Annotated in this window: 47 protein-coding genes (2 of these 47 running past the window's edge); 16 read left to right on the forward strand and 31 right to left on the reverse strand. The window is 38.9% G+C overall.

Going from position 1 to position 57671, the window contains the following annotated elements; genetic code table 11:
• Nucleotides 1-332, forward strand: the 3' portion of a protein-coding gene (gene fbaA, locus J0A69_RS10740; RefSeq protein ID WP_206586551.1) for a class II fructose-bisphosphate aldolase. 730 nt of this gene lie to the left of the window's left edge; only the last 332 of its 1062 coding nucleotides appear in the window; the start codon falls outside the window, past its left edge; the stop codon is at nt 330-332.
• Nucleotides 333-395: 63 nt separating this feature from the next.
• A complete protein-coding gene (locus J0A69_RS10745; RefSeq protein ID WP_206586552.1) occupies nt 396-1943 on the forward strand; it encodes an alpha-amylase family glycosyl hydrolase in 1548 nt (515 codons plus the stop codon).
• A gap of 25 nt (nt 1944-1968) precedes the next feature.
• On the opposite strand, the gene pfkA is transcribed toward J0A69_RS10745, so the two are convergent.
• The 3 genes from pfkA to J0A69_RS10760 form a co-directional block, all read right to left on the reverse strand.
• Nucleotides 1969-2955, reverse strand: a complete 987-nt coding sequence (pfkA, locus tag J0A69_RS10750) for a 6-phosphofructokinase (RefSeq protein WP_206586553.1) — start codon at nt 2953-2955, stop codon at nt 1969-1971.
• Between the two features lie 12 nt (nt 2956-2967).
• Entirely contained in the window at nt 2968-3330 is a 363-nt protein-coding gene (locus tag J0A69_RS10755; RefSeq protein ID WP_206586554.1) for a methylglyoxal synthase, read from the reverse strand.
• A 106-nt stretch (nt 3331-3436) separates the two neighbouring features.
• Complete coding sequence (locus J0A69_RS10760; protein WP_206586555.1) at nt 3437-5500, reverse strand: S9 family peptidase; 2064 nt, start codon at nt 5498-5500, stop codon at nt 3437-3439.
• A 184-nt stretch (nt 5501-5684) separates the two neighbouring features.
• Between J0A69_RS10760 and mscL the strand changes: the two genes are divergently transcribed.
• Nucleotides 5685-6110 (forward strand): large-conductance mechanosensitive channel protein MscL, encoded by a 426-nt coding sequence (gene mscL / locus J0A69_RS10765; RefSeq protein ID WP_206586556.1) that lies wholly within the window; start codon nt 5685-5687, stop codon nt 6108-6110.
• A gap of 23 nt (nt 6111-6133) precedes the next feature.
• Here mscL and J0A69_RS10770 read toward each other — a convergent pair whose 3' ends face one another.
• The 10 genes from J0A69_RS10770 to J0A69_RS10820 all read right to left on the reverse strand — a co-directional run bounded on the left by J0A69_RS10770 (nt 6134) and on the right by J0A69_RS10820 (nt 17639).
• Nucleotides 6134-6568: a hypothetical protein gene (locus J0A69_RS10770; RefSeq protein ID WP_206586557.1), complete on the reverse strand. Its 435-nt coding sequence runs from the start codon at nt 6566-6568 to the stop codon at nt 6134-6136.
• A 4-nt stretch (nt 6569-6572) separates the two neighbouring features.
• Nucleotides 6573-6929: a hypothetical protein gene (locus J0A69_RS10775; protein ID WP_206586558.1), complete on the reverse strand. Its 357-nt coding sequence runs from the start codon at nt 6927-6929 to the stop codon at nt 6573-6575.
• A gap of 33 nt (nt 6930-6962) precedes the next feature.
• Nucleotides 6963-7511, reverse strand: a complete 549-nt coding sequence (locus J0A69_RS10780; protein ID WP_206586559.1) for an RNA polymerase sigma factor — start codon at nt 7509-7511, stop codon at nt 6963-6965.
• A 121-nt stretch (nt 7512-7632) separates the two neighbouring features.
• Entirely contained in the window at nt 7633-8559 is a 927-nt protein-coding gene (locus J0A69_RS10785; protein WP_206586560.1) for a universal stress protein, read from the reverse strand.
• Between the two features lie 453 nt (nt 8560-9012).
• Complete coding sequence (locus tag J0A69_RS10790) at nt 9013-10497, reverse strand: lipopolysaccharide biosynthesis protein (protein ID WP_206586561.1); 1485 nt, start codon at nt 10495-10497, stop codon at nt 9013-9015.
• Between the two features lie 170 nt (nt 10498-10667).
• Nucleotides 10668-12794: a ferrous iron transport protein B gene (feoB, locus tag J0A69_RS10800; RefSeq protein ID WP_206586563.1), complete on the reverse strand. Its 2127-nt coding sequence runs from the start codon at nt 12792-12794 to the stop codon at nt 10668-10670.
• A 6-nt stretch (nt 12795-12800) separates the two neighbouring features.
• Entirely contained in the window at nt 12801-13028 is a 228-nt protein-coding gene (locus tag J0A69_RS10805; protein WP_206586564.1) for a FeoA family protein, read from the reverse strand.
• 102 nt (nt 13029-13130) lie between these two features.
• The gene (locus tag J0A69_RS10810) at nt 13131-13766 is read right to left on the reverse strand and encodes a hypothetical protein (protein WP_206586565.1); all 636 of its coding nucleotides are present in this window, start codon (nt 13764-13766) and stop codon (nt 13131-13133) included.
• 52 nt (nt 13767-13818) lie between these two features.
• Nucleotides 13819-16233, reverse strand: a complete 2415-nt coding sequence (locus J0A69_RS10815; protein ID WP_206586566.1) for a TonB-dependent receptor — start codon at nt 16231-16233, stop codon at nt 13819-13821.
• 143 nt (nt 16234-16376) lie between these two features.
• On the reverse strand, nt 16377-17639 hold the full coding sequence (locus J0A69_RS10820; RefSeq protein ID WP_206586567.1) for an NAD(P)/FAD-dependent oxidoreductase: 1263 nt from the start codon (nt 17637-17639) through the stop codon (nt 16377-16379).
• Nucleotides 17640-17902: 263 nt separating this feature from the next.
• Here J0A69_RS10820 and J0A69_RS10825 point away from each other — a divergent pair, with 263 nt between their 5' ends.
• The 3 genes from J0A69_RS10825 to J0A69_RS10835 all read left to right on the forward strand — a co-directional run bounded on the left by J0A69_RS10825 (nt 17903) and on the right by J0A69_RS10835 (nt 28137).
• Entirely contained in the window at nt 17903-23194 is a 5292-nt protein-coding gene (locus tag J0A69_RS10825) for a hypothetical protein (RefSeq protein ID WP_206586568.1), read from the forward strand.
• Nucleotides 23195-23216: 22 nt separating this feature from the next.
• Nucleotides 23217-27341 (forward strand): hypothetical protein, encoded by a 4125-nt coding sequence (locus tag J0A69_RS10830; RefSeq protein WP_206586569.1) that lies wholly within the window; start codon nt 23217-23219, stop codon nt 27339-27341.
• Nucleotides 27342-27480: 139 nt separating this feature from the next.
• Nucleotides 27481-28137 (forward strand): Crp/Fnr family transcriptional regulator, encoded by a 657-nt coding sequence (locus tag J0A69_RS10835; protein WP_206586570.1) that lies wholly within the window; start codon nt 27481-27483, stop codon nt 28135-28137.
• Here the strand turns inward: J0A69_RS10835 and J0A69_RS10840 are convergent, their stop codons facing one another.
• Complete coding sequence (locus J0A69_RS10840; protein WP_206586571.1) at nt 28138-28941, reverse strand: universal stress protein; 804 nt, start codon at nt 28939-28941, stop codon at nt 28138-28140. It lies immediately after the preceding gene.
• Between the two features lie 200 nt (nt 28942-29141).
• On the opposite strand from J0A69_RS10840, the gene J0A69_RS10845 reads away from it, so the two are divergent.
• Nucleotides 29142-29948, forward strand: coding sequence for a sulfite exporter TauE/SafE family protein (locus J0A69_RS10845; RefSeq protein ID WP_206586572.1), 807 nt, complete (start codon nt 29142-29144; stop codon nt 29946-29948).
• A 143-nt stretch (nt 29949-30091) separates the two neighbouring features.
• Nucleotides 30092-31612: a DUF4394 domain-containing protein gene (locus tag J0A69_RS10850; protein ID WP_206586573.1), complete on the forward strand. Its 1521-nt coding sequence runs from the start codon at nt 30092-30094 to the stop codon at nt 31610-31612.
• Between the two features lie 61 nt (nt 31613-31673).
• Here the strand turns inward: J0A69_RS10850 and J0A69_RS10855 are convergent, their stop codons facing one another.
• Complete coding sequence (locus tag J0A69_RS10855) at nt 31674-32324, reverse strand: sulfate ABC transporter permease (RefSeq protein ID WP_206586574.1); 651 nt, start codon at nt 32322-32324, stop codon at nt 31674-31676.
• A gap of 75 nt (nt 32325-32399) precedes the next feature.
• Between J0A69_RS10855 and J0A69_RS10860 the strand changes: the two genes are divergently transcribed.
• From J0A69_RS10860 to J0A69_RS10880, 5 genes are all read left to right on the forward strand, one after another.
• Nucleotides 32400-33599: a tetratricopeptide repeat protein gene (locus J0A69_RS10860; protein ID WP_206586575.1), complete on the forward strand. Its 1200-nt coding sequence runs from the start codon at nt 32400-32402 to the stop codon at nt 33597-33599.
• 208 nt (nt 33600-33807) lie between these two features.
• The gene (locus J0A69_RS10865; protein WP_008201460.1) at nt 33808-34290 is read left to right on the forward strand and encodes an Lrp/AsnC family transcriptional regulator; all 483 of its coding nucleotides are present in this window, start codon (nt 33808-33810) and stop codon (nt 34288-34290) included.
• 57 nt (nt 34291-34347) lie between these two features.
• Complete coding sequence (locus tag J0A69_RS10870) at nt 34348-34890, forward strand: NUDIX domain-containing protein (RefSeq protein WP_206586576.1); 543 nt, start codon at nt 34348-34350, stop codon at nt 34888-34890.
• A gap of 3 nt (nt 34891-34893) precedes the next feature.
• Nucleotides 34894-36252, forward strand: coding sequence for an MATE family efflux transporter (locus J0A69_RS10875; protein ID WP_206586577.1), 1359 nt, complete (start codon nt 34894-34896; stop codon nt 36250-36252).
• Nucleotides 36253-36320: 68 nt separating this feature from the next.
• Nucleotides 36321-37673: a M24 family metallopeptidase gene (locus tag J0A69_RS10880; RefSeq protein WP_206586578.1), complete on the forward strand. Its 1353-nt coding sequence runs from the start codon at nt 36321-36323 to the stop codon at nt 37671-37673.
• Here the strand turns inward: J0A69_RS10880 and J0A69_RS10885 are convergent.
• From J0A69_RS10885 to J0A69_RS10935, 11 genes are all read right to left on the reverse strand, one after another.
• Entirely contained in the window at nt 37651-38847 is a 1197-nt protein-coding gene (locus J0A69_RS10885) for an MFS transporter (protein WP_206586579.1), read from the reverse strand. The two genes, J0A69_RS10880 and J0A69_RS10885, sit on opposite strands and share 23 nt — an antisense overlap.
• Before the next feature lie 48 nt (nt 38848-38895).
• A protein-coding gene (gene prfB / locus J0A69_RS10890; RefSeq protein WP_206586580.1) for a peptide chain release factor 2 occupies nt 38896-39997 on the reverse strand; the annotation gives its coding sequence in 2 pieces (ribosomal slippage) (nt 38896-39936 and nt 39938-39997; 1101 coding nt in all).
• 67 nt (nt 39998-40064) lie between these two features.
• On the reverse strand, nt 40065-40571 hold the full coding sequence (locus J0A69_RS10895; RefSeq protein WP_206586581.1) for a hypothetical protein: 507 nt from the start codon (nt 40569-40571) through the stop codon (nt 40065-40067).
• Between the two features lie 88 nt (nt 40572-40659).
• Nucleotides 40660-41727, reverse strand: coding sequence for a branched-chain amino acid aminotransferase (locus J0A69_RS10900; protein WP_206586582.1), 1068 nt, complete (start codon nt 41725-41727; stop codon nt 40660-40662).
• A gap of 44 nt (nt 41728-41771) precedes the next feature.
• Nucleotides 41772-42320 carry a cob(I)yrinic acid a,c-diamide adenosyltransferase gene (locus tag J0A69_RS10905; protein WP_206586583.1) on the reverse strand — a complete coding sequence of 183 codons (549 nt, stop codon included), beginning with the start codon at nt 42318-42320 and terminating at the stop codon, nt 41772-41774.
• Between the two features lie 57 nt (nt 42321-42377).
• The gene (locus J0A69_RS10910; RefSeq protein ID WP_206586584.1) at nt 42378-43094 is read right to left on the reverse strand and encodes an ABC transporter ATP-binding protein; all 717 of its coding nucleotides are present in this window, start codon (nt 43092-43094) and stop codon (nt 42378-42380) included.
• Nucleotides 43095-43179: 85 nt separating this feature from the next.
• The gene (locus J0A69_RS10915; protein WP_206586585.1) at nt 43180-45960 is read right to left on the reverse strand and encodes a tetratricopeptide repeat protein; all 2781 of its coding nucleotides are present in this window, start codon (nt 45958-45960) and stop codon (nt 43180-43182) included.
• On the reverse strand, nt 45960-46247 hold the full coding sequence (gene gatC, locus J0A69_RS10920; protein WP_206586586.1) for an Asp-tRNA(Asn)/Glu-tRNA(Gln) amidotransferase subunit GatC: 288 nt from the start codon (nt 46245-46247) through the stop codon (nt 45960-45962). Before gatC ends, J0A69_RS10915 begins: the two co-directional genes overlap by 1 nt.
• Entirely contained in the window at nt 46234-46974 is a 741-nt protein-coding gene (locus J0A69_RS10925; RefSeq protein WP_206586587.1) for a lysophospholipid acyltransferase family protein, read from the reverse strand. Before J0A69_RS10925 ends, gatC begins: the two co-directional genes overlap by 14 nt.
• On the reverse strand, nt 46967-47344 hold the full coding sequence (locus J0A69_RS10930; RefSeq protein WP_206586588.1) for a globin domain-containing protein: 378 nt from the start codon (nt 47342-47344) through the stop codon (nt 46967-46969). Before J0A69_RS10930 ends, J0A69_RS10925 begins: the two co-directional genes overlap by 8 nt.
• Before the next feature lie 28 nt (nt 47345-47372).
• Nucleotides 47373-48722 carry an NfeD family protein gene (locus J0A69_RS10935; RefSeq protein ID WP_206586589.1) on the reverse strand — a complete coding sequence of 450 codons (1350 nt, stop codon included), beginning with the start codon at nt 48720-48722 and terminating at the stop codon, nt 47373-47375.
• A 203-nt stretch (nt 48723-48925) separates the two neighbouring features.
• Between J0A69_RS10935 and J0A69_RS10940 the strand changes: the two genes are divergently transcribed.
• The 3 genes from J0A69_RS10940 (at nt 48926) to J0A69_RS10950 (ending at nt 51557) form a co-directional block, all read left to right on the forward strand.
• A complete protein-coding gene (locus tag J0A69_RS10940; RefSeq protein ID WP_206586590.1) occupies nt 48926-50116 on the forward strand; it encodes a LysM peptidoglycan-binding domain-containing protein in 1191 nt (396 codons plus the stop codon).
• 119 nt (nt 50117-50235) lie between these two features.
• On the forward strand, nt 50236-50790 hold the full coding sequence (locus J0A69_RS10945; RefSeq protein ID WP_206586591.1) for a hypothetical protein: 555 nt from the start codon (nt 50236-50238) through the stop codon (nt 50788-50790).
• Complete coding sequence (locus tag J0A69_RS10950; protein WP_206586592.1) at nt 50790-51557, forward strand: TIGR02757 family protein; 768 nt, start codon at nt 50790-50792, stop codon at nt 51555-51557. Before J0A69_RS10945 ends, J0A69_RS10950 begins: the two co-directional genes overlap by 1 nt.
• A gap of 90 nt (nt 51558-51647) precedes the next feature.
• Here J0A69_RS10950 and J0A69_RS10955 read toward each other — a convergent pair whose 3' ends face one another.
• The 5 genes from J0A69_RS10955 to aceK all read right to left on the reverse strand — a co-directional run.
• Complete coding sequence (locus J0A69_RS10955; RefSeq protein ID WP_206586593.1) at nt 51648-52193, reverse strand: hypothetical protein; 546 nt, start codon at nt 52191-52193, stop codon at nt 51648-51650.
• 22 nt (nt 52194-52215) lie between these two features.
• On the reverse strand, nt 52216-53433 hold the full coding sequence (locus J0A69_RS10960; RefSeq protein ID WP_206586594.1) for an ATP-grasp domain-containing protein: 1218 nt from the start codon (nt 53431-53433) through the stop codon (nt 52216-52218).
• A gap of 2 nt (nt 53434-53435) precedes the next feature.
• Nucleotides 53436-54854 (reverse strand): leucyl aminopeptidase family protein, encoded by a 1419-nt coding sequence (locus tag J0A69_RS10965; RefSeq protein ID WP_206586595.1) that lies wholly within the window; start codon nt 54852-54854, stop codon nt 53436-53438.
• 1 nt (nt 54855) lies between these two features.
• A complete protein-coding gene (locus tag J0A69_RS10970; protein WP_206586596.1) occupies nt 54856-55983 on the reverse strand; it encodes an alpha/beta hydrolase in 1128 nt (375 codons plus the stop codon).
• A gap of 81 nt (nt 55984-56064) precedes the next feature.
• Nucleotides 56065-57671, reverse strand: the 3' portion of a protein-coding gene (aceK, locus tag J0A69_RS10975) for a bifunctional isocitrate dehydrogenase kinase/phosphatase (RefSeq protein ID WP_206586597.1). Its footprint extends 121 nt past the window's final position; the window shows 1607 of its 1728 coding nt (coding positions 122-1728); the start codon falls outside the window, past its right edge; it ends in the stop codon at nt 56065-56067.

The raw sequence follows: 57671 nt of genomic DNA on the forward strand, positions 1-57671 counted from the left end.
ACGAGAAATACGGTACTTCAGGCAAGCCTTTGAATTTTGTATTCCACGGTGGATCAGGATCTACAGTTGAGGAAATCAGAGAAGCTAATAGCTACGGATCAATCAAAATGAATATTGATACAGATATGCAATGGGCATTCTGGGAAGGTATTTTGAATAATTACAAAAAGAACGAAGCTTATCTTCAGTCTCAGTTGGGAAATCCAGAAGGAGCTGACAGTCCAAATAAAAAGTATTACGATCCAAGAAACTGGTTGCGTAAAGGCGAAGAAAACTTCGTGAAGAGACTTGAATTGGCTTTTGATATGCTGAATGCAGTAAATAGAAATTAAAATAAACAATAAATCAAAAAAGTCACTTCTGATAAAGAGTGACTTTTTTTTTCTCTAAATCGTATGAAAACCCCCAAATTAACCTCTCTTCTCATGGGATTAGCTGTTTTATCTTCCTGTGAAAAAAAGCCATCTGCTCAAGTTGAAAACTACTGGCCCCAAGCCGGCGTGACGTATGAGATTTTTGTTCAGTCGTTTTACGATTCAAATGGAGATGGAATAGGGGATCTAAATGGGGTGACAGAGAAGCTTGATTATGTTTCAGAACTCGGTGCCAATGCCATTTGGTTTATGCCAATCATGCCTTCACCAAGCTATCATAAATATGATGTAACGGACTATCGAGCTATCCATCCTGATTACGGGACCATGGATGACTTTAAGAAATTGCTGGATGAAGCACACAAGCGGGATATCAAAATCGTCATAGATCTGATTATTAATCATAGCAGCAGTGAACATCCTTGGTTTATTGAGTCCAAAAAAGGAAGAGATAATCCCTATCGAGATTATTATGTCTGGGCTCAGAAAGATACTATTGCAGATTTTATCAATAAAAAAGTCATCACTTTAGACTCAGATAACATCACGCAATGGCATGATCCAGGCTTTGGAGAGGATTTTTACTACGGGTTTTTTATCGGAGGAATGCCAGATTTGAATTTTGATAATCAAAAGCTAAGAGAAGAGATCTTTGATATCGGGAGGTTTTGGTTAGAAGAGGTAGGTGTAGATGGCTTTAGATTAGATGCTGCGAAACATGTTTATCCTGATGATCGTGCAAGCGATAACCATGAATTCTGGAAGGATTTCAGAGCAGAGATGACCAAGATCAAACCGGATGTTTATTTGGTAGGGGAGGTTTATGATAATAAGGAAGTTGTAGCGCCTTTCCTCCCAGGATTGCCAGCCTTGTTTAATTTTGATTTCCATTACACGCTGATCGAAACTTTGAATAAGATGGACGGGATGCTTTTGGCGAGAAAGCAAAAAGAAGTTCTGGATTTTTACCAAAATATCACTTCTGATTTTATTGATGCTACGATTTCATCCAATCATGATCAACCAAGATTACTAAATGAATTAGGATCAGATCCGGAGAAATACAAACAAGCAATAGCTATTTTAATGACGATGCCTGGTGCTCCCTATATCTATTATGGAGAGGAAATCGGCATGTTGGGATTGAAACCAGACGAGCAAATCAGAGAACCATTTCTTTGGGATGTGAAGGAGAAAGATACCGGTCGAGCTACTTGGATTGAACCTGTTTATTCAACAGATCAAACGGTAACTCCTTTAGCACTACAAAAAGATGATCCAGATAGTTATTTCAATCATTACAAAGAATTGATCATGCTTAGGAATTCTACACCAGCTTTGGCTTTAGGATCTTTGGAACTGCCTGATACCTCTTTTGATAAATCTTTAATGGTGTTTTCTAGAAAGTTGGGGGATCAAGAGATGTTTGTCATTCATAACGTGGGTGATAAACCAATCACAATCGACTTGCCTCAGGAAATTGATTCCATTTATGAATTGGGTGAGGTCAATATTGAAAATCAAAAACTGACACTAGGCAAAAACGCATCAATCGTTTATAATCAATAAAAAAAAGGCTCCTTGGAGCCTTTTTTTATGTCGAAAGAATTTTCGCAATTCTAAAATCTTCTTCGTCCACCGTTTTGTCATCGACTATGGCTTTTTTGATAGGCGTATAAACAACCTTGTTATTAATCAAGCCAGCCATTACATCGTATTTGCCTTGAAGCAAGCCTTCTACAGCTGCTACACCGAGTTTTGAGGCAAGTAATCTATCAAATGAAGACGGAGCTCCACCTCTTTGCAAGTGACCTAAAATAGTCACTTTAATGTCATAGCTAGGCAGGAATTTTTTTACTTTTTCTGCGATTTCTCCAGCACCACCACTTTTTCCTCCTTCAGCAACGATCACAATATTGGATGATTTTTTTGCTTTGGATCTGATTTTCAATTTATCAACCAAATGCTCGATAGGCATCTTTTTCTCCGGAATCAAAATCGCGGCTGCTGCACTGCCAATACCTGCGTTGATTGCAATGAATCCTGCGTCTCTTCCCATCACTTCTACGAAGAACAAGCGATCGTGAGAAGTTGCTGTATCCCTGATTTTATCAATCGCTTCAATTGCCGTGTTACACGCTGTATCAAAGCCGATGGTAGAATCGGTTCCAGAAAGGTCGTTATCAATCGTACCAGGTAATCCGATAGAAGGAATTCCAAACTCCTGGAAGAATAAATGAGCTCCTGTCAAAGAACCATCACCACCAATTACTACCAATGCATCGATCCCATGGGAACGAAGGTTTTCATAAGCCTTTTTTCTTCCTTCAGGAGTTCTGAACTCAGCACTTCTAGCAGATTTCAAAAAAGTACCTCCTCTTTCCAAAACATGGGTAATGTTTTTGGAATCAAGCTTTTTTATATCATTCTGAATCAGACCTTCATATCCACGGTAGATTCCATACATTTCTAAATTGTAATAGAAGCCGGCTCTCACAGCTGCTCGGATAGCAGCATTCATCCCCGGAGAATCACCTCCGGATGTTAATACTCCTATTTTTTTTATTGTTTTAGGTTCCATTTAAGGTTTGGGTTATAAACTTTTTAACATAAGTTCTGCAGAGGCAGGATTGGTGGCCAAAGGGATATTGTGAACGTCACATATTCTCATCAGCATTTGAACATCAGGTTCATGGGGATGCTTATCCAAAGGATCTCTGAAAAAGATCACCATGTCCAATTCCTTCTGAGCTGCCATGGCTGCAATTTGTGCATCTCCACCGATGGGGCCAGAAAGTAATTTTTCGACTTCAAAACCGGATTTCTCAATATGAGAGCCTGTTGTCCCGGTAGCAACAAGATTTACATCTGCTTTTTCAAGGATATCCCGGAACCTGCTTAAAAAATGGACCATGTCGGCTTTTTTGCCATCATGGGCGATTAGGGCGATTTTCATATTCAGGTAGTAATAGGTTTGGTTTCAAAGTTAGAAAAAATTCTTTTTTACACACTTTGACAGAATTAATTAAAAGAGAATTAATTAAAGGGTTTCAGTTAATTCATCATCTTTTGGCCTCGTCTTTTGGGACTAAATTTTCCAAATGGAAAAGGAAGGTATATTCTAGCGCCAATTCTTTCAATGAATTGAATCGACCTGAAGCGCCTCCATGTCCAGCTTCCATGTTGGTATGCAGGAGAAGTAAGTTCTGATCAGTTTTCAATTCTCTTAGTTTCGCCACCCATTTGGTTGGTTCCCAATATTGCACCTGACTATCATGCAAGCCGGAAGTTACCAGTAGGTTTGGATAGTTTTTCTTTTCAATATTGTCATAAGGCGAGTAGGAAAGCATGTAATCATAATACTCCTGATCCTTGGGATTTCCCCACTCCTGAAACTCCCCAGTAGTCAAGGGAATGCTTTCATCCAGCATAGTAGTCACTACATCCACGAAAGGAACACTCGCGATCATTCCTTTGAAAAGGTCTGGACGCATATTCATCACAGCACCCATTAAAAGTCCTCCGGCACTTCCTCCCATGGCATATAAATGCTCTGGAGAAGTATAACTCTCTTGGATCAAATGCTCAGCACAAGCGATAAAATCGGTGAATGTATTTCTTTTTTTGAGCATTTTACCATCCTCGTACCAATGCCTTCCGAGATCTTCTCCTCCACGAATGTGAGCTATGGCAAAAACAAAACCTCGATTCAGCAGGCTTAGTCTACTAGATGAAAAATATGCTTCTGAACTGAATCCATAAGATCCATAAGAATAAAGTAATAAGGGATTCTTTCCGTCTGGATTGAAGAGCTCAGTTTTATAAACCAAAGAAACTGGTACCATCACTCCATCAGATGCTTTTGCCCAGATTCTTGCCGACTGGTACAAACTGGAATCGTAGCCTCCAACAACTTCCTGTTGCTTCAATAAGATCTTTGTTTTCATAGACATATGATAATCAAAGATGCTGGAAGGCGAAACCATGGAATTGTAGCCAAATCTCAGAAGGTCTGTATTGAACTCAGGATTGGTGCTGATCCAGGCAGTGTATGTTTCGTCGTCAAATTCCAATTGATGACCAGCTGATCCATCCCATGGTTTGATAAGGATCTGAACCAGTCCGTTACTTCTTTCTTGGGTTACCAAAAAATGAGAAAACAGATCAAAATCCTCCAATAAAACCGATTCCCGATGGGCAATTACATCTTCCCAATTTTCTTTAGAAGGAGAGGAGATAGGCGCTTTTACCAGTTTGAAGTTTTGAGCTTGCTCATTGGTTCTGATCCAGAAATAATCACCGTAATGATCCGCTCCATATTCTAAATGGGGAATTCGCTCCTGCAAAATCTTAAATTCCCCAGAAGGGTTTGCTGATTCCAGAAACCTGATTTCAGACGAAATAGTGCTTTCTGACTGGATAAAAAGGTATTCTTCGGATTTTGATTTGCCTATGTGGCAAGAAAATTCCTCGTCAAATTCTTCAAAAATCAGCTTATCAGTTGAAGGATCTGTTCCTAAAGTATGTTTGAAGATTTGATTAGCACGGAGGGTTTCAGGATCTTGTTTGGAATAAAACAAGGTCTTGTTATCAGCTGCCCAAACCAGGTTTCCCGTGACATTTGGGATGTTTTCCGTAAGGATTTCTCCGGTTAATAAGTCTTTGAAGTAAATCGTGTAAATCCTGCGACCGACTTTATCTACTGCAAAAGCCAATAAATTCTGATTTGGTGAAGTAGAAGTGGCCCCCACATTATAATAACTTTCTCCTTCGGCCAATTCATTCACATTCAAAAACACTTCTTCCGTATTTTCCAGAGAATCGGCTTTTCTGCAATAAAGAGGATATTCTCCTCCTTTTTCATAGCGGGCATACCAAAAATAGCCTGACTTGAAATAAGGGACACTTTGATCATCTTCTTTAATCCGGCCTTTGATTTCCTCAAACAATTCTTTTTGAAAAGCTTCTGTATAAGCTAATTGATCTTTTAAATACTGGTTTTCCTGATTGAGATAATCAATGACTTCAGGATTGTCACGATCTCTCATCCAGTAATAATTATCTATGCGCTGATGTCCGTGAATTTCTAAAATTTGCGGCTTTTTAGCAGCTTGAGGTGATTTCATAAGATTTAAAACTAAGCTGCAATGTTAATGAAAAAATGGGGGAGGAGGTTCCCTCTAGCAGTAGAGAAACAATAAAAAATGGTGTTTAAACTTAAAATTCAGTAAGCTATTTGATGCAATCCCTTGTTTGTGAAAAAAATTATTGAAATATTCAATTTAATTATCAACCATTAACCTTTACTATATGGGAATGCTCAAAGAGTTTAAAGAATTTGCCGTCAAAGGCAACGTGGTCGATCTGGCTGTGGCTGTCATTATTGGCGGGGCATTTGGCAAGATTGTTACCTCTTTTGTAAACGACATCGTCATGCCACCAATCGGGATGCTGATTGGAGGAGTTAACTTCAAAAACTTGGCAGTAGTGCTAAAAGAAGCTGTTGTAGATGATTCCGGAGAAGTAGTGACCGCAGCCGTAACGTTGAATTATGGAGCGTTTATTCAAAACATTGTTGATTTCACAATTATTGCATTTGTGATTTTTCTTGCAGTAAAAGCGATCAACAGCACCAAGAAGAAAGAAGCAGCAGCTCCACCTCCACCACCTCCAGGACCTTCCAAATCAGAAGTCTTGTTGGAAGAAATCAGAGATCTATTGAAAAAAGAGAAATAAAAAAAGCGGCTTAGCCGCTTTTTTTATTGATTGTCACGTCTTTGTCTTTGATAAATCTGTCTGGCAAAATCTCTTGATAAGCCATTGAGCAAGAATATCTGATTATAAGAGATCACTTTAGATGCCTTTTCAACAAAAACTTTTTCCTCGTTTAAAAGCTTTTGTTCCAAATCAAACTTCTTTGCAATTCTGCTTTTGGCTTCCTCTTCTGAAATCGGGGTGTCTCTTCGATTGTTTAGACCCGCCATTTCACGAAGCACACTTTCCCTTTTATCACTGAATTCATTGTAGATCGGCCAAAATTTTTCGGCTTGATCAGAATTAAGGTCTAATCGGGTAGTGATAAATGCAACTTTCGCAGCTTTTAGTTTTTCTGGATCGTATCTCTCTCCAGGCCTTTGGGCATACGCAGCTCCAATAGCAAGAGAGAATAAGATCATTAGGGTGAATTTTTTCATGATTTTAGAACCAAATATCTTCTTGGTCGGAAGAAATATCCTCGATAAAAGGGTTTTCATCCAACATGATTTCATTTAAGATTTCGTCTGGATTTTCAGACATGCTGAGTATATCCTCAGCAGTCCAATATTGACTATCGATGTATAAATCAATCTCCTGGTCCAGTACAACTTGATCTGAAGTCGCAGGGGAATTAGTGAATTGCCAAATACCAATTCCTAAAACCACAACAACTGATGCTGCCCATTTAATCCAAGGATAATTTTCCTTCTTATGGATTTTTGACATAATCCGATCTGGTAACTCCTCGAAGTAGCCTTCAGGTGATTTCAGATCATTTATTTTTGGCAGATTTTGCATACTAGTTATTAGACTGAAATTTAGTGTAATGGTTTATTCTTGTAGAAGGCTTTGTTCTATTTTTTTGACTGCAAGGTGGAAGCTCGCCTTCAAAGCTCCGACGCTTGTACCGGTTATTTCAGCAATTTGATCATAACTTAAATCTTCCTGATTTTTCAATTGGAAAACCAGCCGTTGCTTTTCTGGGAGGGTCAACATTGCTTTTTGAAGCTTCAGCTGAATTTCATCCCCATCCATTTGTCCTGGCTGACTTAGGTAAGATTCTAATTTCTCTTGGTAGTCATCCATAGAAAAGAAGAACCTTTTTTTCTTTTTTTCAAGAAAGCTTAACGTTTCATTCGTTGCTATTCGATAAAGCCAGGTGAATAAACTGGATTGCCCCTGAAATTTATCGATATGATGAAATGCTTTGATGAAGGTATTTTGGGTGAGGTCATCGGCGTCTTCGTGTAGTATGACCATTCTACGAATGACGTGGTAGACTTTTTTTTGATAGGTTTGGATCAGTTGCCTAAAACCTATATCCCTGCTTACAGGATTTTGAATAAGATGTAGGATTTCCTGATCTCTGGTATTCATCATTGAAATTTAGACCAAAAAAACAGCAGGAGGTTTAGTAAGGGAGAAAAAATAATTAAAAAAGCCTTCTCTCGTTTGGGACTTAACCCATTCAAAAGAAGGCTTTAAAAGATTTTTGCAGGGATTAGATTTCAAGAATATAATCGAGAATGCCTGCATTTTTTCCTTTTGGTCTGGTTACCAAGAGAGGCAAACTATCATTGTACTGGATCAATCGCTCTGCCATACTGCCAATAAAAAGTGCAGTGGCAGCCGTTCTTCCTTTTGCCCCAATGATGATTCCATCAGCTTCGATTTCTAGTGCTTTGGTGACAATTTCTTCTACTGGATCATCATCGTCATCTTTGGTGTAAACCGGAGTAATTTTGATTCCTTTGGTATCTATCTTACGAATGAATTTTTTGTAATTGATTTCTGCATGAAGCTGCATGATCTGGGTAAATTCCTCATAGCTTTTTCCAGTAAAGTGATAGCCAGAGGGAACCGAAAACACATTCTGGCAAACAATTTCCATTTTGTTCTTGCCATGTTTCTCCGCAATCATTATAGCTTCTTCCAAAGCATCTTTCGAATAATCAGAGAAATCACTTGGCACGAGTAATTTGGTGAGTTTAGGTACTGTTCCTTCCGGTACAATCAACAAAGAACAACTGGCTCTTCTGGCTAATCTTTGGGAGGCAACTCCTGTTCCAGGAAGTTCAACTTTTCTTCCTATCAGAATCATATCAGCAGATTTTTCTTCTGCCAGTTTCAAAATCTTTTTGGAGAGTGAGCCTTCTTTTACCACATAGTTCAATGAAATGCCCTTTGTATTTTTGAAGTTCTCCGTAACCACAGTTTCCATGGCTTCTTTTCGCTCATTGATCATGTTATCAACGAGGTTTGGGAACTCCTCAATGACTTCTTTTGGAATGGTCAGGTTCTTAATGACATTCACAAAATATATTTTTTTAGTCTGATTGACTTGCGCGATAAACTCCGCGTACTGAACCAAAGTTTGGTCTAAGGGACTTTGGTCTAAGCAAACAATCAGCTTTTTAATGAGGTACATAGCGCTGTAATAGGGTTTGAAAATGCAAATTTAATTGGTTTGAAAAGAATGTTAATTGAAATTCTGAAATATTATTTTGAAAATTTTAATTTTTCAAATAATAAAAAGCTTTTAGTGAAATTTTCCTCCCTGCATTTTAGATTCAATTTCAATAGTAATTTCAATAAATTACGAGGTTTTTGAAATACCGTTTGTCAATTGTTTGGGAATAAATTTTCGATCTGTTCAACCTCCAGACATATAAACCGTATATTTGTATCGGTCCGGGTCGTCGACATGTTCAAACTTCACAATTAACAAAATCACCGAGTGAAGCCCTCTCCAAAAACAGGCCTCATCCCGATTCTGAATTTCAGAGCTATCGGGACCTCGTCTCGAAAGAGTCAGGATAACAGTGGAAGTTTGCGGTTTCAAGGCAGCTCAAATCTTGTCTACTAGGAGGTTTGTAACACTCTAAGATCCGGACTTTTTACTTTTAAAAAGTCTATTTTTTATCCAATTCCATTCTTCCGTTCCGGCTCCCACAATCATCGAAAAGAACATATATGCCGCAAGAACTATGAGAGATGTTATGATGATCGCCACCACGGGTGATATCTCAAGTTCAAAAGCCCTCCCTGCGCTAGAAGAAAACAGCCCAACTGTAAGAATCCTTAGAGTTTCCATCGAAAATGGGTCAAAACCCAATTTGATTTTTAGGTAGAGATATTTGGTCAAATTGAAAAACAGCATCACTAAAGCCGAGGCAAAGGCCGCTCCTTCTATCCCATAAATTGGGATAAACCAATAATTCAGACCGATAATCAGGAAACTCATTAAGATTGTAGCGATCAAATTGAAGCGGTAATACTTCGAGAAGACCAAAATCTCACCATTCACTGAAAACATCACATCAAACAGTTTTCCTAAACCGATCAGGAAGACAACCCATTTCCCTGTTTCGTAAATTTCCCTATTTGGAATTAGGTAGTAGAGGTTGTCGATATTTGCCCAAATACATATAAAAATAAAAAGGCAAATGTAAAGTTGTCTGTTCGAAACCTGTCTGTATAATTTGTTGATTTCTGAAAGGTTGTTTTTAGCAAAATGATCCGCAATCACAGGCATAACCACTTGAGAAATCGCACGTCGAGGTAATTCTATCACAAGTGCCATACTAAATGCAATCGTATAAATAGCATTCGCTTCAAGGTTTACCATTGAGCTTACCATGATGCTGTCGATCTTCATAATCAAGGTAGACGCTGCGGTTGCCAAAAAAGTAACTAGACTAAACTTTAGAAAAGAGGACCTGAATCCTGCAGGAAAATTATTCCATTTGAAATCAAATTTTAGGACTCCCAACCAAAGTAAATAGACTAAAACTCCAAGTGTACTCATCCCATAAACGAGGACAAGTCCGTTCATTACCAATGGGAAAGAAATCCAATTTAGAAAGTAAGATCCAACCAAAAGGCCTGTCAATAGACGGAGAAAGACTTCTCGGAAAAAAGTAGGTACTGCAATTTTGATATAGGACCTAGCGTAAGCGTCGAGGATACTGCTCAGTAAAGCAAAAAAAGTAATCAATAAGACAACTTGGAGGAAATCCACCACTTCAGGTGAATTGACTGCAAATAGACCGATGATTTGGTTTTTAAATAAAATAAAAATGGATGCCACAAGGAGAAAGCCACTGGTGGCCAGCAACAAACTGAAGCTTAAAAAAGCAGAATGCTTTGATTCAAGTCTCGGGAAAAAACGTGTGATCCCATGTCCTAAGCCAAGTTGAGCAAAGGGAACAAAGAGCAAACCTAAATCCTGAATAGTCCTGAAAGTTCCTAATTGTGATGCTTCTAATGCATATGGAAACAGCCAAAGCACATTGAAATAGCCAATAACTACTCCTATATATGAAAAAATAGCTGTTTGAAGACTCTGATTGGCGATCTTGCCCATGAGTTTAAAAGTATCAAAAAATCCGATAACTAGGGCTACTAATAAGCTTGATTAGTTTTTTGCACACTTATCACAACCAGGTTGAGTCTTGGTTTTTCCAAAGAATTTTCTTCCCAAGAAAACCAAAGCTCCCAAAACCAACAATCCGACGAGTATTTCCTGTACCATGATTACGAGAATATGTTATAGGTTAATAATGCAGCAAAGTAAGCCAAAGCAGTCATGTATACTGTTTGAATTAACGGCCATTTCCAGCCTTTAGTTTCCCTGTACACAACAGCTAGGGTACTCATACACTGCATCGCAAAGACATAAAATACCATCAAAGAAAATGCAGTAGCTCTGTTGAAAACCTTTTCTCCAGTAGCAGGATTGATTTGTTGATCTAGTTTTTGTCTGATGGTCAGCTCATCTTCTACATCTGCTCCAATACTATAAATAGTGGCAATGGTAGATACAAATACTTCTCTAGCTGCAAAGGAGGTAATCAAAGCAATTCCGATTTTCCAATCGTATCCCAGTGGTTTGATAACCGGCTCGATACCTCTACCCATGATTCCAATGAATGAATTTTCGAGAAGTAAAGAAGAAGTTTCAGATTGAATTTCATCATGCTGCTCTTCAGGAGCATTGGCTAATCTTTCTTCGCCTGCTTTTCTGATTTCATCCATTCTTGAAGGAGGACCGTAGGAGGCAAGAACCCAAAGAACAACTGATATAGCCAAAATTACTTTCCCGGCTTCCATCACAAAAGTTCTGGATTTGTTGTACATGGTTAAAAGAACATCTTTCCATCTTGGTGTTCTATAGGTAGGTAATTCTACCATCAAGAAGCTTTTTTCTTCTGATTTTAGAATCCATTTCAAGGCTAATGCAGTAACCAGAACACCAATAATTCCCAAGACATAAAGCGCCAAAAGGGTAAGTGCCTGTAAATTAATGAAGCCATAATTGACATCAGGGACTGTCAATCCAATCAAAATAACATAAACTGGAAGTCTTGCTGAGCAACTCATGAGCGGAGTCACCAAAATCGTAATGATTTTTTCTTTCCAGTTCCCAATATTTCTTGCTGCCATTACACCAGGAATAGCACATGCCACTCCAGATACAAGGGGAACAATACTTTTACCATGAAGGCCAAAAGGACGCATCCATCGGTCCATTAAGAAAACGACGCGGGACATATATCCCGTATCTTCTAAAATTGCGAGGAACCCAAAAAGCATGGCAATCTGTGGAATAAAAATCACTACTCCACCTATGCCAGGTACTATTCCTTCCGCCAATAAACTTGTTAATGGTCCTGCTGGAAGTGTATCATTAACCCAACCGCTGATTTCTGCAAATAAGCCATCAATCAAGTCCATAGGCACAGATGCCCAGGTGAAAATCGTTTGGAAAATAAGCAGCAAAATCCCTATGAAAATGGCATAACCCCAAAATGGATGTAAGAAAACCTTGTCCATCACAGATGCAGGTTTTTTCACTTCCTTTTTCACAACACAAGTTTCTACCAAAGCTGTGATTTTGCGGTAACGTAAACTGGTTTCCTCTAATTGGGCACTTTCCAAATCAAAGCCTTCGGATGTAATCAAGCTTTGGATCCAAAGTCTATCTTCAGGATCAATTGATCGATCTTTAGGGCCAAATCGAAGCATTTGATAGGCTCTGTAGTCATTCATCAACCCAAATTTCTCCTTAATTGGCTGAAGTAAGGATTGAGGAATGATATCGCCAATGTTCAAATAAGAAGAGTCTACACTGAAGTTTTTGTCGTGTATCAATGATTTGATCTGCTCCAATCCTTTGATGCCTCGAGCATCGGTGCTCAGGATCGGAACTCCCAATGATTTATAGATCTCGTAGTTTCGAATTTCTATGTTTTTCTTGGTGGCCAAATCAGCCATGTTAAGTACAATCGCTAACTGTACACCCAAATCAATTAGTTGGGTCGCTAAAAATAATCCCCTGGACAACTGACAAGAGTCAATGACCATTAGTACGTAATCCGGTCTTTTACTTTTGTCAATGTGATTTAAAACTCTGTGTGCAATAATCTCATCCTCAGAGTTTGGGTAAAGGCTATATGTACCCGGAAGATCCAGAATCTCATAGGTAGAGCCTTCGTAATTCATCCACCCGGTTTTTTTATCCACTGTTACGCCCGGATAATTTCCGATTTTTTGATTTAGACCAGTCAGCTGGTTGAAAATCGTCGATTTACCCACATTTGGATTTCCAATGAGGGCTATTCTTGGGGTTCGAGTGGTAGATCGAATGGTAGACTCAGACATGAAAATTTAAAGCAATTGAACCTCAATCAAAGCAGCTTCAGATTTTCTGAGTGCAAGAAGGGTCTCGTCCATCAGGAAAGCCATCGGACCTCCCATTGGCGCAGCATGATTTAAAGTGATGGTTTTGCCAGGAAGAAATCCCAACTCCATCAAATTAATTTTCAGAGGTGAAGCCGCGATCTCCTTTATTATGGCAGATCGGGATGCAGTCATGGTATCAGCTGTAATATGCATAGGTTCTTTGGGTGATAACCCTGTCCCGCAAAAATAGAACTATTTGGAATGAATCTAAAGAAAAATAAACAAGATTTTTGTCAGTTTTTCAGAACTGATTAATCATCTTATTCTCAAAACGGTATTATTTATACTTACCTGTTTGTTTTTTTCGAACGAAAATTGAATGCTGAACTCTATAACAGTTTCTTTTTCAGGGTTTTTCATGAAAAATAATCTAAAGCTTTCAGTTAAATAAAGTGGACGAGGTTCCATAAAAAAATCTTCAATCTTACTTGAGGTATTATCGAAATAGGAATTGATTTCAAAATAATCATTCAATAAATCACCGACTTTTAAAATTGTTCCGTCTCCAAGCGTGACTTCTTTTAGGTTATAAATGTTCATTCCAAGAATTCGATATTCAGAAGAGGGAGGAGCTATGGAGCATGCATATGCAACTCCTGGGAAACTACCTTTGGATTCGTTTTCTTGGTAAGAAAGGAATTCGTACCCATTGATACTGATTTGCTTATATACTTGATTATAGGGAATAAAGTCATCTGTCGTGATTTCCTGTCCAGAAGTATATAGATTTTTGGTGCTGAAGGATTTCACTTCAAAATTTCTGGCAGGAGGCAAAGGATCACATCCACAGCTATTGTTACAGAATACGTCCGTATTACAAGAAAAAGGGACTACCATCATAAAGATGTAAATGAAGCATGTGCCTAGAAACTTCTTTAGGTTAGTTTTCATCTTAGTAATCAGACTTTTAAATTTAATTGATTCTTTAGTTAAAGATATTCAATTAAAAGGAAGCTTTCAAAGAAAAAATAAAATTCCTTCCAGCGCCAGCCATACCTGAACTATAAGGCCTGTATCTCTTGTCTCCCAGATTTTCTATTCCAGCCATCAAATCCAAATAGCGATTGATCTTGTAAGTACTATTCAAATTGAAAATCATCCAAGAAGGAGCGTAAGGATTTCCATTATCATCTTTTGCATAGAGATGAGGCTTCCCTTTTTCATCCAAAGGCATATTTTCAAAGGAAATTTCACCACTGTATTGGCTACTCAATTCAATTTTCAATTTCTTTTTGGAATAACTCAATCTAGTCAAACCAAATAAAGGAGCTGCATGTCTGGTTGGACTTGTGCTTTCATCATCCAATTCTTCTTTTCCCTTCTGCCAATTTATCCGCGAATACAAAAGCCAGTTTTGAACCGGAGACCATTCCAGCCCAGCTTGAATTCCATAAACTGTAGCTGAAGCTGCATTTTGAATTGCCAATACTTTACTAGGAACACCCTCGTACGGAATGCTGTCTTTTCCATCAAGCTCAAATGGTCTTCTGACCATGGTATTGTTCATCAAGGTATAAAATGCAGAAGCATCAAATTTTAAGAAGTTACCCCAATATTTGTTGAAGTTGATTTCAGCATTGTAGACATATTCCGGTCGGAGATCAGGATTTGGAACGATCACCGCTCCTGGTTCTGAGTCAAAGAATTTACCCAAATCATCCACATTTGGAGCTCTAAATCCTGTCGAAAATTGAGGAGAAATAGTCCAAGTTGACGATGGACTATAAATCAAACCGAAAGATCCAGTCAGTGCGGCATTGTTGTTTTTGGTACTCTGATAGGGAAGAGGGAAGAAGTTTTCATTAAAAGAAAAATCCGCAGCAAGCCAAATTTGGTTAAGTCTCAGCCCAGTTTGAAGCTTTAATTTTTCAGAAATGTGCGCATGGTAAGTACTATAAAAAGCTAAAGAAACCCAATCTGATTCAGGATAGCGGGCAGAAGCTGGCTTTTCTTCTCCAGTTTTGAGGTTTAGTTGTGACCCCGTGGATTCAACACCATTGTAGACTACCTCTGCCCCATAGCTTAAAAAACTCTCCTGATTGATGTTTTTCACCCAGTCAGCATTGATTGACCAAGCATTAACTTTTTCTATCCTGTCAAATAAATTGGCATTATTAAACCTTCTGTCCAATCGGCTTTCTTCAAAATATTGCTGCGCTATTTTTATGCTCATTTGATCATACAGTTTTCCTTGACCGATCTGATTAAGAGTTAACTGATTCATCAACCAAACCTGAGGACCATAATACCATTCCGCAAACTTGGGCTTTTCAAAACTGCCTTCTATCAGCCTGTCATATCTAGGAATATCAGAAGATTTGGAAAAGTGAAAAGCATATTCCCAGTCCGTGTTTTTAGAAGATTGGAACCTGATTTTCTGCATCAGATTAAGCTGGGAATAACCGCTCGATTTTTGGACTCTAGGATCTGGGTTTTGGATAGCTTGATCTCCATCAACTGAAGGAACTACATACCAAGTGCGTAAATAATCCTCAGGTCCATTGGATCCCATCTTTAGATCGCCGTAGTCAACATGTGAAACGCTTGTCAGAAATGCCCAATTTTTAGTTGAAAATGAGATGTCTCCGTGAAATGTCTTTTCATTGTTGGCGGATGAAAAACGGGAGAAAATATTTCCTTTTGTTGTAAACCCTGTTTCTGAGAAATTTGGTTTCAATGTTTCAAATGCCATGACACCACCCAAAGCATCGCTGCCAAACATCACCGATCCAGGACCAAAAAGAATTTCTGTGTTTTGCAAAGCCAGGGGATCTAAAGAAATAACATTGTGGAGATTCCCTCCTCTGAAAATAGCGGTGTTAATTCTTACACCATCTACCGCGTAAAGCAGTCGATTTGCAGAAAAACCTCTGATCATGGGACTTCCTCCGCCTTGTTGGCTTTTCTGAATAAAAACATCACCATTACTTCCCAGCCAATCAGCAGTATTTGATGGAGCTCTTAATTGTAGAAGTTCCTGATTCAAAACAGTGATTTTACCAGGCACATCCTTATTGCTCTGTCTCCATCTACTTCCAGTTACTATTGCCTGATCCATCTGAATCAAACCCGGACTGAGATATTGAATCAGGTTACTTTCTTTCAAAGATTCCAAGGAAGCAGATACAGATTCATACCCAAGCAACTGAAAGTGTAGCACAGCCTGATTAGAAAAAATTGATAAATCTACCTGACCTTTTTCATTAGTAAAAGCACTTAGATAAGGTTCATTCCCAAAAACCAAAACTCCTGGTATAGGCCTCTCATCCTCCACATCCAAGACAGTTAGGGTTTGACTAATTGCTTGGAAACAGGATAAAACAAAAACTAGAAATAGAGAGGTAAAACTTTTGATCATAGGCTAATTACAAAGGCAATTTGTAGGGAATCGGAAATGTAAGAGATAAGAATGATAAAAAAATATGCCTTTAGATGAATAGCAAAGATGTTTGTTTGGAAGGTATGGAATAAAAAAATCCGGCCTTTTGAGCCGGATTCGCGTTAAGCTTTCCCTTTGAGCATTAAGTTCCAATACATAAAAGGGAGGCCGTATTTTTTTAGTAGCCACATGGAATACTGTTCCTTAGTAGTGTCTACAAATTTTGAAATCAAAGGATCACTATCTCGGACATTATCGTATTTGAATTCTGCCAAAACCATTTTGGAATAACCAGTTACCAAAGGGCAGGAGGAATAGCCATTGTAAGATGCCGAGCCAATATGGTTGCTATGAATTAATTTCAGTAAGTTCTCCACTAATACCGGAGCTTGTTTCCTTATTGCAGCACCAGTTTTTGCAGTGGGCAAGGCTGCCACATCTCCAAGAGAGAAGATATTTGGAAATCTCTTATGCTGTAATGTATGAATATCTACATCCACCCAGCCTTTATTGGCACCTTCTTGAATAGAAATGATCGAATCTTGAATGAATTTTGGAGCTCCTTGAGGAGGAGCCAAATGCAAGAAATCAAAAGCGATTTTAATCTCGGAATCTCCCACAATTTCCTCACCTATCTTATTTCCTTCAGTGATCACACAGCCATTTTCTCCAGGCTTTGAATAGCGGAAATAGATTTCTTTCTTATCAGGATCGATTCTGACTGGAGCATAAAATGGTTTAAAAATAATGTCCCGATCCAGGATGATCTTATTAAGAGTTTTGGCAAAGTCGGGTACCCCAAAAATCACTGTACCCGGTGTTGCGAAAATGACATTAGTTTTATCTCTGACACCTGATTTTCGGAAGTACTCTTCAGCTAGATACATGATCTTTTGTGGTGCTCCACCACATTTAATAGGAGTTGTCGGTTGGGTGAAAACAGCATTGCCTCCTTTAAATTTCTGAAGCATTTCCCAAGTGTATTCAGGGTCTGTATAATTACTGCAAGCAATTCCTTTTGCCATGGCTTCGGGTAAACCCGGCAATAGCTCAGGTAACATCACCAAACCAGGAGCAACAACTAAGTAATCATAGTGGATTTCACCTGACTCTTTTGTATCTACAGAATTCTTTTCGGGATCAATCGCAGTTGCAAAATCTTTTATCCAATCCACTCCTTTCGGAATGTAATCTTCTTCTTTTCTTTCAGTTTCCTTGAAGTCATAAGTTCCTGCTCCAACAAGCGTCCAAGCTGGTTGATAATAATGCTTTTCTGAAGGTTCAATGATTGCCATGGAAAGTTTGGGATCCTTTCTTTTCAGTTGTGCAGCTACTGTAATTCCTGCAGTGCCTCCTCCAATAATGACTACTTGATAATGGTTCATAGCTTGACTGGGTTTATGGTTAGAAATTTACCAGTCATAAAGAAGAAATAAGGTGACTTTTATCACCTAATAGAAAAAAGTTGAAAGTTCTATTTTTTCTAGGATGAGCCATATTTCTATTGATTTCTTGGCATTTTAAAGATTATTTTTATAGATTAAAGTTCTATTTTTCAAGAGGTTAGCAACTCGTATTTACTTTTATGATTGTTCTATTTTTCCTCCTTTGAAAAATGCATTAAGTCTTACTTTTAATCCTTTTTATCATGGAAAAAGACCAGCTGGAATCACTTTTGTCCAATGTGTTCGGACATTTAAACGCAGCCAATCCTTCAGACAAAAAACAATGGGAGGCTGGAGTTCCATTATTGGCAAAATCACTTTTAATTCAGAACTCAGCGGAAATTAAACCTGATTCCTACAGCTTTGAGAATTCCGAATTATTCTTTCAGAACCGTATTCCTAAAAGCAAAGTTGAGCTGATTAGGAAGGAGGCTGAAAAGGCTAAAATCAGTGAAAAAGACCCCCAGTTTAAAGCTTTCGTGCGAGATGTTCCTGTCAGGACTACGCAAATCAAAACGAGTGTTCCTAATTGGGCTGCAGGGGCCAAAGTCGAAAAGTCAATTGGTCCAATGACACGAATTGATGGAAGAGTGATCACAATTGATTTTTTTCGGATTACTAAACTGATTGGGATTTATCAGCAAAACAGTAATCAGCCTGTAATCCTTTTTAAAGCTTCTTTTAAGGAGCCAAAAATAAAAGCAGTAAATGCCCCTCCGGTTGAAGTGTCTCAAAATTACGATGTGGCACCTGGAAGTTTTTATATAAGAGCGGATATGCTCGCCTCAAATGCTCCAAATACAAGGTATGTAGGATTAAAAGTAAAAGACGGTAAAATTCAACTAAGTGCAAATCCGGTTTTGCAAGGAGAAAAATTAGTCCTAGCCGCCAATACGGGAGTTCAGGTAGCCTTGGATTTGGATCAAACTCCAGATCCAGCAGATGCAAAAAAGAAACATGGAAGAGATGCATTTGAGGCAAAAGTTCAAACTCCGGATACACTGAAGTTTTCTTTTTCTGGAGCCTCAAAAGCACAAATTAGTGAAAGTAGACCAGCTCAATGGACTGTATATGGCCAGAAAGCCTCATTTAGCAAATTAAACAAGGTTCCTACTTACAGCGATCAACTTTCCCGAATGTTGATACCATATGCTTGTTCTAATCAGTCTTTTGAACCCAAAAAACAAAAGAGCCCGATGGTGGAGCTTTCAGAAAGTGGCGATGTGAAGGCTTCTTGGTGGGCGATTCCTGCAGCCGAACTTGACATAGCTGCGCCCCTAGAAGTTGCAGGCTGTGGTGGATTGCTTCAAGAACTGAAGCCAGGATTGAAATTTAAATGGAAAGGACTTCAAGGAAAAAATCTGAAATTGGATAAACCACAGATTCTTGTCGAAAATGGAAGAATTGGGATTACTGATTTAACCTCAGATGGGGAAGGGGCTTTTCAGGAAATTGACCATTGGAAGGATGATTTAAACGAATATGGCACCTCGATTTCTCTTTCTTTAAATAAGAGTGCCTTATTCCTTTATAATTCCTTGTCAGAAGGAATTGAAATGCTGGTTGGTTTAGCAAATGCCCAGATAAAAGTGGATAGGCCTTTGCAAGTCAATGGACTGCCTGTAGGAGTGAAAACCAAAAACTCTGCTTTAGTTTTGGCAGGCTCAGATACCAATAAACTGATTTACCTATTTGATGATAATATTTTATGGGATAATAAGCTCCCTTTTGATAAGGTTCCGAAGTTTAAAAGCCTAGCTATAGCCTTAGAAAATGCCTTGTTTACCATCTCCCCTGTAAATGGAGCTTTGGTGTTTGGGGAATGTTCCGAGGACTGGACAAAAATCATCAAAAGCCAGACTTTTTTGGTATTCGGAATGCTAAGCTATATGCCAACTCTTCCGGATCCTTATGTAGCAAATTTTGGTATTCTGGCTAGACAGTTTGGAGACAAAAGAAAAGGTCTTGATGGAATCAAGAGTTGGCTGGTTTGTCAGATTACCCAAGATCCTGGATCAGAGGAGCTAGATAAGGTTACCGTCAATTTTCACTTCGGACCAACAAATCAATCTTCGGTTTCAAGCCAAGGTGATACTGCCTCTAGTAGCATTGCTTGGGACAATCTTCAAGCTCAACCAGTGGTTGAAACTTTGAAATCAAGCGCAGCTGCTTCTAGAGACAATGGCTTGCCTCCTTATGATGCACAGCTACAGCCATTTACCCGACTATTTGATATGGAGTATTTTGCGCTTTTGGATGTTAGTTCAAATGCGAATCAACTCGGTGTCAGCATGGGATTCCCTAGAGATCGGAGAGTTGTAACAGGTGTAGCGCATTCTGTAGGAGATGGGCAAGCAGCCATTTCCCAAGCTGATAATCAAATGATTTCGGTGGAGGGAATGGAGGTTATTGCACAAGGAGCAATGACTCGTTTGTTTATGATGCCTCAAGTCGCTTGGGAACCGATTTTTAATTTGACTCCTCCCGGAACAGGGAAGCCAGGAGATCCTCCAGTCTTTTTTAATTATTATCCGAATGATGGTGGGCCTACACGATTTGTAAACAATCATCCTGAGAGAATTGCCTTGTCTCCAAAACCATTGGTAGACTTTATTCTAGATAAATACAAGAAAAAGGAAACTCCTGTCAATACTTTATTTACGCTGCCTTTTGGTTTAAAGGCAATGGCTGAGCTTTCTCACACCAATAGCCGAGAGACCATCAAACCTAAGTTAGATAACATTCGGCCCAATTTCCCGAATGATATGCAAGGTGGAATTCAAATCAGAGCCACTGCCGGAGATTATGGTAAGAAATTCCCTTCCGAACCCAAGAAAAATGACTTGCCGATGTTTGCAGGATTTACCGTCCAATTGGCAAATGTTTTAGGAATGAATGGGAATCCAACCGGAGCCAGTACTTTGGGTCAGAGTGTCACGGAAATTTTCAACGGTGAGTTTTTTGTCAATCAGGGAAATCCATCTCAAATAACCGAGAGAGGTGTCCCTGTCAGTAAAATTGATTTTTCTGGATATGGTGCCAGTACCTTTAGTAATTGGCTAAGTCCTTCTGCTGCTATCGCACAGACTAGTCAGGCTCGATTTGATGTGATGCTGGGTAGAACTGGTCATGAAGTAATTCAAGTGAAGAGTATCGTTTATCCTTGGGGAATTCGTGTTGTCCGGACAATTACAATTTTTAGAACAAGTTCAGGATTTGTTTATCGAACAGACAGTGGCTGGCAACCAGAATCTGATGGTTTGTTTGACTTCAGATATAAATACATCGATAAAACCCAGGCAGGCAATCCTGAAGTTGAGGAAACACCTTATGAATTGCATCCTGGCACATTAAGGGGGCTTTATTCTATCAGCAATATCAAAGAAGATGGAACTGTTGCTGATTTTGTCACCAAGAATGTCATTGCACATAATCAAGAATACATCAATGTTTTTGGAGAAAAGGTTAAAAATTCGGGAGCACAATTTGACCAAGAAGTAAAATGTGTTGCCGTCTATTTTGATGCTGATGTGGCGGTGGAAAATTTGGTTCAAGGCCATAAAAATGGTAAAACCCCAGCTAAAAAGATCCTAGGCTACGTTCAGCTTTCTCCTCCAGGAGTTCCTTTGAATTCCTCCCAGTTAAGAGCCTTGTTAAACCTCCAGGGAGGATTGATGGGTGGAGATATTAACTGTGTCATGGATGTAAATAATTCAGGTCAGCTCATGCAGATCAACCGGTTTGATATTTCGCATTCCGAGAAACCAGGAAATGCCTCTGAAGATCCGATTTTTGTCGCGGCTACCAGAGGTTCAGTTTTATTGCCAAAAGATGGAAGCTGGAGTATGGTTCAGCATGAAACTGGCTCTGGAGAAGTCACACCGCTTCCTCCTCATATTCCAATTCCTTTGATACGAATCGGAGAATGGCAAAAGGAAATTGTGGTCAAAGCTTCAGATGTGACCAATAACCTACTAAGATTGGCTCACCCACTTGAAATTCTCAGAAACCCTGAAGAAGCCACCATTAATTATGGATTCCTCCAAAGTACTTCGACACAAAAGGCCTTATTCCTAACACCTAGCTATAAAAAAGGCATCAGTAAACTCATGAGTAAGACACCGCCGATTTTTTCGGATGCTTACAAACTGATGAATGGAAGCAGTATTTTTCCAAATATTGGGGATGCTTATTCCAATTACGGAAAAGCAATGGCTCTACTGGAAGGTGTAGATGAGCAAGGAAATAAAGTCAAAGCCTTTATCGAAAATGCTGCACAAGATGGAGGAAGAAAAGTCCTCGAATTGATGGAAATAACTGCCAAGGAAGAGGCTGGCAAAATTGTAGATAAGGGATTTAAGCTACTTTCTGGAGAAGCTAACTCTGCCTTGAATAAAGCACTTGCTTTTGATGTTCCGAATTTTGACCCACTTTACCTGGTCAATATGGATTCTCTGAAAATCTACATTGAATATAAAGCCACCCAAGGTGAGCCAAATAACAAACAGTATGTCGATTCAAAGCTCAATTTTGACGTAGATTCTTTTGCCAATGATTTGGCGGATACCTGGAAAAGCAAGGTAAACAATGTTGGAATGGTCGTAGACTTGGGGCCTTTTGAGCGCTTGATAACTATAAAAGGAAATTTTGATGCAGGAAAAGGGAAGGAAACTGGCTATGCTGGAGATAAAGATAATCCTGGGCCGTTAGATGGAATTCCTTTACCTGAAGTAGAATTCAGTGACGCGTTAGAGCCAGTAATCGAACTTTTACAAATGTTGGCCGCTCTAAGTACTGGAGATTATGGAGCGGTAATGCGAAAAGGACTTCAGATCGCGATGAGTAACGCAGGCGAGATTTGGGAGTATAAATTCGAAGCTACCAAAGAGATACCGCTGATCCGGTTCCCCCCTGAGGACTCAGTATATAACTCACCGCAATGTCCACTAAGGTTAGAGGCGGGATTGGCGCTTGGAGTGTATTTTAATGCAGCCTTAAAAGTTACTTCTGATCCGAAACAGCTTTTGCCTACTGCCGGTGGATTTATCCAATTTAACGGTGGCCTGGAAGTCATGTGTGTGACTGTTGGTGCAGCGACGATTTATGCCATAGGATCTGTAGAAGTGAAGATTGCCTGCGACACTAAAATTGGTCCGAGCCTGATGATGAAGTTTGGTTTCGGGGCTAATATTTCAGTAGGACTTCCTGTGGTCGGAAATGTGAGTGTGACTTACATGGTAGGATGTGAGATGTATGTGGATGCGAATACCTTAGAAATAACGGCATTTATGTTGTTTAAAGGGCATGCAAACATTCTTGGCGGTATTGTCAGTGTGACAATCTACATAGAAGCGAGTGGTTCTGTAAAAAGGATATCCAGTCCAGAGCGTACAGATTGTACAGCCTCTGTGACTTTTGGCTTAGATATCAGCATCTGCTTTATCATTAATATCAGCTTCGAAGAGACTTGGCAAGAAAGTCGTCAAATCGCATAATTTTTTATAAAAAACTCAGAACATGGAACCAAGAAGATTATTGTCCCTAATGACTTTTCCTCAGCGTTTTAATGGAAATACGCTGACTGTAAATATTGTTGTAGTACCAAGAAATACCAATCCATTTGACCCTTGGCCAACAGGTTTGCCTAATCCAGCTACTGTGCCTGGATTTGCTGATTTTCAACCGGAATTCAGCTTGTCAATCGTAAAGGGCACGGATGATTTTCCATTAAGCAACGCTACTGCGCCTAGTAGAATTCCTATTGTGAAAAAGGTGGAAGTCAAATCTGCGACTAACAAATCGAATATTCTTAAAAAGGTAGAGGAAAATGCGCCTCTGAAAGTAACTGATACAAGTGATAAGTTGCCTGATCCAGTTCCGGTAGAAAAAAGTATCAAAAAATACTTGCCAATATCCTATCGAGAGCGATTCAATTTTACACAGCCTCGACATCCAAATGCCATAACCGATGACGGGTATTCTTGTGCTGTAAGAGATAAAATCCCAACTATTAATTACAAACCAAGAACTACGATGAGTTGGGGAAAAGTCTTTGCTAACATTCTCCGTCAGCCTTTGCTGGCAAAAGCTTGTGGGATGATCTATGAAGTAGAACTTGAGATAGATCAGACCTGGTTTGAGGAAGGTGGTTATTTGTATGCTGATATTATAAATGACCCTTATGCAGCTGCCCAAACAGGACTTTTGGATGAAAACGATGGACCGCTTATTAAGCGATATGCTGCAAAAATTCCAGAGTTGGTCATGGGTGAAAGCCGTCCTGTTTTCGCTCCAGTTTTATTTCCGGTTTTATATAAAAAACCTTTAGATCCTAGTGAGCCTGTACCTTTAGGCCCTTGGGATGAATTGTTTATGGAAGCGCAGACTTACAATGATGGTTTTGCGAAAATTGTTCATGCAAATCAACCCGTTTCAGGAAATTTATTAGAAGAAACACCTGATGGATTGCCTCCTCAATCTGATTCTGGGATCCGTTTGGGCTGGGATGATGAACAGATTCTGGTTTGGTACCTGAGGCAAATGATTGAGAATCCATCGGATCAAGGATCTTTGAAAAGACTGGATGCCCCACTTGGTGTAATGGGATACCATATTGATGTTCGTCAAGCTGCGCCAGGAAAAAACTGGGAAAGCTTAAACAGTATTGAAATCAATGAGGCTGAAAATAAGTTTGCAGGAGATCTAGAGTCAAGCTCAACTGAACTTCCATATCAGGTTTATCCAAATAAAATCTCAGGGCCAAATAGTGATCACTATTGGTTGCCTATGTATTATGCCCACTGGATTGGAAAAAATCTTGTGACAGAAGATCAGGATGCTTTGGAAATCTATAGAATGCATGAAGAGAATGGAGCGACTTTGAATGAGCCACAGAATAAGATGGTTACTCAAAATAAAACCTTGGTGCCGACTCCTTTGGAGACAGAACTTAGATATGGGAATACCTACGAGTTCAGGATTAGAATGACCGATATTTCAGGTGGAGGACCTCTACTTTCTGATAATCCATTAAACTCAGCCCCTAGTCCAGAGACGAGTGTTTCATTTAAAAGGTATGTAAATCCTGCATTGTTGCAAGTTGAAAAGCCTTTGGAGATTAAAAATAATCAGCGGACATATTTTAATGCTTTGAATGAGGATGAAACTCAGTTTGATGCAAATCCTTCATTTGAAATTAGACGCCCTTTGTTAGAATATCCTGCTGTTGTTTTCACCAATAAATACCAAAGTATTGGTCAGGATCCTGTATCCATGTTAAAGAATTTGGCTTTCGTGGATAAGATGTTAAAGCCTGCTTTGCCTGATCCAGATGTCAAAAAAGTGAAAGTGAGGGTAGAGGTGAAATCACTTCGGATGGATACTCAGTTGAGCCAGAAAGGAGATGATAGCTATATCACTTTGTATGAAACCAATAGAGAGTTTCCGGAAGCTTTTGATGGGGTCTTAAATATACCGATGGAATTTATCGATGTTCCAGTTTTGAATTTGGGAGAACCTGCAAACCCCTTTTTAAGAGATGATTTATTGATCGATGCTATCAATGAGATGGAGGGTTTAGTTTTGCCAACAGGTAGACATATCCGGATTTCACTGAGGGCTGTCGCGGAAAGTGAGGGAGCTCCAGAAAGTTATTTTGGAATTATAGATGATGAGGAGGATAAGGATAGCCGGTATGGCAAGAATCTTCAATTTATGCTATACAAGGAACCAAGCACTGAATCTGATTTGCTGCAACCTTTTGAAGCAATAGCAACTGTGCAGGCTTTGTTTTTGAAACCGGATACAGTTCCAACTGTAAAGGGGAATATATTTTCTTCTCTTTTGAGAAGAGAGTCAGAAGAGGACCAATCTGGAGTGGTGGAGAGACTTGCAAATGCTCTTGGAGTAGAATGTAAAGGACTGACTTTAGTGGCTCCTAAAGGTGAAAGAATTGCATTTGGCTGTAATTCTCGAATCCGGCATACTTTAGCTCCAGATGGAAGCTCGATCACCTTTGCCACAAAGGCTGACCTATATAATCACTGGTTAGCAACTTTGAGTTACAAAATCAACCGGGATTGGGCTTGGGATACATTGGAGGATGTGGCTTTTGTCATAGAAAGAGAATTCAAATTCAGAAAAGACAAAAACACTGAATGGAGAAGAAATAGCTATCTGGGAGATATTGAATTAAAGCATACAGTATCATTTGAGGCATTGCAGCCAGACAGATTTGATCGGGTAAATAGAAATTATACTCGGATCATTTACATAGATGCACTTGATCCCAAAAATGAATTGAAGCAGAATAATGGGGATTTGAGATTCCCGGATGAATTATGGGCATCTTATAAAATCAAACCAAAAGCAAAGCCAAATCATCCTGAATTGGAAGTAATTGAAACAGATCAATTGAGTCTGCCAACTGTACTTCCACCAGCTCAGGTGCCAAAATTAGTCAGTGTTGGGATTGCTTTTTCGCCTTATGAAAGGACTGAGGATTACAGTGCTTCAGAGGCAAGGAAACGTTATTTGTGGGTTGAATTTGATAAACCTGTAGAAAACCCAGATGATACTTACTATTGTCGAATGTTGGCCAATGCACCAGATCAATTACTTTCTGGTAATGATGGGGAGCAATTTGTGCCGCCAGAGGAGGCTCCAATAAGTCTTGATCCAGAATTGACCAGACAGATTATTCCTGGACAAAGTGATGACAAAGCTGGCATCGGTGCTATGCAGCCTATGACAAAGGCTGTGGATAGCGACACACATTACATGTTGCCAATCCCTCCCGGAATGCATGCAGAGAGTGCAGAAATGTTTGGGTTTTTCACCTATGAGTTCAGGGTAGGACATGGACACTGGCCTGATAGAGAGGATAATTTGTGGTCAACAGCTCAAGGTAGATTTGGTCGGCCATTGAGAGTCACCGGAATCCAACATCCAGCTCCTACACTCTTATGTTCTCTCAACAGAAATGAAAATCATCTGTATGTAAGTGCGCCATTTGCAAAGGCAGTTTTCAATGGGAAAAATGTGACATCGAAGCCACCAAGAACTAGTTTGTGGACTTTGGTTTATGCACAGGTTTTCCAAGCTGATGGAAGGGATCACAGAAATATCTTGTTAGGAGAAATAGAAATGAAAATAGGTGTAAGAATCAATACTGATCCTAAACGGCTCAAGCAAATCAATGATTTGACGCAGCAAGTGTACTTTTCTCCGACCATCGGAAAATATACCACAGGAAGTGTTTCAATTAACCAAAATTTGATAAGAACAGGAAACCTTATTGCCAGTATCAAAGATGAACATCCTGTGGGAACTGCAGCAGTAACCTCGGAAGACATTGCTGAAAAGTTGAGGTCTTTAGGCTTACCTGAAGATAGTCCTTTGAGTGTCTTAGTGGTGGAAGTTTTTGGAAATATTACCAACATCCATGATCATTTATCTCAATACAGAAGTCTTAGAGCTGGAGGTGAAATGAATAATACCATTAATGAAAGTCTGAGGGCAAAAAGGACAGAAACAAACTTGCTTTCTGATATTAGACCTTTGAGTAGGGGACTCGGCCATTTTAGAATTTTGCGAACTTCGCCGCTTACAAAGGTTCCTTTCGTTTGCTGCCCAACTTGCTAAAGGTTATTTAAAAATTAAGCTTCTGGTCTAAAACCAGAAGCTTTTTTTAAATCTGTTCTTTTTGAAATCTCTCGCTAAATGTGATTTTCATCACCTTTTCATAGAACAATTGCTTTTAAATTCGGACTTTTAATAAGTCATGAATATAGAAGAGCTAAAGTCATATTTACCAGGATTTACAGATCCGAATTTGCTTCAGGCAATTTTGGATAAGGGCAATGTGCAACATTTGTCGCCGGGGAAAGTGCTGATGGAACCTGGTCAGTTTATAAAAATGGTGCCCATCGTTTTAGAAGGATCGATTAAAATCCTTCGGATGGATGAAGAGGGCAAAGAACTGTTTTTGTATTATTTAGATGCTGGCCAAACCTGTGCCTTGTCATTGACCTGTTGTTCAGCTTCCAAGCCAAGTGAAATAAAAGCAGTTGTGGAAGAGGAGACTACATTGATCGGAATACCCATTGCCATGCATGAAAAATGGATGGATGAGTTTAAGCAATGGAAAGATTTTGTGTCAAATACCTATCAAAGCAGATTTCAGGAAATGTTGGTGGCATTGGATGCGGTAGCCTTCAAAAGAATGGATGAGCGACTCATGCGGTATATTGTTACCAAAATGAAACAGCAAAAAACGAATGAGCTTCATACAACCCATCAGGAAGTTGCCAATGAGCTTGGAACGTCAAGAGAGGTGATTTCAAGGCTTTTAAAGCAGTTAGAAAAGAAAAAATGGATTGAGTTGGGTCGGAATGTTATCTATATCCGGGACGATTTTGAGGAATTGATCAGTAAATAATCAATTCATGATTAGAAGCGGAACATGAGTGTGATAGGCCATTTGGATTGATTTGCTTCTGGAAAGAATTTGCTCCCAGAGATTCTTATGTTGATGACACATGACCAAAATCGTGGTTTCATTTTCCTCTAAAAATTTATTTAACCCCTCGTCAAGTTTAGCAGCATAAAAAGTATGAAGCTTTACAGCTAAATCCGGATGATTTTTTTTGATGAATTGTTCCAATCCAAGAAGTGATAATTTTCCCTGAAAATTCTCTTTGGTTTGAATGTGAAGAAACTCGAGATTCAGCTCCCAGCGCTGACTCATTTCAATAATCCATTTTAAAAATGCCTCTTCATGGTCTGCAAATTCAAGGGCTAAAGTGACTTTTTGAATTTGTGTAACTTTCGCTTCTGAAGGAATCAAAAGCACAGGTTTTGTGGATTCTTTGACAATTTCGATTGTAGAATTGCCAAGTAGTTTTTTGGTAATGCCACTGGATCCCTGCATCCCTATGACGATAAAATTTACATCCAGTTCCTCAGCAGTTTTGGCAGTCATGATGGAAACAGTGCCTTCTTTATTCAAATAATCTATGGTCACACCGGATTCATCATAGGTTTTGACCATTTCTTCCAAAAGCATTTCAGCATCTCTATGCATTCCTTCTATGACAACAGCAGCTTGTGCAGCAAAGTCATAGATCGCCTCGATGACATGAAGAATCGTGATAGAAGCATCTTTTTTACGAGCCAAAAAAATTGCAAACTCTAAAGCTCTTTTTGAATTCTCCGAAAAATCTACTGGGATTAAGATTTTCATAGCTTATTGATTTTCAATTAATTTACGATTTTTTTCAATGGTTTAATTCATGATGTGATTATCTTAAGTGTCGCTTTAATAAGAATATCCACGGCATTGATCAAATTTGATTTTTTTAATTGAAATACCACTGTAACATTTGTCACCGCTTCAGAAAGACTCTCTCAGTACTTTTGTGGAGTCAATTTTGAAAAAATAAAATGGAGTTAGTTAGTTTATTAGGTTTCGCAGCAGCAATTATTATAGGAGTTTCCCTTGGACTAATCGGAGGAGGGGGCTCAATTTTGACTGTACCTGTGCTGGTTTATATTTTGAGTGTAGAGCCGGTTTTGGCGACTGCATATTCCCTGTTTGTGGTTGGGAGTACCTCTTTGGTAGGTTCTTTTACGTACATGAAAAAACAATTGGTGGATTATAAAACAGCCCTGGTCTTTGCCATTCCTTCCTTTATTGCTGTTTTCCTTACCAGGAAATTTCTGGTACCCGCACTTCCAGATCCATTGTTTTCAGTTGGGTCTTTTGAAGTGGCCAAAAGTGTTGGAATCATGGTTTTCTTCGCCATCATTATGCTGGCAGCCTCTTATTCCATGATCAAGGATAAGAAGAATAAGGAGGTAAATGAAAATTCAAAAGTTCAATTCAATTTTCCTTTGATTGCCTTGGAAGGTTCTGTAGTAGGCCTGATAACCGGGATTGTTGGAGCAGGTGGAGGCTTTTTGATTATCCCTGCATTGGTTTTGCTGGCAAAGCTACCTATGAAAAAGGCAGTGGGAACATCCTTGTTGATTATTGCAGCAAAATCCTTAATCGGGTTCCTTGGTGACGTAGCTAATCAACCAATCGATTGGAAAATGCTATTGATTTTTACTGGACTTTCGATCTTGGGAATTTTCATTGGAAGTTCCTTGTCTAAAAAAATCAATGAAAAAGCACTGAAATCAGGATTTGGTTGGTTCGTTTTGGCGATGGGGATTTATATCATTTCCAAAGAATTGATTTTCGTGTAAAATTATAAATAGACATGTAGTTAGAGAGGTTAAGTGTTGAGAGTGAAATGATTAGAAAAAGAACTTTTTTTGAAGTTCTTTTTTTATGCTCAATCCAAAATGATAGTTGACATCGTAAGTCTGTAAAATCAATATACCTACCAATGAAAAACAGACTAATTTTACCAACTTTTGCAGCTGCAATTTTTATTATGGCAGCTCTTGTTTCATGCGACGACAAAAAAGGAAGAGATCCTGTTGTCGAAAGGCCCGGAATGGCTCCGGATGTAGCTTTTACAGCATTGACTGCTGATAATATGATTTACACTTACAATGCTCAAGAGTTGTCAACTCCAATGAGCATGGTGGCAATTACTGGACTTCCTACAGGTGAAAACATTCTTTCTATTGATTATAGACCTGCAACTGGCCAATTGTATGCTTTGAGTTCTGCAAGTAGATTGTATCATATCAATGAAAATTCCGGTGCAGCAACTGCCTTGGGAACAGAACCTTTTTCACCTGCTTTTGAGGGAGAAAATGCTTCCATAGATTTTAACCCAACAGTTGATCGAATCAGATTGGTGACTGAATCTGGACAAAACCTAAGACTTCATCCTGAATTGGGCACAGTTGTGGCAATTGATGGTTCTATCAATGGTGGTATGAATCCTAGAATTGGAGCGGTTGCATATTCCAACAGTTTTTCCGGAACTACCACCACCACTCTTTACGACATTGATTTGGAGCAAAACAAATTATACAAGCAAGTTCCACCTAACGATGGTGGTCTTGAAGAAGTAGGAGATTTAGGTTTGGACCTAGAAGGTATGAGCGATATGGATATCATCGCTGATAATTCCATTGCGTTCGCAGTTAGTAAGAAAACCAACCAAACCAGACTTTATAGAATTGATTTGATGACAGGAGATGCTGAATGGCTTGGAATGTTTAAAGACGATGTGATTAGCATTGCTTTTAAAACCAATCCAATCGCTTATGCATCTGATGACAATAACATGCTGTATAGATTTGATCCTACCGATCCAAATCCGATTCCAGTTGAATTTAAAGGTTTGGCAGAAGGTGAAATGATTTCCGGATTGGATTTCAGACCAGTAAATGGACAATTGTTGGCGGTTTCAAATATGAGCCAATTATATAGTGTCAATCCATCTAATGGTACTTTGACAGCGATTGGTAGTCCTTTAAGTCCAATGGCAATGGGGATGTTTATCGGTTTTGACTTTAATCCGACAGTAGATAGAATTAGATTAGTTACTGAAACAGGACAAAATTTGAGATTGCATCCGGATTTGGGTACAGTAGTGGCAGTTGATGGTTCCTTGAACCCAGGGATGCCGCATGCACCTGCTGCAGCCTACACTAATTCATTTGCAGGAACTACTTCAACAGCCTTGTATGTAGTTGATTCTGAAAATGATATGCTATATCAGGTTTCACCACCAAATGATGGTGTTCTGGTTGAGATTGGACCTTTGGGGATTGATGTTGAGGATGACAATGGTTTTGATATTGGAGGTACTTCCAACATGGCTTATGGAGTATTCACAGTCAATGGTTCTTCAGCTGTTTACTCAATTGATTTAATGACAGGAGAGGCAAGTAAAGTTGCGGACTTAAACTTCATGCCAACGTCAATGGCTTTGGGCTTAGGATTTTAAGTATAATAATCACCATAGTGAAATAGCCGGTCATTTTGATCGGCTATTTTTTTGATTTCACCTATTCCTTATATACCATGATGTAAAAAGTAAGCCAGATTGCTAAAGGAATAAAATAGGAAACAAAAACAACAATTGAACTTTCTCCCAAACTTCTTCTACTGACCATATGGAACCCATAAAGCCAAAGAATTCCATAGAAAATTTCGAAAATATTCAGCGTTCCTAAAGCGTAATGGTATTTATCGGCAACATTTTCAGGGCCTAAAAGAGACAAAACCGAAAAAGCCCTGTACTCGTCTATTTGTTGATAAGTCACAGAAGAGGATGGATCGAGAAATACAAGAAGTCGGATCAATTCGGGGAAAAGGAAAACTACTTCTGCAACCAAAGCAAACTGCCATAATTCCTTATAAGGAACTTTATATCCAATCATAAAGGCTCCCCACCAAAAAAGAAAAGAGATCACCGTAAACTTCCACAGAAAGGCAAAAGGAGTCCATAAATAGTTGAGAGCATTGAAAATATGAAAAATCATAAAATCGCCTCTTTGCTCCAATGCATCATAATCCGGAATAGATTCTAAGATCAATGTGTTGGTCAAATACCTGATTATCAGGAATAAAATAACTAGAATTAAAAAATAAATCCTTTTATCGAAATCTATTAAGTCTTTGAGACGTTGTGCTTCAGAGGAAAGAGGTTTAGTCATATTAGCAGGTTTCTTGTCCAAATCTAAAATAATGTTTGGGATTCCATCTAATTTTGCAAAGTCATAAATAAAATCATGTTTAGAAGAGTACTGTCAGTTTGTTTGTTAGCTAGTTTGCTTCTGGCATTTTCCAAGTCTTATAGTCAATCTGCCCCGATTGATACTTTCCGGGTGGAGCAATCTCCCTATTTGCTTTTGGATAAAGGCCTGCAATACCGGATCACAAAAGCTATCAATAGCATGTATGACTTTAACTTTCCGGTGGCAGAGCGTGATTTTGCTGTCATAGCATATCAGTACCCAGATCATCCATTACCGGATTTTTTGATGGCTTTAGGCTATTGGTGGAGGATTGAAGTAGATGTGACAAATGAAAAGTATGATGATATTTTTATCCGATATCTGGATCGAGCCATTGAGAAAGCAGAGGATTTATTCGATGAGGATGAAACAAACAAAGAAGCGGCATTCTTCTTAGCTGCTGGCTACGGTTTTCAAAGTAGGTTGTATTCTGAGCGTAAGAGTTGGACAAAAGCTGCTTGGGCAGGAAGGAATGCCTTAAAATACATGGAATTGAGCAGGGGAGAAGAAGAGTTTAATCCAGAATTGCTCTTGGGAGATGCCTTGTTTAATTATTTTTCTGTTTGGATCCCTGATAACTATCCATTGCTAAAACCTGTCATGGCTTTGTTTCCAAAAGGAAATAAAGAACTGGGCTTGCAACAATTAGAGCAAGTGGCTTCCAATGCCTTCTATACGAGAGTAGAAGCACAATATTTTCTTTTTAGATTATATGCTTCTGAAGAAAAGAAGCCTTACGAAGCATTAAGAATATCAGAATATCTGAATTCAAAATTCCCGAATAATCCCTATTTCCATAGATCTTATGCCCGCCACCTCTACACAGTTGGAAGATGGACAGAAGCATTAAACCAATCTTTGGAAATCCTAGATAGAATTGATGCAAAGCAGGTTGGTTATGAAGCCAACAGTGGAAGGTATGCTTCCTTTTATGCAGCTGAATACTATAGAAGAGTAGGAGACATGGCAGAGGCCAAAAAGTATTATCTCAAAACAATTTCTTATGGTGAGGAATCCGAATCTCAGGAAAGCGGATATTATTTACATGCCTTAGTGCAATTAGGAAAAATGGAAACTGCGGCGGGAAATAAGGCTTTAGCCAAGAAATATTTTAAAGAAGTAAAAAGATACGCAAAGCGAAAACACCCCGCTCATCAGGAAGCTAGGGATTTCATCAAAAAGAATAAACTTTAAATTAATTTCTCTCGTATTTTGAATTTGAGACAGGAGATAATTTGAATTTTTTTGAGGGACTGAGGGATTTTAAAAGGAATCTTCGCTAAAATCCTTAGTTTTATTAATAAAATTTCGAATCCAACGATTAAAATCTTTTGAATCGCTTTAAAATTTTCATCAAATATTATAATTTTGCACCACATAAAATTTTGTAAAAACAGGGATCATGGATAATAGCGTAAGAATAAAATTTGATAAAATAGATAGAAGAATCCTGGAAATTCTTCAGGCAAATGCTAAAATCACGAACGCTCAACTTTCTAAAGATATTGGTCTTTCTCCAGCTCCTACCTTAGAGCGAGTAAAGAAATTAGAACAGTCTGGAATCATTAAAAGCTATCACGCTAAATTGGATCCTGAAAAAATAGGTCTTGGGGTAAGTACATTTGTATTGGTAAGTTTGATTGGCCACAACAAAGGAAATATTGATGCTTTCATGAAAGAAATCAATGGTATTCCTGAAGTGATTGAATGTCATCACATCACCGGTACTGGAGATTTTATCCTTAAAATTATTTCTAAGGATATTACAGCATATCAGAAATTGATGTTGGAGAAGGTTTCAGAAATCAAAGAAGTTGACTCAATGCAGTCAATGGTGATTTTATCTACCTTCAAAGATTCAAAAGTATTGCCTATCCCGGCATAAGATTTAAATGCATAAATTTTAAGGGTTGGCGAAAGTCAACCCTTTTTTTTTAAGATTATGGAAAACAACCCTTGGCAAACCAAAAGCAAAAAGGAGATTTATGATAATCCTTGGATTCGTGTAGAAGAGCATCAGGTATTGAATCCTGCAGGAAATCAGGGAATCTATGGAAAGGTGCATTTTAAAAATAAGGCACTGGGAATTATTCCTATTGATGCAGAAGGAAATACTTGGCTAGTTGGCCAGTATAGATATCCTTTGGATGAATACTCCTGGGAAATACCAATGGGCGGAGGTTTGATAGGGAAGTCTGTGCTTGAAAGTGCTCAAAGAGAATTAAAGGAGGAAACAGGCTTGGTTGCTGAGAAATGGGAGGAAATTTTACGGATCCATACTTCAAATTCAGTGACGGATGAGGAAGGGTTAGTCTATTTAGCTCAAGATTTGACGCAGTTGGAAACCGAACATGAAGAAACTGAAGTACTGAAAATCAAAAAACTTCCATTTTCTGAAGCTGTACAGATGGTAATGGATGGGGAGATAACAGATGGAATTAGTATCGCCGGTATTTTAAAAGTTGCCCGTATTTTGGGTAAATAAGAAATGACAATAAAAGATCACTTCAAGATTACTTTTAACCTCGCTTTGCCTGTAATGCTCAGTCAATTAGGCCAAGTATCTGTAGGCGTGGCAGATTCCATGATGGTGGGACAGCTTGGGGCTTTACCTTTAGCTGCTTCATCTTTAGGGAATAGCATTTTTTTCGTCATCCTGATGTTTGGAATGGGAGTTTCCATGGGTATTACACCATTGGTATCTGTTGCAGAAGGAAAGGGGAAAGCCAAAAGGATTTCTAACCTTTTCCAGCATGGCTTATGGATTAATATTGGGATTAGCCTTTTGTTGACAATCGCAGTTATCGGCCTGTCTCAAGGCTTACATTTTTTAGATCAGCCTGAGGAAGTTGTCACATTGACGATTCCTTATTTGTTGGTGATCACGGCATCCTTGTTTCCATTTATGATCTTCCAGACTTTCAAGCAGTTTGCAGAAGGGATGTCTCAAACAAAGCAAGCCATGTACATTACCATTTTTTGCAATTTGGTCAATGTCTTTTTGAATTGGGTTTTGATATTTGGTGAATTGGGAGCACCTGAAATGGGACTGATGGGTGCTGGTTGGGCCACATTAATTTCTAGAATTTTGATGCCTATCATGATGGGTTGGTATGTTTTGAAATCCAAAAGATACCAAGCTTATCAATTGAAAATGAATTTGAAAAATTGGAGCCTACCTATGTTTAGCAGGATTCTGAATGTCGGAATTCCAACAGGTTTTCAATACATTTTTGAAGTAAGTGCCTTTAGTTCAGCCGCAATTATGATGGGTTGGCTAGGTGTGAATGCCCTAGCAGGCCACCAGATTGCTATCAACCTTGCCTCAATCAGTTACATGATGGCAGCAGGACTTTCCACAGCAGGTATGATTCGGGTAAGTAATCAGATCGGGCGAGGTAATTTCAAAGCCATGAAAGAAGCTGGACTTGTGGTTTATGCTATGGCTATGGTTTTTATGTTTACTACAGCTGTAATCTTTATCAGCTTCAGAGAGTTTTTACCAACCCTTTACATTGATGATCCAGACGTCATCTCTCTTTCAGCTTCCTTGCTAATTATTGCAGGGCTTTTTCAGCTTTCAGATGGTGCACAAGTAATAGGATTGGGTGTACTTAGGGGGATGGAGGACGTGAAAGTTCCAACTTTGGTCACATTAATTGCCTATTGGGTAATTGGCTTGCCTTTGGGATATGTTCTTGCTTTTGAATTCGGATTTGCTGAAAAAGGAATTTGGTATGGACTATTGATAGGTCTTTCGATTACTGCATTCTTGCTTTATTTCAGATTCCGCAAATTGAGTGCGATCAGAATTGATCAATCTAAGCCTGTGGTCCCTGTAGTTTGACCTTTCTTTTTAAAATTGGTCTTTAAAAATGATTTTAAGATTATATTCAGGGATTAAACTTCATGGATATGATCAAAAAATTACTCACTCTTTCCCTTTCTATTTTACTTTTTCAAAATCTTCTTGCTCAGGATTTTGCTGTTTTGACCCAGCGCGAACAGGCAGATGTGATTGATAGCTGGCTAGACGATAGAATTACCAACCTCCTTCCCCAATTGATGACCGAAACGGGGATTGATATGTGGGTTGTTATTTCTAGGGAATACAACGAAGATCCAGTGATCCGAAAATTGCTTCCTGCAACTTGGATGGCTGCTCGAAGAAGAACCATTTTGGTGATGTATCAACCGAGTCCAAATGCAAAAGTTGAAACTTATGCAGTGGCACGATATGACGTTGGAAAAGCTTTTAAAAGAGCTTGGGATCCAGAAAACCAACCAGATCAATGGGAGGCATTAATGGACTTGATCAAATCCAAAAATCCCAAGAAGATCGGGTTGAATTACGCAAAAGATTACGGTCATGCGGATGGCTTGACAATGAATGAGTATCAGATTTTTCATGATTACCTTCCAGAAAACCTGAAAGAAAAGATCGTATCAGCCCAAACTTTGGCAGTAAGATGGTTGGAAACAAGAACTGAAGCCGAAATGGCAACTTACCGTCACATTCAGGAAATCGCTCATCAAATCGTGCAACAGGGACTTTCTGAGCAAGTAATCACTCCTGGGGTAACTACCACAGATGATGTGGTTTGGTGGTATAGAGAGAAGATAAAGTCCTTGAAACTGGATACATGGTTTCATCCTTCTGTGGATATTCAGAGACCAGATCCGAGTTCTCAAGAAGCCAATCGTTCCTTTGCAAGTAAGCCTGACTCACAGGTAATTATGCCTGGAGATCTCTTGCATATTGATTTTGGAATTACCTATCTCAGACTCAATACAGACACACAAGAAATGGCATACGTGTTAAAATTGGGTGAAACAGAGGTTCCTGCTTATTTGCAAAAAGCTTTCGAAGCAGGAAATCGCGTTCAGGATTTGTTGACACAGAATTTTGTAGCTGGAAGAACCGGGAATGAAATCCTTAGAGAAACCAGGAAAATGATGGATGCAGAGGGTATAAAAGGAAGTGTCTACACGCATCCATTAGGTTATTATGGACATTCCGCTGGACCAACTATCGGGATGTGGGATAACCAAGGTGACACACCTGGAGCTGGTGATTTTCCTTTGCATGCAAGCACAGGTTATGCAATTGAATTGAATGCGGTGGTATTTGTGAAAGAATGGAATAAAGAAGTAAGAATTATGCTGGAAGAAGGAGCATATTTTGACGGGCAAAAAGTAATTTACTATAATGGAAGACAGAAGAAAATCTTAGCAATTCCTAGACCTACTGGATATTTGGGGCATTAGGATTTTTTTTCAGCGTCCCATTTTTTTCTGCAAAAAGCAAAAGAATAAATGCTGTAGTAGCAAAACCTGCAGCGGTCAAAAAAACGAGGTAAAAGTTCTCTGGCTGATTGGAAAACAAAAAGCCAGAGACAATTGCCCCGATTCCAATCCCAGCTTCCAAAGCTATATACATCGTAGCGAGTGCTCTTCCCCTGAATTTGTCCAGCGATAAGTCAACTACCCAAGCTGCAACAGTTGGACTATACATTCCCACTGCAGAACCAAAAAGGACTGCAGAAAATAACAACCAATTCTTACTGTCCGAAAAAGCGATGGTAATCATGGCTAATACCATGATTAGACTTGCGACTCTTAAGACAGGAATCCTTCCAAAACGATCCGAGGTTCTTCCAGCCAAAAGTCTGATGCCAAGGGATGAAATAGTAAATACAGCGAAGAAAAGTCCTTTATTTTGAATCCCTAAATGAACGGAAAAGTCTGGGATGATAGTCAATACTGTGCCAAAGGAAAAGACACAAAGAAATAGCACAATTGAAGGTAGAATAACCCTTTTTTCAATTATCTCCTCCTTTTTTAACTTAAATAAGCTGAGAGACAATTTTTCCTTTTCTTGGAGAGTTTCTTTAAGCCTGATCAAAATTAAAATAGATAGGATAGCGGTAAAGGCAGAGGTGTAAAACAAGTAATCGATGGGCCATACCGTGGCTATCCAACCTCCAATGGCAGGGCCAGCAGCCATTCCCAAAGAGCTAAAAAGTGACTGAAGCCCCATTGCTTCGCCTCTTTTTTGGAAGGGAATTATATCTGCCACATAAGCAGAAATCCCAGTAGGAGTAAAACCAGTAGAGAAACCATGAAGGAATCGAAGGAATAAAAATCCTCCAACAAAAGCTAAGAGGGGATATAGCAAACCAGCCACAAAACAAACTGAAGCCCCAAAAATCATTACTGGGATTCTACCGATTTTATCAGCCAATTTCCCACTAAAAGGTCTGGAAAGTCCTGCCGATAACGTGAATAAAGAGATGATAAATCCTTTGTAATCACCACCACCCATTGAACTCAGATAAGCGGGAAGCTCAGGGATGATCATATTGAAAGAAGAAAAAAATAAAAATGAGCTCAAGCATAAGAGCAAAAAATCAACCGTAAGGAAAGAGGGGACGAATCTCATTGATGGGTCAAAATAAGAAAAGGCCGGAAATTAAATCCGACCTTTTAATTAATCATTATTTGCTTCTTCCTCACTTTGAGCCAGTAAATAGGCTTTCATGAATTCATTCAAACCACCGTCTAGCACGTGCTGCGTGTCTGAGGTTTCATGACCTGTTCTGGCATCTTTCACCAATTTATAGGGGTGAAGAACGTAGTTTCTGATTTGAGAACCGAAGTCAACTCGAAGTTTGGAAGACTCAATTTTGGCGATTTCAGCATTTCGCTTTTCTACCTCCAATTGATACAATCTTGATTTCAACATCTGCATTGCTTTCTCCCGGTTTGCAAGCTGAGATCGCTCAATCTGACAGACTACCACAATTCCAGTTGGTTTATGCGTCAGCTGAACTTTGGTTTCTACTTTGTTGACATTCTGTCCACCAGCTCCGCCTGATCTGGAGGTATGCAATTCAATATCCGCTGGGTTGATGTCGATTTCAATTGAATCATCTACTTCTGGATAAGCATAAACTGAAGCAAATGAGGTATGACGACGACCTCCCGAGTCAAATGGTGAAATACGAACCAGTCTATGGACTCCGGTTTCTGATTTCAGAAAACCATAAGCAAGTGGACCTTCAAATTCAAGTGTACAGGATTTGATACCTGCAACTTCCCCTTGTTGGACATCTACTTCTCGTACTTTGTATCCATTTTTTTCTCCCCACATGATATACATCCTCATGAGGATAGAAGCCCAGTCGTTACTCTCAGTTCCACCAGCGCCAGGGTTGATTTCCAAAACTGCATTGAGCTGATCCTCTTCTGAGGAAAGCATCTTTTTCAGTTCCAGTTCTTCCACAGCATTTTTAGCTTTTGTAAACTCTTTTTTGATTTCCTCCTCGGAAACTTCGTCCGCACTGTAGAATTCATACAGTACCTCTAAGTCTTCGATGATTTTATCCAAGTTTTCAAAAGCTGTGGTCCAGTTCTTTCGAGCCTGAATTTGCTTCATGGTTTTTTCTGCCTCTTCTGGGTTGTTCCAGAATTCTGGCTGGGCCGAAACGGCCTCAAAATCTTCTATCTCTGCTTTCTTACGATCGTAGTCAAAGATACCTCCTTAAAGCCGAGGTGCGAGCTTTCAAGTCTTTCAGTTGTTCTGAAGTCATCTGTCTAGGTGTGAAATTTAGGCTGCAAAAATCCGAAAAAAAATCTGTTAAAGCTAGACTAATACGATTAATCCATCCTCATCAAGATAATTTGTATGTGGTTTCTGCCTTCGTGTTTGAATGTTTTATATCGCAAAGGCAACATAGCCAGCCCAGTAGCCATTAATATGCCTGAGGTGACACCGACGCCCTTGTCGATAGATACATCACCGTTATGATAAATACTGTTGATCATATCCACAGAAACCAAAATTACTCCCGCACCCAGAATCAATGAATTCATGGCACGAAGGGTCCGGTTCCTTTTGTCTTTATCACGGATATCTACCTCAACAATGTCGAGTGGAGAAATGATATTTTCACTCATGTAGATATAATCCTGATCTACTTTTTCAATTACATCTGTAATAAAATACCCAATTTTTTTGCTTTTATAGGTGATCTCTTCACCAGGGTAATAGCGGATCTGGGATTTTTGATTTGCTCCTCTTTTCAATAAAATAAAGTCCCTGGATTGAGCAAATGCAATCGTTGAGAAAAGGATAAAAAAAGAAAAAAGGATCAGTTTTTTCATTTAGCTAATTAAACAATTAATAGTTAGCAAAACAGGGAATTTTTATCAAGAGTATAAAAAAAGCGGGAATTTTGATTCCCGCCGTCTGTTAAATTTTGATAATCCAATTATGTGGATCAGTTATAGTACCATATTTGATCCCATCCAATTCAGCTAAAACCTTATTGGAAAAGGCATCTGCATTTTTTGAAGGAAGGATAAAATCTTTTCCGTTGACATTAATCCTTTCGATATGGGCAATGGTCGCTGCAGTTCCAGTTCCAAATGCCTCTTCCAAGGTTCCGTCAACCAAAGCTTTTTCCAGTTCTCCAACTGTTAAAAATCTCTCTTCTACCGGATGTCCCCAATCTTTTGCCAGTTGCAGAACGGAGTTTCTTGTGATTCCTTTTAGTATGGTTCCTGAATTGATAGGGGCAGTAATCAATGTTCCATTGATTTTGAACATGACGTTCATTGTACCGCTTTCCTCAATTTTGCTATGACTTTTTCCATCAGTCCAAAGCAATTGATCGTAACCCGCTTTCTGAGCTTTGAGTGCAGGATAAAGTGACGCAGCATAGTTACCAGCTGTTTTAGCGGCACCTGTTCCGCCTTCAGTTGCCCGGGTGAATTCAGTTTCTACTTTTACGCTCACCGGTTTGCTATAATAATTTCCTACAGGACAGGTAAAAATGATAAATCTATAGGTGTCAGAAGGTTTTACACCGATGTAATTATCCATGGCAAACATGAACGGTCTGATGTAAAGCGAAGATCCTTTTGCTGAAGGAACCCATCCTTTGTCCAATTCTACCAATTGAACCAAACCCTCCATAAAAATTTCCTTTGGAAGAAATGGCATACACATTCTTTCAGCCGATTCATTCATTCTGGCCCAGTTGGCATCAGCTCTAAAAACCAACACCTCATCTTGATCATTTCGGTAAGCTTTCAGGCCTTCAAAGATTGATTGACCATAATGAAGCGTTGCATTTGCAGGACTTAAAACCAAAGGAGCATAAGGTTCAATTCTCAGGTCGGTCCATTCTCCATTCTTGTAATCAGCAACAAACATGTGATCACTGATTGTTTTTCCAAAGACTAGATTGGAAAAATCAGTCTGTGAAAGTCTAGAGGAGGTAGTAGTTTGTACCGGGATGGCAAGTGATGTTTTCATAATTTTATGCCTTATTACTGGAACTGTCCAGCATCATTTTCAAATTAAATCCGGGGCTTCCAAGTTACCTCTTCTGCTCCAAGTTCTTGGCTCATTGATCTTCCCAAAACAAAAAGAAAATCTGATAGCCTGTTTAAATACTGAATCACCAAATCTGAAACGGGCTCATAAGAAGCCAATTCAACGACGATTCTTTCTGCTCTTCGACAAACTGTTCTAGCTACATGGCAAAAGGAAACAGATTGATTTCCGCCAGGTAAAATGAATGCGGTCAAAGGAGGAAGAAGTGCTTCCATTTTGTCCATTTCATTTTCCAATAACTCCACATCTTCTTCGTGAAGATCCGGTTTTTTTACCTTATCCTTTCCTGGGACAGTCGCCAAATCTGCTCCTATGGTGAATAGCCGGTCCTGAATTTCTTTCAATACTTCAGATCTCTTGCTGTTCACTTCCTGATCTCTCACTAATCCAACAAAGGAATTTAGCTCATCGATTGTCCCATAAGCATCTATTCTTAAATCAGATTTAGGGATTCTTTTGCCTCCCAATAAAGAGGTAGTTCCTTGGTCTCCTGTTTTTGTATAGATTTTCATTCAGAACAATATTTCGTCCTGACAAAAATAAGAATCTATTTGTAAATAATAGGATTATTAGGCGTGCATCGCAATTCCTCTTGTAGGATTTGGATTGATTGTGTCTGTTTCTACCAATCCATCTCGTAATCTTACAATTCTGTGTGCGTAATGAGCAATGTCATCTTCGTGCGTTACCATGATAATGGTGTTTCCTTTTGAATGTAATTCATGGAATAATTCCATGATTTCATAGGAGGTTTTGGAATCCAAGTTACCAGTAGGCTCATCGGCAAGAATGATACTTGGATCATTTACCAAAGCTCTGGCAATCGCAACTCTTTGTCTTTGACCTCCTGAAAGTTCATTCGGTTTATGTTTTGTTCTTTCGCCAAGTCCAACATTAGAAAGAGCCTGAAAAGCGCGTTCTTCTCTTTCTTCTTTACTAAATCCGGCATAGACCAATGGAAGCGCAACATTCTCTAAGCAAGTTGCTCGTGGCAAAAGGTTAAAAGTTTGAAATACAAATCCAATCTCCTTATTTCTTATTTCAGCCAGCTCATTTTCACTCATATCGCTGGCATCTTTATTATTCAGGATATAAGTGCCAGAAGTAGGAGTGTCCAAGCAGCCAATGATATTCATCAAAGTAGATTTACCAGAACCAGAAGGCCCCATAAAAGCAACATATTCTCCTCTGTCAACAGTAATTGACACTGATTTTAATGCTTGGATTATTTCAGCACCCATTTTATAGGTTTTGTTGATTTCGTGGGTTTCAATAACTCTGGTCATAGTGGTAAATTTTGCTTAAGATAAGATTATTAGTCTAAAAATTTAAAAGTTGGTCTGTGAAAATACGTGAATTCAGCTTTTAGGGTTAGTATTTTAAGCTATCAAGTTTTGCTTCCGGAATCCATTCTTTCATTTCCTTCAACGCATCATTTGCATAACTGTCTAAATTGATCCGTTTGGCAGCCTGAATTTTTCGAATCCAAAGCAAAGGATCTCGGTTGAATTGAGAAGCTTCGTTCAATAATTCATATTGAGCAAGTGGATCTGAAACCCTTTCTGCTGCGCTTAGGACTAATGGAGTGATGTATGGGTTGGCAGTTAGCTCCTCACTTAAGTTTAACCAATCCAGAAAAGACCCAAGGGCATCTTTATTTTGCCAATCTGGATTGCTTAAAAACTTATCCAATTCAGGGGTTTCGCCAATTCTTGCTCGAAGATTTTCTGCCAAAATTGTTAGATCATCCTTTTCGATGCCATGAGATTTATAGGTTAGAATTCTGATGGCTAAATCAGTTTTCAATTCAGAGTCCGGAAAAGACGTCCAGATATCGAATAAATCTTCCGGAAAGTATTCATGAAACCTGGCAACAATTTGTAAATAGTCTGAAATCAAACCTTCCTCGTCTCTCAAAAAGCTAGGATAGATTACCTCATACTTTTCACTGATTTCATTAGCATTATCTACGAAACCTGCCAAAGTCAAAATCGAAATATGATGTGGTTGAAATGCTTTAAATCCTTTTTCTTCTGCAACCAAAAGCTCACGGGCTGATTTTTTGAAATCTAGATTTTGGGCTAAAATCTGAGAAGATAAACTTAAATAATAGCCAGCAGAACCGGGATTTCTAAACGCGAGTCCATTCAGGTTTTTAACAGATTCCATAACTCTTCCGGCGCCAAGACTACGGATCACAGCTGTTTCTTGCAGGTCCATTATATAGTCCATCATATCTTCCCGCAATCCCAAAGAGTCAAGAATTGCTAAATCCGAACTTGGATCTTGACGGTCTTTTTCAGAAAATAAATTACGGAAACCCGCTTGAATCAACATCGGACTTGCCTTGTTTTCTAGCTTTTCTTTTAGATCACTTTTCAAATCATCTGGAGAATAATTTGCAAGGGAGTTATTGGTCGCAAGCTGATTGATTTGATCAATGAGCTGATTGGAACTTGTTGAATCTGCTTTTGGACTTCCAAGTTTTGTTTTCAAGGCCAAAAGATTCGAATAAAGGACATCTTTGCCCGATGTATTTTCTTCCAGCACTTGAATAGCCTCTGTCAGTTTATTGACTTTGGTGTAAAAGAGGGCCAAGTTATTTGCCAAATATGGATTTTTGGGAAAGAAAGAGAGTCCTCGCTCCAAATAGAAAATTGACTCAATGACCTTATTTTCCCGATGTAGCCGATTACTCAACAACAAGATATTGTCTACTTGAGGATACTCTGCAAAGCTCTCTTCTAGGTGTTGCTTGGCTAGAGTCGGTTGATTGATTTGAAAAAGAAGCTGAGCAGTTAGGTTCTTAGCCTTTTCATTCTTCCGGTATTTAAACCAAGAGTTTTCATACAAAATACTAGCCTCCAACTTCTGATTTGTCTGATAGAAATAGTCAGCCAGAATATTGTTAGTCATGGCATTGGCTTGGGTCGCAATTACACCTTCAGCATAAATCGTCAAAACCAAGATTGCCATCAATCCACCAATTCTCAGGTGATAGTAAGGAAGAGAAAAAGGCTTATATAAAATCTCATCGATGGCTTTTCCTGAATCCATAATGGAAAGGAAATTACTAAAGAGGTAAACGATGAAAAATAGGGAAAAACCGATTTGACTATATAAAAGAACATGCTTTAGCAATTCTTCAGCAGGTTGGTTTCCTGAAATGAGCAGTTTGTAAACCAACCATAAAGTCAAACCTAAACCTAAGAGATGTAGGGCTTTTAAAATTTGAGGGCTTGCAGCTAGGTTTGGGATTTGTTTGGTTTTAGAATCAAGAGAAAGCCAACCAAAAGCACCCAAAGGAATAATTAGAAGTAAGGGAGAAAAACCGAAAACAGGGTTGACAATGTCACCCATCATTTCCATAAAAAGCAAAAACAAAATTGTGAGATAGCCTAAAGAAATTATGGCTACTTGCCAGGCAATTTTCACCCCGATTTTTCTGTTGCTCCTTGCCAATAGAATGTAGGAACCTGAAACAATACTGTGTCCATTCCAGAAGATCCAGGCTACAGCAAAACCAAATGCCAAAATTGTAGCGTGCTCCGCAAGGTAGATTGCCGGGTTTTCAATAGGGCTTAATTGAACCAAAAAGAAAACTGCTAAACTTAAACTAAGCGCATTACTGATCCACTTGATCCAAAATGGAAGGTTTTGTCCCCATATGTGAAAGCAAATCACAGAGGCTAAGGAACCTATTAATAGAATGATTAAAGGGATATTGGCGCTGGGACCACCGATGTTTAGACCATTGAAATTACAAACTGTAAGCAGGACAATCCATCCGATTCCCCCAGCGACGATTGCTAATTTCTTAAAATCTGATAATACCGATAAGAAAGAAACAGCTACTAAGAAGACAATTGCTGCAAAAAGCTTTGCCTCTAATGGAAGGGTAGGAGAAGCAAGAGAAAAATATTCCTGGAAAACCAGAAAGTTATCCAAGGTAATTGGAAAAGAAATCGGACCGATTTGAACCCAATCAAAAGGGATTTTAACTGTATCTAAGAAAGTGGCACTTTCAATAGTCCGATAAGGCTTCGTCTCAAAAAGAAGATAATAGAGCGCAAAAATACCTCCTGAGATTATTAATAGGAGGCTTGAAAGGGTCGAGAATGAAAATTGAAATGTTTTTCTTTGTTGATTCATTATTCCAGAACCTTTGGAACACGGAAGTAATCCTCATCTCTTTTTGGAGCGTTTTTCAATCCCGCTTCATGAGCTAGATGTTCTCCTTGCACATCCTCACGCATGACATTAACTTCGGACGACATAGTCGTCAAAGGTTCTATACTATCCGTGTTGATTTCATTCAATTGCTCCACCCAATCAAGGATTTGACTCATGTCTTTGGACATTTTTTCAACTCCGTCCTCATCAAATTCCAATCGAGCCAAATGGGCAATTTTCTTGATTGTTGATTTATCTATTTTCATTTTTCTTAGCGTCTAGGTCCAATTGATTTTGGATCACTTCAAAGCAACGCTGCTTCAAAGTATCTTCTGTATCCTCATCTGTTGGATATATTGCTTCATGAAGAACCATTTTTGCAGGCAACCAATGTAACAGCAATTTTCCGTCGTCTGGCAAAATTAGATGATTATAGGATAAAGTGACAGGGATAATCGGGATTTGTTTTGAAAGGGAAAGCTTGAAAGCTCCATTTTTAAAGGATACCATCTGAGGTGGTTCTTTCGTGTAAATTCCTCCTTCAGGGAAAATGACCAAACCGGTTCCAGAGTCCAGGGCCAAATTGGACCTTCTTAGAGTTTCTGCCCTGCTTTTTAATCGGTCACGATCCACGGCGATATGGAGCTGCTTAAAATAATACCCAAACAAGGGAGCCTTTCTGATCGATGCTTTTCCTACAAATTGTACATCCCCTGGGATAAATCCCATCATCGGTATGTCCAAATAGCTGAAATGATTTGCCAGATAGATATAAGGCTTTCCTTTCTTAGGTTTTGCGTGATTTTCAATTTTTACCGGTAGAAAAATCAAGGTAAAGTAAACTCTGGCCCAATAGCGATTGATTTTTCTACCAAATTTTTTGCATCCAGGTACCCAGATACAAAAGAGCATAAAGGGGAAAATCAAAAGGAAACTTAAAACAAAAAGTAGCCCCGCATAACCAGAATAAATACGTCGGACTAGGCTATTCATGATTGATCAAATGGTTGGCCACTTTAATGAAATAACCCATCATCAATTCTTTGACATTTGGCTCCAAATTCAATTTATCAAGCGAAGGAAGCATGGCATTTAGCCAATGATTTCTCATTTTTCCATCTATTTTCCAGTTCAAATGTCTCATTCTCAACCTAGGATGGCCTCTTTGCTCTGAATAAGTCTGAGGTCCGCCAAAAACCTGAAGCAGAAAAAGGAAGAGCCGTTCTTCTGCAGGTGCAAGATCTTCTTCAGGATAAAGCTTTCGCAGTTCCTCATTTTTTTTGACTTCCAAATAAAAGTGATGGGTGAGTTCTCGGATTTTTTCTTCTCCGATCAGTTCGTAAACAGACTGAAATGGATTCATGGCGCAAACTTAAACAATTCTGAAAAGTTTAAGCCTCGGTTTTCTTTACTTTCAAAGAAGTGCCTTCTGTGGAAATGACAGTAATTGCTTCTCCTTTATCTATAAATTCTCCTCTGGAATAGGCGTCATAAATTTCACCTTCAACTTCCACTTTTCCACTGGGTCTCAAGCGTGAATGAACAGTCCCTGTTTTGCCCAGTATGTTGTCTGAATAAAAACTGGAAGTGTAGCCATCTTTTCGCTGCTGAGTTCCAGCAAGTGTGACCGCGCTGAAAGCTTTCCACTCATTCACTTTAGGAGTAAGCCAAAAAACCAAGCCAACAGAAGCAATGGCTGCGAGTATGACTGTGAGTAATGCAGCAAAGAGATCTGCTGCTGGTACAAATTCGAAATCGAAGTTTTGGTTTGGAAGCATTCCCAAAACTAATCCTGCCAAAATGCAAATGATCCCCAGTACTCCGAAAATCCCAAATCCTGGAATTACAAAGAGCTCAATTGCAAGAAGAATTATTCCTAAGAAAAAGATGATGATTTCCCAGTTTTCTGCAAGTCCATTCAAATAGTAAGGGATAAAATATAAAGCCACCGCAATGATGGAAGCGAGAATAGGGAAGCCAACACCAGGTGTTTGAAGCTCGAAATAAATGCCACCGATAATGATTAAAATAAGAAATCCACTCACTGCTGGATTTAAGAAAAAGGCTATGATTTGTTCCACTTGATCGGTTTCATAGGCTATTACTTCCGCATCCCCAAACCCCTGATCTTGTATCAATTCATTAATCGAGGCATATTCTCCATCACAGAATCCATACTTTGTTGCCTCTGAAACAGAAAATGTAATAACGGATCCTGCCTCACTGATTCCTTCTATTTCAATTTTCTCATCCACCATTGCTTCAGCAATTTTGGGGTCGCGACCTTTTGCTTCTGCCGTGCTTCGCATCATGGAGCGCATGTAAGATTGATATTTGTCAGGAGCAGCAGCTCCGTCAGTTCCGTTCACAACTGTAGCCGCACCGATACTTCCTCCAGGTGCCATGAAAATTTTGTCACAGGCAATTGAAATCAAAGCTCCAGCTGATGCCGCATCTTTATTGATAAATACATAAATGGGAGTGCTGGATTCCAAAATTATGGTCCGAATATCATCGGCATCATTCACGGCACCACCATAGGTGTCCATTTCAATGATAATCAGGTCTGCTTCTTCGTTTTCTGCCTTTTCTAACGCTAACCTTACACGGCGATTCATTGCAGGATCAATATCCTCGTCGATTTTAAAAGTAAAGACCTTCTTGTCTGTATTCGTTTGGCCCTCTGAGAACAAAGGGAGTAACATGCAAAATGAGAGAAGGAAAATAGTTAGGCTTTTCATAAGGATTAGATACGCATTTGCTCAGAAAATATACAAAAAGCTCCTTAAAACTTGCTTTTTTCTTTTGCTTGAGGATTTCTTAGACAAGGAATAGTACGCTGCTTATTAAATAGGATTCTTTTCTAGCATAATTCTTGCGTCTTCAGCTTATCGAAATTAATCTTGTATTCACAGTACATTTATATTCAATCCCAATAGTTACTATGATTTTCGGATCAAAATTCCAATTTGCACTTATTAGCGGTTTTCTTCTCCTTTCAACTACAGCTTTTGCTTCCAGTATTGCTTCTGTCGATTCTGTAGGTGTGGAAAAGGTTGGAGATAAAACCTATATTTTGCATCAAGTGGAGCCAAAAGAAACGCTTTTTGGCATAAGTAGAAGGTATCAGGCTGTAGTCAGTGAAATCATTGAATCCAACGAGGTTTTAAAGCAAGGATTGAAAATCGGGCAAACAATCCGAGTTCCATTTATAGCTAAATCAGAGATACCAGAAGGAGCCAAATTACATAAAGTAGTTCCAGGAGAAACGCTTTTTTCCATTTCTAAAAAATATGGTGTAACAGTAAGCGAAGTGATGGCTTGGAACGAATTAAAAGGAAATGACCTAAGTGTCGGCCAGGCATTAATTATTGAAAAACCAGCTGTTGCAGCTGCTCCGGCAAAAGTAGAGCCAGTGGCAGTGGCGAAAGAAACGCCAAATCCAACACCAAAAGAAGTGGTGGTAGCGGAATCTAAAGCTCCTTCAAAACAAGAAGTGAAAACTCAGCCGGTTGTTCAAGAACCAAAGAAAGCCGTTACAGAAGCATTGCCAAAGAAAGAAGAGCCTGTTGCTGATTCCAGCCCAGCTATTTCTGAAAATTCTGTTCCAATCGCTCCGGGTGAGTGGATGTCTCATGAAGTAAAAGCAGGTGAAACTCTATTTTCAATTGCCAATCAATATCAGGCAAGAGTTGAAGATTTGATCACTTGGAATGCATTAACTTCCAATAATGTTCGAGTTGGACAATCATTAAAAGTTGGTAGAGGAGCAGTTGGTCCATCAACCGTTCCCGTTGTAGGCACACCAAGAGTCGTGACGAGCGCAGATGAAATGAACGTTCCACCAGCAGACAGTGGTTCTGGAGGATTTAAAAATATCAAAGAAACTGGTCAAGCTGAATTAATCGAAGGTACCGGTGGTCATAAAAAATACTTGGTTCTTCATAGAACTGCTCCAGTGGGTACAATTATGAGAATCAAAAACGAAGAAAATGATGTGACTATTTTCGCAAGAGTGGTAGGCACACTTCCTGAAACTGGGGATAATGGCAGATTGGTAATTAAGTTATCTCAAGCAGCTTATGACCAGTTAAAGGCTGTAAATCCTAGATTTCCAGTGGAAGTTATGTATTAATAAAAGCTAATAATATAGAAGAAACCCCGGCTTAGTCGGGGTTTTTTATTTGGCCATTTCGGTCATATTTTTTGTTTATCCTTTCTCTAAGCCTAATTTTGTGGTAAGTTTTCCGCTCCATGAATAAGGCACAACTCATTTTCCACCATACTTTCAGGTTTATCTGGAATGCAATTTTCGTGATTTGTTATCCGATCTTGGCGAGTTTTGGTCTTTTATTTATCGGGTTGACTTATCTCTTTTCTTTGCTTTCAAAATTCCTCACCCGAATCAAGCCAGAGGGTAGAAAAGTAGTTTTAAAAGATGTAGAGTGGGAGACTTTGCCTTTTTCAAATGATTTGCTTGAGGCCAAATTGTACAAGCAAATTATGTTTGGACCATCAGGTTTCAAACTGAGAAGAAAAGATGGCGTACCGACTATTTTATCAGATTACGTTTTTGGAAATAAAGTAAGAATTCTGGAAGAAGGATTCATCCTCGAAAAATGGAATACAACAGAATCCAAAAATCTTCCCGATTTTGATATTTGCCTTTATGATCCAGATCAGGATAGCTTAAAATCATTGACAAATATTAAAAGTTTTGATTGGCATGTCTCTGAAAAAGTAGACAATGAGTTGTCTTTCAAATGGTTTGATGGAACCCAAGGCGGAGAAGTGAAAGTTGCGCTTTGATGAATCATCTCAAAGATTTTTTAGATGAGAAGGTAAATCAATACAATCAACCTGGATTTATCCCAAACGATCCTATTTCCATCCCTCATCGATTCTCCAAAAAAGAAGATATAGAAATTACTGGCTTTTTTGCCTCAATACTCGCTTGGGGTCAACGGAAAACCATAATCAATAAATGTCTGGAGCTATTCCAGATGATGGATAATGCTCCTTACGATTTCCTAATAAATCATCAGGAAGCCGATTTAAAACCCTTTTTGGATTTTAAGCATCGTACGTTTAATGATATTGATACACTCTACTTTATTCATTTCTTAGGATGGTTTTATAAAAATCATAGCTCTCTGGAAGAGGCCTTTTTATTGGGTTGGAATCATAATGAAAATGCAATGGAATCGATGTTAAAGTCATTTCACGACTTTTTTTTCCATTTGCCCGATTCTCCATCTCGGACACGAAAGCATATTGCTACCCCAGCCAGAAAAGCAGCCTGCAAGCGGATCAATATGTATTTAAGGTGGATGGTGAGGCAAGATGACAAAGGAGTTGATTTTGGGATCTGGAAAAAAATCAAACCTTCCCAGCTGATTTGTCCATGTGACCTGCATGTGGATCGAGTAGGAAGAAAATTAGGTTTGATAACACGTAAACAGACAGATTGGTTGACCGCTATAGAGCTCACGGATCGATTACGTGAATTTGATCCCATCGATCCCGTCAAATACGATTTTGCCCTTTTTGGATTAGGGATTGAGGAGAGGTTTTAAATTGATTGATTAATTATTTCAATTTGATTTAGGTTTGAGACTAATGAATTTGGAAGGCTGGCCTCAAAGAAATTCGTAATTAATAAACCATTAAAAAGAAAGGAAACTTGAATAGCACCAATTTATTATTTCACCATTCTGGTTCAAGATTAAAAAGACATCTTTTCCGCTGGCTTGATCCTTTACTTTAAGAGAAATATGTATATAATTTTTATCATCAAAGTTTAGATTTTGAAAGACTTTAAGTTTTGATGTATTTCTTTTTGGCGCAAGGATCTTGATGTATTTTTTCTTAATGGGTTCCCTAACTTCAATTAAAAATGGATCCTTCTTTATTGTGGTATCCATGGTTCCTTCAAGATATTCTAAATATACTTTTAGTCTATTGTCATTTTCTTTAAAGAATGGATCAGAAATACATGACCAACCAATGTCAGTCACAGCTGAATCAACCTTCCCATTAAAATAAACTTTGGTTTTGAGAAAAGGCTCTTTCTTGTTTAAGAGACTATCAACAAAATAGTCAAGGGCTAATTGTTCAAAAACAAGGTTTTTATTTAAATCAATTTGGGAAAACGATTTAATTGGAATTAATTGAAGAAATAAAAGAAAGATAACTTTCAATGTTTTTTTCATTCTTATTTGAGTTGGAAAAAAATCAATGAAACTTCTTCACTTCTGGAGCTTTTGCAGTTGTGGAAAGCTCTGATGCTAATCGTGCAGCATAATCATCTAACAATTCCATCACTCGCTCCTGATTTTTAGATTTCACAATCAGACCTGCATGGTATTCTAGGGGAACTCTAAAATAAACTTCAGAATCATCAAAACTGCTTAAATCCGGATGCTCTACATTGGCTAACGTAAGCACCATGCCTGCATAATTTTTACTGACTTTAGGTAGCGTATACTTGGATTTTTTCGCAAGAGAATCCTCGATTTTAGCCCATTCTGCCCAAAGATTAACTCCCGAAGCTGCTTCTACCATTTCGGCTAAATGCGCTCCCCCAACACGTGAGGAGGTTTCTAAAAAGTAAATTTCGCCATCTTCTTTGCATTTGATGAATTCAGTATGCGTGGCTCCTGATTTCATTCCAAAAGCCTTCATGATTTCTGCATTGACCTTTTTCATGGACTTTTCATCATCTGAGCCATATTTTAAGTTGGCACTTCGGAAGATTCCACCTCCCTGAGAAATCTCCATTGGAGTGGCCAAATACTTGGAAACGCAACAAAAAAGATTTTTGCCATCCAGCTGCAAACCATCGGCATGATAGACATCACCGGGTTTAAACTGTTCCACTAAATAATACAACCTGTTTTCTCCCAGTTCATGAATATGCTTCCAAAGAGCATCTTTGTCCTGAACTTTGATTATACCATTGGCAGAGGCTTCTGATCGAGGTTTTAAAACCCAAGGAGCAGGATTGTGATCAGCAAATTGATTGATGTCATCATCGTTGAACAAAGGAGCAAAAGCAGGAACCTTGATTCCCGAATCTTGGGCTTTGATCCTCATCGCCAGTTTATCCCGGAAATACCTTCCAGTCGTCTGACCCATACCTGGGATTCGGAGATTTTCCCGGAGGAAAGTCGCTTTTTCTACATCGTAATCATCAAGAGAAATGATGCTTTCGATTTTATGATTTTTCATCAAGCCACCGACACCTTTCAGCAAGACATCCAAGTCCCAATCGAGATCCTGACCCGGCATGTAAAAGATTTCATCGATGTATTCAAAGGCCCAAGGCTTTTCTTTTAGTTTTTCAGAAGTGACTAAAAAAACTCTGTTTCCTTGTTTTTTTAACGCAGTCAGAAAAGCATTCCCTTTAAAAAAATTCGAGATGCAAAGAAAAGTTTTGGCTTGGTCTTCCATTTTTAGCTAAGATTTTCGATGAATTTAAGCAATAAACCAACACCAAATGCTGTCCCGGTTTTGGTTTTGGAAAATTCTGAATCACCATAGGCAACCCCTGCAATGTCCAAGTGAGCCCAGGATTTATGATCATGGATAAATGCTTCCAGGAATTTTGCGGCAGTTATGGCTCCAGCAAATGGCTTCCCATGGTAGTTTTTAATATCTGCTATTTCGCTATCCATTTCACTTTTATAAGCCTCCCAGATTGGAAGGGGCCAGACTTTTTCGCCAGTGGCCATACCTGCTTTCTGAAGAGCCGAGGACAATTCATCATCATTAGAAAAGAGTGCTCCGCATTCGTATCCGAAAGTACCTACACTGCTTCCCGTCAAGGTCGCAAAGTCGATTAAATGATCCGGCTTGAAGTTTTTGACCATGTAGGATAACCCATCTGCCAAAATCAATCTGCCCTCAGCATCTGTGTCAATTACCTCTATACTGAGTCCGGAATGCGATCCAATTACCTCGCTAGGTAAATAAGCGTCTTTGTCCACCGCATTTTCTACTGCTGGCACGATGGTAGTCAAATTGATCTCCAAGCCCAGATCAGCAATTAGTTGAGTTGCTCCCAAAACTGCCGCTGCACCACCCATATCGGATTTCATATGAACCATCCCGGCAGTTTTAATATTCAAGCCACCGGTATCAAAAGTGACTCCTTTACCAACCAAACCGATGTGTTTGGTAGCTTTCGGATGTCTATACTCTAGAATGATAAATTGAGAAGGTTTCGCACTTCCTCTTCCTACCGCTAAAAAAGCCTTTAGATTTTCTTTTTCGGCTGCTTTTTCATCAAAAAATGTTGCTCTCAAACCTAGTTTATCAGCTTGTTTTGTGGACCATTCTACCAAGTAATCTGGTGTCAAAATATTTGGTGGGAGATCGACTAATTTGAACGCTTCGGCTTTAGCACTTGCGATTTTCTGAGACTTTGAAAGAATAGCCTCAATGCCATCTATTTCAGACAAAATGAAAACCTGTAACTCAGCAAAATCCTTTGGCTTTTCTTTCTTGAAATGGCCAATAGAATAAGCACCCAATTGGAAACCAGTTAAAGCGGATAGAACAATTGTTGGATCAGAAATTCCTGAAAAATCCAGGGTGATTTCACTTTCTATTAAAGAACTGTTTTTGGAAAGGATTCTTCTAAAGGATTTTTCAATCTCAAAAGCTTTTGGATTGGTTCCTAAGCCAACAAATAGCACCAAGTTCCCAATAATTTCTGATGCATATGAACTATCCATTTTTCCTGAGAAGAGTGAGGATTTCATAGAAGTCCCAAACCTTTTCAAAATTGCTTCTTCAGCGTTTTCTTCTAAAACCGGAAATACGGTCAGAGCTTTGAGATCGGTACTTTTTGTATGGATGCTAAAATTCATATTAATCTTCTTTATCGCTGTAAAAAAGCCATTCTATGGCCTTTGGGAACTCATCGCTCCAATATTTTTCGTTGTGTTTGCCTTCCTCGTTGATGCTCAGGCGAACTTTCATTTTTCCCTGAAGACTCTCTCTTTTAATGAGTCTTTTTCTAAATTTTTTCACATGCTCAACCATGGTTTCGCTTTCATCCCCACCTGCATAGAGATAAAGTCTTGTTTCCATCGGATCAAAAAAATCAAGGAAACCCAGCTTGATTTTTGGAATCACCCATAGGGAAGGAGAGAAGACCATCAGCTTTCCGAAAACTTCCGGGTAGATCAAGCCAGAAAAAATACTGACCAATCCACCCATCGAACTTCCTCCGACACCGGTAAACTCCCTTTCGGGTTTGGTGCGAAATGTTTTGTCTACAAAGGGCTTTAAGGTATCAGTTAAGAACCTGATATATTGTTTTCCATTTCCCTTGCCAAGTAAGGTTTTGCCCACATTATACTCTTGAAGCCTTTCGGATTCTCCATGCTCCACTGCGATGATGATGATTTTACCGATTCCATAATCTGACATGACTGCCAGCTTTTTATCGATTTGCCAATTCCCAAACTCAGCTTCTTCATTAAAGAGATTTTGGGCATCTTGCAGGTAAAGAACTGGATAGGTTTCCTCACTTAAATCATAATCATGCGGAAGCAATGCCCAGATTTTCCTTGTCTTATTCAATTGGGGAATTTCGAATTCCTCAGAAATCAAATGAATTTTTGGAAGTTGGCTAGGTCGGTAGGGTAGCCAGTTTTTTCTCCATTTAGCTACTTTTTCAATTTTACTTTCCTTTTCATCGTCCCAGGTTCGATTGGGGGTTCTGTTTCCATAGCGATCAATTTCTACCTCAGACCAATCGCCTTTTGTGAATTTATAGACTAGCTCTCCCTGAAATTCTTTGGAGGCGGGAAATGAAAATTCATACTGACCCTTTCCCAGCTTATGCATCAAAAAATGAGGGTCCTGAGTCTTCCAGTTATTGAAATTACCGGAAATGTAAACAGGTCGATCATCGTCTTGCGGAGTTTTTAATATGATTTTCCTGGATTTGATGGCCACTGGTTTAACGGTTGCTGCTATTTCTGTACTCATATTGGTGGGTGATTTGACTGAAACAGCCAACTGCAAAAATAGCTTTAAGTTTGGGTACTAGGAAGTAAATCAACGCATTGCTTAGATATTTTGATCAGGACGGAAGCGAATTTCTTCTGGATAGGGAAAAGCATGAATCAATTCACCATCCTGAATTCTTCGCTGGACTTCCTGCCAATATTCCGGAGAAAATAGGTTTTCATTATAAGAAAGGAAATGTTCTTTCAAATCAGATCTTCCAATCATCCATCTTTTAAAATCCTCTGGAAAAACATCGTTTTTAGCAATGGAGTACCAGGGTTCTGAAGCATAAATCTGTTCGTAAGTTTCCGCTTTTGGCTTGATTCGAAAGTTCATGTCTGTCAGAAATTCAATTTCATCGTAATCATAGAAAATCACCCTTTTCTGCCTTGTTAAGCCAAAATTTTTGGTCATCATATCTCCAGGGAAAATATTTGCCTGAGCTAACTGCAAAATAGCCCTGCCATAATCTTCCACTACCTTTTTACCTTCCTCGGTACTGCAATGTCCCAAGTAGAGGTTTAAAGGTTCCATTTTTCTTTCTGTATATAAATGTTTTAAAATCAGATGAGTATCGGTGAATTTTAAAAGCGAGTTTGTGGTGTTTCTGAGTTCTTGAATCAGTTCAGGACTGACTCTCTCTTTTGGAATTTTAAAATGCTCAAACTCATGGGTATCAGCCATTCGCCCCACCCGATCATGGAGGGAAACCAATTTGTATTTTTCACGGACTTCTTGCCGGGTCATATTTTTAGGGGGCTCAAAGTGATCTTTGATCAGTTTGAAAACGATATTCAAAGAAGGCAAAGTAAATACTGTCATCACCATTCCTTTGATCCCAGGTGCCACGACAAATTGATCTTTACTTTTTTCGAGATGGTGCAGAAAATCTCTGTAAAAGAGAGTCTTTCCATGTTTGTTAAATCCAATGGCATTATAAAGCTCATGGATTTTTTTATGTGGGATGACCGAACTCAAAAAAGCGACTACTTCAGAAGGAACTTCCGCCTCTACCATAAAATAAGACCTGGTAAAGCTGAACATGTGGCTCATCAAATTTGGATCAAAAATGAGGGTGTCTACAAAAACGCCTTCTTTTCCATGCATAACTGGAATAATAAAAGGCATCCATTTGTGACCCAAAAAAGTTCTTCCAATTAAGTAAGCGGCTTTGTTTCGATAGAAGACAGACTTTAGAATCTGTGTTCTGGTTTCTGAGGCAACACTATAACGGGTTAAAATAACTTTCCGAACTCCCTCAATAAGAAATTCAATATCCTTTTCCTTATCCATGAAAGGAGCTCCAAAATCATAATCATCCAGAATCTGACGGATGATCTTATCAAGCCCGAGTCCGGTAGGGTAGGTTCTGATCAAATCCGAATTTTCACGGATACTGCAAAACTCATGTCCTTCCATCACAAACATCAACTCCTCATCGATTGCGATACCTTCAAATGTTTTTCGGATTACAGAGTTGAAAAAAGTTTCGGCAATCTCTAATTCAGCTAAATCAGAAATAAGACTGGCGTAATTTTCTTTAATCTTTTTCCAAAGGACTCGATCTGTAGATTTTTCTGAGAGTAATTCCTTACAGGATTTTGCCAAAGGGAATAAAAGGTCTTTGTACAAACGAAGCCTTTGTTTATGATTCAATTGGATTGCTT

It is taken from the genome of Algoriphagus pacificus, assembly GCF_017254845.1.
GTDB classification, from domain to species: domain Bacteria; phylum Bacteroidota; class Bacteroidia; order Cytophagales; family Cyclobacteriaceae; genus Algoriphagus; species Algoriphagus pacificus.

Excerpts from the sequence above, each read along its gene's own strand:
- J0A69_RS10940 (WP_206586590.1), top strand. The coding sequence starts at position 48,926 with ATGATTTTCGGATCAAAATTCCAATTTGCACTTATTAGCGGTTTTCTT.
- J0A69_RS10790 (WP_206586561.1), bottom strand. The coding sequence starts at position 10,497 with ATGGGCAAGATCGCCAATCAGAGTCTTCAAACAGCTATTTTTTCATAT.
- J0A69_RS10770 (WP_206586557.1), bottom strand. The coding sequence starts at position 6,568 with ATGAAAAAATTCACCCTAATGATCTTATTCTCTCTTGCTATTGGAGCT.
- feoB (WP_206586563.1), bottom strand. The coding sequence starts at position 12,794 with ATGTCTGAGTCTACCATTCGATCTACCACTCGAACCCCAAGAATAGCC.
- J0A69_RS10805 (WP_206586564.1), bottom strand. The coding sequence starts at position 13,028 with ATGCATATTACAGCTGATACCATGACTGCATCCCGATCTGCCATAATA.
- J0A69_RS10825 (WP_206586568.1), top strand. The coding sequence starts at position 17,903 with ATGGAAAAAGACCAGCTGGAATCACTTTTGTCCAATGTGTTCGGACAT.
- J0A69_RS10875 (WP_206586577.1), top strand. The coding sequence starts at position 34,894 with ATGACAATAAAAGATCACTTCAAGATTACTTTTAACCTCGCTTTGCCT.
- J0A69_RS10915 (WP_206586585.1), bottom strand. The coding sequence starts at position 45,960 with ATGAATCAACAAAGAAAAACATTTCAATTTTCATTCTCGACCCTTTCA.
- J0A69_RS10835 (WP_206586570.1), top strand. The coding sequence starts at position 27,481 with ATGAATATAGAAGAGCTAAAGTCATATTTACCAGGATTTACAGATCCG.
- pfkA (WP_206586553.1), bottom strand. The coding sequence starts at position 2,955 with ATGGAACCTAAAACAATAAAAAAAATAGGAGTATTAACATCCGGAGGT.
- J0A69_RS10900 (WP_206586582.1), bottom strand. The coding sequence starts at position 41,727 with ATGAAAACATCACTTGCCATCCCGGTACAAACTACTACCTCCTCTAGA.
- J0A69_RS10925 (WP_206586587.1), bottom strand. The coding sequence starts at position 46,974 with ATGAATAGCCTAGTCCGACGTATTTATTCTGGTTATGCGGGGCTACTT.
- J0A69_RS10955 (WP_206586593.1), bottom strand. The coding sequence starts at position 52,193 with ATGAAAAAAACATTGAAAGTTATCTTTCTTTTATTTCTTCAATTAATT.
- J0A69_RS10880 (WP_206586578.1), top strand. The coding sequence starts at position 36,321 with ATGATCAAAAAATTACTCACTCTTTCCCTTTCTATTTTACTTTTTCAA.
- J0A69_RS10760 (WP_206586555.1), bottom strand. The coding sequence starts at position 5,500 with ATGAAATCACCTCAAGCTGCTAAAAAGCCGCAAATTTTAGAAATTCAC.
- J0A69_RS10810 (WP_206586565.1), bottom strand. The coding sequence starts at position 13,766 with ATGAAAACTAACCTAAAGAAGTTTCTAGGCACATGCTTCATTTACATC.
- J0A69_RS10965 (WP_206586595.1), bottom strand. The coding sequence starts at position 54,854 with ATGAATTTTAGCATCCATACAAAAAGTACCGATCTCAAAGCTCTGACC.
- J0A69_RS10820 (WP_206586567.1), bottom strand. The coding sequence starts at position 17,639 with ATGAACCATTATCAAGTAGTCATTATTGGAGGAGGCACTGCAGGAATT.
- J0A69_RS10745 (WP_206586552.1), top strand. The coding sequence starts at position 396 with ATGAAAACCCCCAAATTAACCTCTCTTCTCATGGGATTAGCTGTTTTA.
- J0A69_RS10950 (WP_206586592.1), top strand. The coding sequence starts at position 50,790 with ATGAATCATCTCAAAGATTTTTTAGATGAGAAGGTAAATCAATACAAT.
- J0A69_RS10815 (WP_206586566.1), bottom strand. The coding sequence starts at position 16,233 with ATGATCAAAAGTTTTACCTCTCTATTTCTAGTTTTTGTTTTATCCTGT.
- J0A69_RS10775 (WP_206586558.1), bottom strand. The coding sequence starts at position 6,929 with ATGCAAAATCTGCCAAAAATAAATGATCTGAAATCACCTGAAGGCTAC.
- gatC (WP_206586586.1), bottom strand. The coding sequence starts at position 46,247 with ATGAAAATAGATAAATCAACAATCAAGAAAATTGCCCATTTGGCTCGA.
- J0A69_RS10970 (WP_206586596.1), bottom strand. The coding sequence starts at position 55,983 with ATGAGTACAGAAATAGCAGCAACCGTTAAACCAGTGGCCATCAAATCC.
- J0A69_RS10855 (WP_206586574.1), bottom strand. The coding sequence starts at position 32,324 with ATGACTAAACCTCTTTCCTCTGAAGCACAACGTCTCAAAGACTTAATA.
- J0A69_RS10850 (WP_206586573.1), top strand. The coding sequence starts at position 30,092 with ATGAAAAACAGACTAATTTTACCAACTTTTGCAGCTGCAATTTTTATT.
- J0A69_RS10910 (WP_206586584.1), bottom strand. The coding sequence starts at position 43,094 with ATGACCAGAGTTATTGAAACCCACGAAATCAACAAAACCTATAAAATG.
- J0A69_RS10860 (WP_206586575.1), top strand. The coding sequence starts at position 32,400 with ATGTTTAGAAGAGTACTGTCAGTTTGTTTGTTAGCTAGTTTGCTTCTG.
- J0A69_RS10905 (WP_206586583.1), bottom strand. The coding sequence starts at position 42,320 with ATGAAAATCTATACAAAAACAGGAGACCAAGGAACTACCTCTTTATTG.
- J0A69_RS10830 (WP_206586569.1), top strand. The coding sequence starts at position 23,217 with ATGGAACCAAGAAGATTATTGTCCCTAATGACTTTTCCTCAGCGTTTT.
- J0A69_RS10845 (WP_206586572.1), top strand. The coding sequence starts at position 29,142 with ATGGAGTTAGTTAGTTTATTAGGTTTCGCAGCAGCAATTATTATAGGA.
- J0A69_RS10895 (WP_206586581.1), bottom strand. The coding sequence starts at position 40,571 with ATGAAAAAACTGATCCTTTTTTCTTTTTTTATCCTTTTCTCAACGATT.
- J0A69_RS10780 (WP_206586559.1), bottom strand. The coding sequence starts at position 7,511 with ATGATGAATACCAGAGATCAGGAAATCCTACATCTTATTCAAAATCCT.
- J0A69_RS10840 (WP_206586571.1), bottom strand. The coding sequence starts at position 28,941 with ATGAAAATCTTAATCCCAGTAGATTTTTCGGAGAATTCAAAAAGAGCT.
- J0A69_RS10785 (WP_206586560.1), bottom strand. The coding sequence starts at position 8,559 with ATGTACCTCATTAAAAAGCTGATTGTTTGCTTAGACCAAAGTCCCTTA.
- J0A69_RS10935 (WP_206586589.1), bottom strand. The coding sequence starts at position 48,722 with ATGAAAAGCCTAACTATTTTCCTTCTCTCATTTTGCATGTTACTCCCT.
- J0A69_RS10930 (WP_206586588.1), bottom strand. The coding sequence starts at position 47,344 with ATGAATCCATTTCAGTCTGTTTACGAACTGATCGGAGAAGAAAAAATC.
- J0A69_RS10870 (WP_206586576.1), top strand. The coding sequence starts at position 34,348 with ATGGAAAACAACCCTTGGCAAACCAAAAGCAAAAAGGAGATTTATGAT.
- J0A69_RS10865 (WP_008201460.1), top strand. The coding sequence starts at position 33,808 with ATGGATAATAGCGTAAGAATAAAATTTGATAAAATAGATAGAAGAATC.
- J0A69_RS10755 (WP_206586554.1), bottom strand. The coding sequence starts at position 3,330 with ATGAAAATCGCCCTAATCGCCCATGATGGCAAAAAAGCCGACATGGTC.
- J0A69_RS10885 (WP_206586579.1), bottom strand. The coding sequence starts at position 38,847 with ATGAGATTCGTCCCCTCTTTCCTTACGGTTGATTTTTTGCTCTTATGC.
- mscL (WP_206586556.1), top strand. The coding sequence starts at position 5,685 with ATGGGAATGCTCAAAGAGTTTAAAGAATTTGCCGTCAAAGGCAACGTG.
- J0A69_RS10945 (WP_206586591.1), top strand. The coding sequence starts at position 50,236 with ATGAATAAGGCACAACTCATTTTCCACCATACTTTCAGGTTTATCTGG.
- J0A69_RS10960 (WP_206586594.1), bottom strand. The coding sequence starts at position 53,433 with ATGGAAGACCAAGCCAAAACTTTTCTTTGCATCTCGAATTTTTTTAAA.